The sequence below is a fragment of the Affinundibacterium baiyunense genome, from assembly GCF_018139645.1.
In the GTDB taxonomy this organism is placed as follows: Bacteria; Pseudomonadota; Gammaproteobacteria; order Burkholderiales; family Burkholderiaceae_D; genus Undibacterium; species Undibacterium baiyunense.
Genome location: NZ_JAGSPM010000003.1, coordinates 288,358 through 346,028, shown reverse-complemented (window position 1 = coordinate 346,028; position 57,671 = coordinate 288,358). Strand labels below are relative to the sequence as shown.

The following is a 57,671-nucleotide window of genomic DNA, read 5'->3' as shown; positions in this document are numbered from 1 at the left end:
GTACAGCTGGTACTGTCTTCGGCTCCACGTCTAGCCAGCGCAATTTTGCGTAAGTCCCACTTAGATAAAATTTTAATTAGGCGAACATTTCATTTTAACTGGGCGCGTACGCCCAGTCTTGATGGAAATCGTCATCATTTGCGCCTATTTTTACCTTTGCTTTTATGCTTACTGTGGACCTTGAGCGCGAATTAACTTTAACAACATTTCATCTTCTTCTGCCGTCAAGTCAGTTAATGGCGCACGTACCGGTCCACCGCTATGACCAACTAGGCGCGCACCTGCTTTGACGATACTGACCGCATAACCTGCTTTGCGGTTGCGAATATCGAGGTAAGGTAAGAAGAATTCATCGATCAAACGATTGGTCGTTGCAAAGTCATCCGCAGCTGTTGCGTGATAAAAATCCATCGCCAATTTAGGTACGAAATTGAATACCGCAGAAGAGTACACTGGTGTGCCGATCGCTTTGTAAGCACCAGCAAAAATTTCCGCAGTTGGCAAACCACCGAGATAACTAAAGCGGTCACCCATGCGACGCCAGATCGATACCATGAGTTCGATATCGCCGACACCGTCTTTAAAACCAATTAAGTTCGGGCACATCGCCGCCAATTTTTCGAGTGAATCAGGCGTTAAGCGGCAGTTCGCACGGTTGTACACCACCACACCAATGCTCACAGAACGGCACACTTCGGCAACATGCGCGATCAAACCGTCTTGACTCGCTTCGGTCAGATAATGCGGCAACAACAACAAACCTTGCGCACCCAAACGTTGCGCATCCTGCGCTAAGGCAATCGCGGTGCGAGTAGGGCCACCAACGCCCGCCAAAATTGGCACTTTGCCACGGCAAGTATCGACCGCAGTACGAATCACATCGCTGTATTCACCCGGTGTCAAAGAAAAGAATTCACCCGTGCCACCAGCCGCAAACAAAGCACTTGCGCCATACGGCGCCAGCCATTCTAGACGCTCAGCATAAGTATCAGCACGGAAATCACCGTTTTCGTCGAAGTCGGTGATAGGGAAGGATAAAAGTCCAGATGAGAGGATTTTTTTGAGGTCTTGCGGGTGCATAGTGTCTCCAGTGATAAAGGCAGGAAATTGGGTGGAATTAGAGAAAATCATGTGATTGCGTTTAAGTGATACGTCATCGTACAACTTAAAATTGGAATTTGCAAAGGGTTTTTGGTTTTTTATTGTTGTTTGGGGTTTTGTTGGTTTTATTGAAATGTGCTTTTGGGGGGAGTGCGGGAATGGTCGACGAATGCTCTATCGTCACTCCTTCCCCCTCAAGGGGAAATTGGTGGAGTTTCGCAAAGCATGCTTTGCGCCACCAAGTTCTAAGCCGCTTGCAAGCGGCGCGGTGGGAGGTTGGGATGGGGATGGGTTATTTTCTGGAAGTTAAAATTTTTGTAGTGCGGCTGTTTATCGTTTTGTTGATAGTATTTATTTTTTTTAGTTGCAGAGCGGTCTGTAGGTCGGGGGTAGCCCGATAGGTTGGACTATAGTCCAACGAATTACTTTTCTTTGCTTCGCCAAAGAAAAAGTAAGCAAAAGAAAGGCGACCGTAGACTCGCCCTTCGGGTGCTTACGCTTCGCTTCAGCATAATTTGTGCATCCCAAAAAATGGGAAAGTGTTGAAACTCGCTACGCTCAGACAACAACACTTTCTTATCCATTTTCTGTGAGGCACAAATTACATCGTCTCAAACGGGGACAGGTCAAAAGCAAAGTCAAAAACAAAGTCAAAAACAAAGTCAAAAACAAAGTCAAAAACAATGCATCGCAACGGCTGTAAGGAAGATGAGCGGCGTCCAATTTTGTTTGTTTTGGTGTTGCCGTTGTTTTTGACTTTCATCCACTTCTGACACTGCCAATTGTGCAAGACAGAAAATGGATAAAGAAAGCTTCGTTGTTTGAGCGCAGCGAGTTTCGAAGCTTTCCCATTTTTGTCTTGCTCAATTGGGAACCCGAAGGGCAGTGGCAGCGTGGTCGCCTTCTTTTGCTTACTTTTCTTGGCGAAGCAAGAAAAGTGAGTGGCTGTCGGGCCACACCCGACCTGTGAACATTGAGAACTGATGCCGCTTGATAGAGTCACAGTCATAATGAATGTGACTTCAAGCTTCGAGGCAAGCAAAGCAACTCAACCACCACCCTCAATCACCTCCTGCGCCAACCTCAACCGCTCCCGACTATTACTCAAATGCGTCCGCATAGCCGCTCGCGCCGCCTCAGGATCTTTCCGCAAAATCGCATTAAAAATATCTTCATGCTCATGGTGCACGCGCACTAAGTAAGCGGATGGATCGTCTTGATTGATTTGAGCTGTGTTCAATCGCGCACGTGGAATTAAGGTGTGACCCAAGTGGCCAAGTAATTCGACGAAATAAGGATTACCAGTCGCTTGTGCAATCAACAAATGAAAGCGCACATCGGCATCAACCGAATGCGCGCCGGACTCTACTGTGGCGCGCATCTGCTGTAACACAGCCCGCATCTCTTCAACCTGTGCGTCAGTGCGACGCGATGCAGTATGCCAAGCTGCTTCGGTTTCTAAACTGATCCGAATTTCTAAAACGGCGAGCACGTCGCGTACCGTCACGATCGAAGAATTCTGCAAGCCTAGATGATGCGACGGTGCGAGTACAAAGGTGCCGATACCGTGTCGTGTTTCGACCAATCCCGCTGCCTTTAATTGCGAAATCGCTTCGCGCACAACAGTGCGGCTGACGCCATAGGCCTGCATGATTTCTGATTCGGTCGGCAATTTTTCACCCACTTTTAAATCATCGCTCTTGATACGCGTCGTCAAATGATCGACCACCGCGCTGGCAAGATTGCGTGGTTTGCTGCGGAGGGGAATAGGATTGATGGTGGAGGCATTCATAACGGTGTCGATTCTTTTTCGAAGGTGATCTGTGGTCTGCAGAGCGATCACGTGTAACGCGGTTGTTTCTCGTATGATAACCGATAAGTCCTTACTATTGAAATGGGCTTTGATGTTACAAAAGAGATAAAATCGAGATCAAGGAGTGGTGGTTGTACGATGACTAACACTCCCTCTCCCGCAAGCGGGAGAGGGTTGGGGTGAGGGTGGCTGACAAGCGAGAAAATATAACGACTACATGTGTTCTAAATACCGAACGCGACATTTAAAAAAGCATTTCGCTAACTTGAACCACCCTCATCCCAGCCTTCTCCCGCTTGCGGGAGAAGGTGTCTTTTAACCAAATCCGAATTTGTGTAGATATCTATGCTTTGCAGGGGGAAGGGAATCTACATTTTGAAGAAAAGCCTTGCTACCGAGCTCCTTCACTCCTCAACAACTCCTGCAAACGCGCAACCCCAACCGGCTCTTGCTCTTGCAAAGCAATCACCGCCCAACGCTTAGCATGTTGTTCCGCCACTGCTTGAATTTGCGCCAATTCATTCTGCGCACGTTCTTGCAATAAAGCAGAAGTTGGATGCGCTAGTGCCAAGCTATTGTTAATGACCCAAGCCCATGGTTCTATCCCTGCGCGTTGCAAATCTTTTTGTAGGCCAGCGGCCTCCAACACCGGCGTGGTTTCTGCCAGTGTCACGATAATGACTTTGGTTTGCTGTGGATCTTGTAGTTGCATCATCGGCGTATTGAAGCGCATGCCTGTGCTTTCCATTTGTCGCGCAATTTCGCGATGATAGGCCCCCGTCGCGTCAAGTAAGAGCAGAGTATGCCCAGTCGGCGCGGTATCCATCACGACGAATTTTTTACCTGCTTCACGGATCACGCGCGAGAACGCTTGGAACACGGCGATCTCTTCGGTACAAGGCGAGCGTAAATCTTCTTCCAGTAAAGCGCGCCCAGCGTCATCCAAATGTTTGCCTTTGCTCGCCATCACTTGCGCACGATATGCCTCTGTTGCGGCATGTGGATCGATGCGACTGACGCTCATGTTTTCAACCTCCCCACCTAGCGCTGCTAACACGTGGGCAGCGGGGTCCGAGGTGGTTAAATGCACTGCATGACCGCGCCGCGCTAATTCGACTGCGAGTGCCGCCGCCACCGTAGTTTTGCCAACGCCACCTTTGCCCATGGTCATAATCAAGCCATGGCCACCGGCAGCTAAATCATCAATTAGGCTCGATAAATCAGGGCAGGTTGGTGCTTCCGTAATCGGTTTGGAAGACGACACTGCAGACGATGGATTGAGCAAGGCACGTAGGGCCGACAAACCAACTAAATTGAAACCAAGCAAAGGAAGTTGATCACACGGTGCCTCCTTCAACACGGCAGGCATGGCATTCAAACTGCTTTGCTCGCGTTGCACAATCGCGGCAGCTAATTTGTCATGTACCGCTTCGGCTTCAGGCATCACACCGTTGATGACTAAGTATTGCTGTTGGAAGCCAATCGCAACCAGTTCTTCGTGAGTTCGCGCGGCTTCGCGCAAGGCAGCTGTTTGCGCACGAGCGACTAAGACCATGCGCGTGCGTTGCGGATCAGCCAAGGCTTCCACCGCAGCATGATATTGCTCGCGTTGTTTTTCTAAACCAGCCAAGGGACCTAAGCACGACGCATCGCCTTTTCCTTCTTCTAAAAAGTCAGACCATGCACCGGGCAATTGCAACATGCGTATGGTATGACCTGTCGGTGCGGTATCAAAAATGATGTGATCAAATTGGCCGATCACAGCTTGATTCGTGAGTAAGCCAGTGAATTCATCAAACGCCGCGATCTCGGTAGTGCAGGCACCGGATAATTGTTCCTCTATGCTATTGACAACCGCATCGGGTAATACACCACGTACCGGACTGACGATTTTATCGCGGTAGATTTGTGCTGCTGCTTGAGGATCAATTTCTAAGGCGGACAAATTCGGCACCGCACTCACGGCGATAATGTGATTACCTATCGTGATTCCAAAGACTTGTCCGACATTTGATGCCGGATCGGTACTAACCAACAGCACGCGCCGACCAATGTCCGCGAAATGAATTGCTGTCGCACAAGCTAGCGACGTTTTACCGACGCCACCTTTGCCGGTGAAAAATAAAAACTTAGGAGTTTGTTCAAGAAATTTCACGAGCATATCCAATCATCATAAATCGAATTGATACAACGAATTGATAAAGCGAAAATAGCAGCTAGCAAATTGGTCTTTAGCAAGTCTGACCTTCGCCGCAGCAGGGTTTAGAATTAGTGGTGCCGGCAGCAACAGGTAGGATACTCAAGCCCAACCATCGCGCCAATTCTGCGCGACGTGGATAGCGATTGGTCAACGCGATCTCGCCATTGAGCAGAATCAAGGGCAAGCCTTCTTGACCTGAGCGCTCTAAAAAACTTCTAACCACCGTATTTTCGGCAAATGCCAATGGTTGTTGTGCCAAATTAAATCGTTCGATCTGCGCGCCTTGCTTTTTTGCCCAATCCACATCGGCAGCAAAATTGACAAGTTGTTGATCTGCATCGACACCGCAAACACCGGTGTTGCAACACATGGCGGGATCAAAAATTTGTAGAGTCTTCATATGGTATTTCCGATATTTATGATGGGATGTCCCTATCAACTACACTACAGCACTTATTGCACGTAACGCATTGCGCTGGCGCATACTTGTTCGCTTTTATTTGCTTACGCCATGAGATTAGCGATCTTATCCATCTCTGCTTTTAAAGCCACTTTATCGTCTTGCAAGCTTGCGAGTGGTAAGGCGAAGAATGCTTCAATACGGGCTCGCAAAATACGATAGGCTTGCATAAAGCTAGCGTCAATTTCTGCATCGGTGCCGGTGGCATGCGCGGGGTCTTCGACGCCCCAGTGGGTGCGTAATACAGGACCCAAATAAGCAGGGCAAGTTTCGCCCGCCGCACTCGCGCAAACTGTGATCACGATGTCCGGTGTCGCTGGCAAGTTATCCCAGGATTTACTGAAATAGCCATCGGTCGCGATGCCTTCGCGCACCAATAAAGCGAGTGAACGTGGATGCACTTGGCCAGTTGGTTTGCTACCCGCACTCATCGCGCGCCAACCAGCAGGCGCTAGGTGATTAAAAGTCGCCTCGCCCAAAATAGAGCGGCAAGAATTACCTGTACAAAGAAATAAGACGTTCATGATGAGCTGACCTCAGATGATGGAGATGGGGAAGATGATGGATATAACCAGTTAAACAGCACAGTCGCAGATGCCGCGCCTAACAGCTGCATCACAATAAAACCGGGCACATCGTTAGGACGTATACCAGCAAAGGTATCGCTCATTGCACGTGCCAAAGTCACTGCTGGATTCGCAAATGAGGTTGAAGAAGTGAACCAATACGCTGCCGTGATATATGCCGCCACCGCAAATGGTGTAGTTGCCGGACGCGTGCGTGAGGTGCTGATGATGACGGCAATTAAACCAAAGCTCGCAATGAATTCACTCCACCATTGTGAGACACCGGTACGCGCATGCGTCGATGCAAAAAATAGCGGAAGATCAAACATGCTATGTGCTGCGGCGACACCAGCAAAGGCCCCCAGTATTTGTGCAACGACATAAGGAAAAATGTAGTGCCGTGGTAAATTTTTCTGCCACGCTTCAGACAGCGTCACCACAGGATTAAAATGCGCACCCGATAAATTTCCAAACATCAAAATCAGGGCAATCAAACCTGCGCCAGTTGCGAGTGCATTGGCGAGTAAAGCGATGGCAGCATTACCAGAAGAAAGCGTCTGCGCCATGATGCCAGAGCCAACGACGACTGCGAGTAAAAAAGCAGTGCCAAGGAACTCGGCAACGAGTTTTTTTGACATAGAATCAATAACAGTCATACTTGTGTTTCTCCGATTTTTCTCATCTCTTGGTGAATCGTATTTTTCTCAAGCATGTGTAATGGCAAGCTTACAAAAATATTGATACGCGCCATAATTTGACGGAATATTTTATGAAACAGTGCTCGTTTTTCTTCGTCACTACCGACCAATGCTGCAGGATCTTCAAAGCCCCAGTGTGCAGTTAAAGGATGGCCAGGCCAAATTGGACAGACCTCTCCCGCTGCGTTATCGCAGACGGTAATAATGAAGTCCATTTGAGGCGCATCTGGTCCGGCATATTCATCCCAACTCTTGCTGCGTAAATTATTCAAGGGGTAGTTCGTCTGCTGAATCTGCTCAATCGCAAATGGATTGACCACGCCACCTGGAAAGCTACCAGCTGAATATCCTTGGAAGCGACCATGCCCCATGGTCGTGATCAGGGCTTCCGCCATGATGCTTCGCGCTGAGTTTCCTGTGCATAAAAAGAGAACATTGAATGTTTTGTTAGTCATATTCGACTCGCTATAAGTGGGAGGATTGTTAGAAAATGACATGTGTTTTAATCCGCAGCATCACAAGTGAGCGCTGCAGTTGAGGTGCAAGGATTTCCACCACAGCAGCTCTCAGTTAAAAATCCTAGTAAGTCATTCATTACCGTAAAGTTGGCCGAATAAATAATAAAACGCCCATCTTGGCGCGCCATGATCAAACCTGCGTATGACAACTCTTTTAGGTGAAACGACAATGACGAAGAAGGGACCGCAAGTTGCTCAGCGATTTTGCTTGCCGCCAAGCCTTCAGGCCCGACGGCTACTAGCAAACGAAAAATCGCGAGACGCGATTCTTGTGCTAGTGCCGCTAGTGCGGTGATGGCAGATTTCGTTTCCATGACTTGCCTTTCTTTATAGAGCTGATTAAAACTAATCCGTGATCTTCCTAATTTCGATAATTCTATATTTATCGAAATATAGAAGCAAGTCTTTTTATTTTATATGTTTGGTTCGGTTGCTATGAAGGGGGGAGTGATACCTATGCTAGCCGAATTCCTGCTCGTTACACAGTTTTTATTCTACGAGTCAATCTAGTTACTTTCTGCAAGCAGCGATAATCTTAGTAAAGATGAGTTCGACGTCGGCCATAGGATTTGCTGCGACTGAGCGAGCCCAAATTTCTCCGTCGATTACACAGCTTGACAGCATGCCAGCGGGGAGTGCTGCGAGTAATTCGGTGGTGCTGATGTGACGAGGTCGGAAAACGTTAACAGCGGTTTGCGGCTTATTCCATAACTCAAGTTCGTCCGCCTCATCAATTTTTTGCGCAAATAAATCTGCTGCCTGCATCAGATGATTAAGTCGTTGAGCAAGTCCATTTTGTCCCCACGCTAATAGTGTGGCCAGCAAAGGAATCGCCGCAGCAGATCGTGAACCTTGTACACCAATGTTCGGTTTGGCTAAATAACTGCCGCCAAAACTGATTGCTTTATTTGCGCTCTCTAAATCACGAAACATGATCATGGCTGAATCCTTAGGTTGAAACAGCCACTTGTGGGCAGATACCGCAATTGAGTCTGCGTTTTCGATCCCATTTAAGCATTCTGCATATTCAGGGCTTAGGCGCAAAGGTCCTGCCCAAGCGGCATCAATATGTGTCCACGCCGCCGCGCCGCAGAGTGCTAAGGAATCGATTGCGCCTGTGGCAGTCGTACCCGCGTTCAGTACGAGACAGCTAGTTTTTAAATCAGGAAGTTGTGTAGTGTCTAAGCGACCTTGTGCATCTACTGCGATTTTTACCAACTTAATACCAAGCAGATGACAAGCTTTCTCTATGCTGAGGTGCGCTGCTTGCGACGTTACCACTTGCCGAATTCCAGCGACATCGCGTGCTGCCCAGATACCGGTTAAATTAGCGATGGTAGAACCCGAACAAAAGTGACCACCGCGCATGCCGAAGAAAGGCGCTAGCCAATCCAATACCAACTTCTCCGCTCGTGTCGCAAAAGGTGAGGTTGCTTCATGTAGTAAATTTTGGTTCAAGCTGGCATTCCAAAGCTGCATTGCCCAAGTGATCCACGGGGTTGGCGGATCCATGTGTGCCATTGAAGACGATGCGCCAAGCTGTGCGGCTGTACCGAGAACTTGCGGGGCAAGCAAATCGAGTACTTGACTTTCACCTAGCCCCAATTGAGGTAAGCTAATTGGTAGTTCACGCACATCAGTCTCGCTCGAAGTCATTAATGTTAATGCTTTCGTCAGACCATCTAAATCAAAAAAACTGGCGTCGGAAATATGATCGGAACTATGCATGTGAAATCCTAGAAAAATGGAACGCGTGGATGCGGCCTAGTAAGCAAAAATTTATGCGCTAGCTTCGTTCGTGAGCTGTAACTGAACGCTGAACTGAACACTTTAATTATCGTCGCAATTCTCTGATGCGTTACGCTAAGTTGCCAGCCTTAAATTGTCGTATATTTGTATTTTTTATTCGACATTGTTTGTAGCGGCAGTGTGCAGTGCTCAGTCCAAATTATTCAGTGTAGATGTGATGAACGGTGCTTTGGCCTCTGTATAAGCAGCCTTGTCGTCTGCGTATTGCAAAGCAAGGCTCAATTTCAATTGTTGGTAGGCAGAACGTTGTTGTAGATCTGATCGCAATAAGTCACGAAATTTGAGATGGTCGCACCAAATACGCGAGCCGATTTCTACGCCATGCAAGTGAATGCGCAAACTATCCTTGGGAGATTTGACAAAGTAGCGTCGTGTTGGGATTTCTTTTTCATATTTTGCGACGTAGAGAAAGCCGATGTTTTCTAGTGAAGTAATTTTCGATTCAATCTGGCTTAAAGAGTTGACCCCAAGAAGTACATCAATGACGGGCTTCGCACAAAGTCCAACAACTGCGGTGCTGCCTATATGCTCTATCTGCGTGTAGTTCTGAGAAAACACCGTGAACAGTTCTTGGCGAACTTGCTTGAACAGTTGCGGCCATTCGTCCGAATAAGGGCAGATAGTGAGCATTGATTTCATATGGTTTTTTATTGCATGCTCATTGCTTAGATATGTCGGTACTGCGATATTTTTTCAGCTACGGCGAAACTTGCGAGCGGCAACTTGCTAGTGTTTTTAAAGACAGCGCCGCCTCGTCTCTAATCCATTGCGAAAATGCTTGGACACTCGCTTTTTGCGCATCTTTTTCCCGATATAACAGCCAATGTGAATAGGGGTCACGAGTGCGCACAGTGAGCGGGCGTAGCAGTTTTTTCTCTAATAAATCTTCAATCACCAATACATCCAGTGCTAGGCAAATGCCGTGGTGTGATTTGGCCGTATCAATTGCTAAATGTTCGTGGCTATAGAAAGGACCTTTATTTGCGTGTGCGAGTAAGGCGGCTTGTTCGTTTTGATTCAGTGTATGAAATTCATTTGTGTTACTCAGCCAAGCCTGCCAGCGTTCGCCAATTTCGCCTGTGTCGCGATCCGGCGGGAGTGGTAATCGCAACAAAGTATGTTGGCGAAGTTGATTCAGATCTTTAGATCGAGTGAGCACAGATTTAATCTGTGTGTTCTCACTGACTTGTGTGTTGCGTAAAGTGGCTGGACTACAAACTGGAAATAAATACGTTTCTTCCCATAGTTTTTCTGCATGCAAACCAGTCTTTTTCGCGCCAGAAAAATCTTGATCGTAACCACCTTTGCCATAACGCAGTACCACGTCAACACTGGCATCATGCATTAAATCGTGGCTTTGATTTTCAGACGATAACCGCAAATCAATGTCAGGAAATTGTGCATGAAAGCGACTTAAACGAGGTACTAACCACTTCGCGGCGATCGACGGTGCAGCACTAACGACCAGCACTTGTTCGTTAGTATCAGTTGCACTCGCTTCTTGCATCGCTGTTTGCAACTGTGCAAATGCCGACGTCACTTGTGTCGAGAATTGCCGTCCTTTCGTCGTCAACTGCACCAAACGATTCGAACGCACAAATAAAGGCGCACCAAGATATTCCTCTAAAGCTGCCAGTTGATGGCTAATCGCCGCGGGTGTTACAGAAAGCTCCTGCGCCGCCAATTTAAAACTGCCAAGACGTGCAGCAGCCTCAAAAGCACGAATGGCGCCTAGGGGAGCGGATCGGATGTGGATAGCTTTTTTCATCGCTGCAGTTTAGCAGATTCGGTTTAGTAGATTCAGTTTAGCTGATTCAGCTAAGTGAAACTAATTTGAGCCACAAAAATCATCATTTGTCAGTCTAGGCAGCGACTCTTAAACTGCTTTCCATTCGATCGAATAAGCAATATTGAACTCAACATCATTTGGAGCAATGCATGATACTTCCTCATAGCGCATCTCAACCTCGCCGCTTCCTATTCTTATTGGCGAGCAGCAGAGCCAACGGCAATACCGAACAACTAGCACGCTACGCAGCGCAGTATTTGCCTGCGGAGTTTGAGCAAAAATGGATCAATCTACACGACTACAGCATGCCCGTTTTTCTCGATCAACGGCATCAAGGCGATGGCACCTATCCAGCACCACAAGGCAAAATGCGCGAACTACTCGACTCCACTTTAAACGCGACGGATTTGGTTCTCGTCACACCACTATACTGGTACAACATGCCTGCAGCGGCGAAACAATATTTAGACCACTGGTCAGGCTGGATGCGTATTCCCGCATTAGATTTCAAAGAAAAAATGCGCGGCCGTCGTCTGTGGAACATCACAGTCACCGCCGATGAAGATCAAAGTTATGCGCAAGCCTTGGTAGAAAGTTTACGCCTAAGCGCTGGATATATGGAGATGCCTTGGAATGGCAGTTTGATTGGCTATGGCAATCGACCTGGCGATGTGATGCAAGATCGGTCTGCGTTGGAGCGAGCTGAGAATTATTTTGTCGCTGCGTAGGGTGGGCACGGCTTTATTGTGCCCACGCGTTACGGTCGAAAAAGGAAAAATGTATTAAGTACACGGAGAAGCGTTGGTCGACTAAGCATTGAATCCGCGTGGGCAAGAAAGCGTGCCCATCCACGCCTTGCCGAGTTACGGTATTTGCAATTTGACAGAAATAAGTCGATCACCGCGCGTTGCAAGGAATTGCAGTTGATTGTTGGATATAAAACGCAAGCTACTTTGTGATAGCGGCGTGGAGGTTTTATTATCGTAAGCATCTTTAGCTAAAATAAAATCGAATGGTGGGCTTTCTTTTCCGTTGATAATTACTCGCCATTTTTTGTCTTTTGAGTTCAGTGCGGCATAGGCGAGCGTATTCCCATCATCGCTAAATTGTAGGTCCACAACTTGGTCGAACAATCTTCCTTTGGTGCCGCGGTAACTGACACAAAATTTGTCGCCGACTTGAGCGATAAAAGCAAGTCCTTCCTTGGTTGGATTAAATTGTAAGTCGCGCACGCTATTGAAATGGGTACCCTCGACACCATCAACGACCGTCATCCAAGAAGTTCCATTGAAGGCGCCATAGGCGAAATGTTGACTGTCGGCGCTAAATATTGGCTGCTGTAGTAGAAGCTCTTGGTAGGCCTTACCACTTTTCCCATCGAGTACAGTGTACACTTGTCCCTTGCGTAAGGAGGGATTATGCGTCGTCACGATAAATGCTATACGTTGGCTGTCAGGACTGAATATGGGAGCACTTAAACTCCAAGCATCAAAGAGCTGGCTGATTTTCTGATTGACCAATATAGTTTTTTTCTTGTGCTCAGTTTCAAAGGCGTAAGCTAAATGTTTGCTATCAGGGCTAAACGTTCGCCATTTTTCACCACCCATTAAAACGACATGTTCACGACCATTGTTGACCATGATGTACTGCGCTGGCTTGTTATGTTTTGGCCAGGCGAGATAAGTTAATTTTGAGCTGTCGGGGCTAAACTTGAGATTATCGTCTTCTATGAGATGATCAAAAGTCGGACCTTCCTTATTATCTAATATAACCAATTCGCGCCGGGGATTGGCAATTTGAGCAGAGTAGGCGATGTGTTTGCCGTCAGGGCTAAATAGAGGATTATGGACACGAGCATAGCTTTTTAGTTTTACCCCATTGAGAACGATGAAAGCAGGACCGTCTGTGTTGATACTAGATGTGGCGTAAACGTACGACTTACTATCAGCGCTAAAACGTAGGCCATATAGTTCACGAATCTGTTGATTGACCGCATCAGTGGCGCTCTCTCCGAATGCCTGATCTTCCTTGCCATCAATGATGACGGCAGTAGTGCTAATGTAGCCTACACGTTGACTATCTGGACTGAATTGTACTTCTGAAATTCGACGATATGGTTTTCCCACTTTGCCGTCTACCACGAGGTGATATTTTTCCCAACTTTCGCTTGGCCCCATTTCCGCGTCGTATCGACCTGTACCGACGACGTAGGCAATACGCTGCCCATCACCGCTAACGACAAAATTGCTGCTACGGTTTTTGATCATCTTGCCTAATACTTTTTCCGTTGTTTTGAAATCAGCAAACTGCGCGTTCGAGAAGTTGAAAGCTGATGCACAAATGTAAAGCGCGACAGCAATAAGTGATTTATGCATGGAAGTAAAAATAAAGTAAGGAAAGGCTTTTAAATTTAGTCCGAAGTAATAGGTATACATCTCACTGTATGAGAATAACAAGAAATATTTGCGAGTGAAGATTCATATGCAGTCCAATTCACCAGCTACAGTAGGCTGTGAAGTAATTTAATTCTTTACATCAAAATAATATCGTACTGCTCCTGATGAAACACATTCTCCACCTGCAGTGAAATTGGCTTACCAATGAAATCACCGAGCATTGCCAGATGTTGCGATTCTTCTTCCAAAAACATATCAACCACCACTTGCGATGCCATGATGCGGAATTCTCTTGGGTTGAATTGTTTGGCTTCGCGTAGCAGTTCGCGCAGGATTTCGTAGCAGATGGTGCGGGCGGTTTTGACTTGGCCTTTGCCGCTGCAAGCGGGGCAGGGTTCGCATAACACATGGGCTAGCGATTCGCGTGTGCGTTTGCGGGTGACTTCGACTAAGCCTAGTGCAGAGAAAGTAGAGACTGAAAGCTTGGTGCGGTCGCGTGATAGGGCTTTGTTGAGTTCTGCTAGCACGGCATCTTTGTGTTCCTGACTTTCCATGTCGATTAAGTCGAGGATGATGATACCGCCTAAGTTGCGCAGGCGCAGTTGACGGGCGATGGCGATGGCTGCTTCGAGATTGGTTTTGAAAATCGTATCGTCAAAATTGCGGCCTGCGACAAAGCTACCGGTGTTGACGTCGATGGTAGTCATCGCTTCGGTTTGATCGATGATCAGGTAGCCGCCCGATTTGAGATTGACGCGACGGCCGAGCGCGCGTTCAATTTCTTCTTCTACGCTGTAGAGATCAAATAGTGGACGCTCACCTGTGTAATGCTGGAGCTTGGGCAAAACCGACGGTGTGTAGGTGCGACCGAACTCTTGCAGCATTAAAAAGTTTTCGCGCGAATCAATTTGTATGCTGCTGGTTTCTTCGTTGACGAAATCGCGCAAAACCCGTTGTGCCAGATTCAGATCTTGGTGCAAGAGGCTGCACGGTGGTTTGGTTTTGGCGAGTTTGGTAATGGTAGACCAAGTGCGGCGCAGGTATTCGATGTCGGTACGCAGATCTTCTTCCGAAGCATCTTCCGCCATCGTGCGTACGATGAAACCGCCTTTTTCATCTTCTAACATTAAGCCTTGCACTTTGGTACGTAAGGCTTCGCGTTCTTCTTCGTTTTCGATCCTTTGTGAAATGCCGATATGCGAGTCTTGCGGCAAAAATACCAGCATACGACCCGCAATCGAAATTTGTGTGGAGAGGCGTGCGCCCTTGGTGCCGATTGGGTCTTTGACGACTTGCACGGTGATTGCCTGACCATCAAATAAGAGTTTTTCGATAGGCGTGAGTGGCACATTATTTGGATTACCTTCGTGACCTTGTGGACGCGCATCCCAGATATCGGCAACGTGTAAGAACGCAGCGCGTTCGAGTCCGATGTCGATAAAAGCCGATTGCATGCCGGGTAAAACGCGCACAACTTTGCCCAAATAAATATTCCCAACTAGGCCGCGTGATAGCGTGCGTTCGATGTGCAACTCTTGTACCGCTCCCTGAAAAATCAGGGCCACGCGGGTTTCTTGCGGCGTGACGTTGATTAATAGACTTTCGCTCATGGCTAGGTTTCCGTTAAATTTTGAATTTGAATTTTGTAAGCAGTGCTGCGCTTTTTTCTTGTTCTTTAGTGCTGCACTTTAGTGTGGATCTAGGCGCGCTAACAGGTCGGTGGTCTCGTATAAAGGAAGACCCATGATGCCTGAATAGCTGCCATTGATATGACTGATAAATCGTGCCGCCATACCTTGTATGCCATAGCCGCCCGCTTTGTCATACGGTTCTGCGCTATCGCAGTAGGCGGCAATTTGTGAGTCGCTTAATGGCGCGAATGTCACCTCGGATTTTTGCGTACATTGCAGAAGTTGGTGTTGGTATTTGATCGCGATACTAGTGAGCACTTGATGCGTATTTCCTGCCAATTTACTGAGCATGCTGATCGCTTCGTCACGATTGGCGGGTTTGCCTAAAATCTCTTGCGCGATCACTACTGTGGTATCAGCGGCTAAGACAGGGAGCGTGAATAAGCGTCTTGCGAGCACAGCATCCCAAGCCGCTTGTGCTTTTTCTTGGGTGACACGGGCGACATAGGCTTCTGGTAATTCACCTGGCAGTACGATCTCGGTTACCTCGGGTCCACGCGGTGGTGCATCGCGTAATAGTAAAACTTCAAAATCAATACCAACTTGACGCAGTAACTCGCGTCGACGTGGGCTTTTGGAGGCGAGATAAATTTTTCGGTGTTGCGACATAGCTAAAATCCTGAAGCAGGGCGCGGCCGCATTCTTTTTTATACCCGATGGTAAGGGTGGTTTTGCGTAATCGACCAAGCGCGATAGAGTTGTTCTGCTAATAATACACGCACCATGCCAAGCAGAAAAGGAAAACAAAGGATGTTTGTTACCATTCCAATTGTTCAATAAAGCTCGTTAACTCAGAAGTAATGCGTTGGCGGTCAAGTGGATTTTTAAAGACAAAGAAATGTCCACCTTGTTCAAAGCTAATAAGTCGATTGGGAATATTTAGATCGCTTAATTTGCGCGCAAAATCCTGTGCATCTTGGTAAGGGCACATTTCATCGTCTTTGCTATGGAATAGGATTTGTGGCGGGCTATGACGATTGATCATGCGCAGCGGTGATAGTTGATTAGTGTCGCGCAAGGGACCAACGACGCTGTTATACCAGCTATCTTTCGAGGGATCAAAACCGCCAGAAATATAAGCTGCGGCCTTGACTTTGGTGTGATTCAGTACTGCCATTTGCGATGCTAATGCGCCACCGCTAGAGAAACCACCGACCATCAATTGATCGGATTGAATGTGAAGTTCTTCACTATGCGCAATGATCCAATCGATAGCGCGTTCTGCATCGGCCAAAGCGTTGAGTGGTGTTCCGTCAAATCGTTGCGAAGTGCGATATTCGACTTGTACTACGACGAAGCCGAGATTTTGTAAGGCGCGGCATACGACGGGGCAGTAACTCCAATGTCCCGTGCTCCATGAACCACCATGAAACCACACGAATACGGGTGCCCGTTTGGCCTTGTCTTTTGCAGGGAAAACATGGAGTTGTAGATCGACATCTTCTACGATTTGATAGGTGTAGGCGACGTGGTCTTTCGGCGCTTGTAATTCTTGTTCATACGCTGCGCGAAATTTTGCAATTTGTGCGGGATCGACGCCGTTACTTTCTGCAACAAAAATTTGCGGCAAGATGTTTTTGGCACCATTGTCGTCTATGTGTTCAGCTAGCATTCTATTCATGAAAAATGCTTTCACTTTGCGGTTGTTGCTCGCCGCTTCGAGTGCATTAAAGTTTGCGCGTAACCAGCGATTGTCGCCGCGCGATAGCGCTGGATCTTGTTTCACTCTTTGCTCTGCAGCATCGTGCATCCATGCTTGAATTAATCGTTGAAAATTGTCTTGCTCGATATTTGTTTCATCATCAAATTGAATAGACTTGATAGCGTCACGTTTAGCCTGCCAATCGATAGCGACAGGCTGTCCCGTTTCACGTTGATGAAAATAGGGATAATTGATTAAACCAGCAGCCCATTGCCACTGAATATTTTGCATTGCGGTTGCGCGCTCACTACCTGTTAACGTGGTGGAAATGAGGGCTTCTTGTTGTTGCTTGCGTTCAGTCCATAAGGCGTTGAACTGCGCGGGTTTTTCATGCACAAGCCGTATCATTTCTCGCATGCTGAGATCAAGTTTTTCCTTGATCGGTGCTTCTTGCGCGGACATTGCAGAAGAAGACAAGGAAAGCAAAGCGAGCCAAATACTCGCCAACGAAATCACAGAACGAAACAGGCGCATAGTAAATATCCTCGATCGAAAATCGTCAAAAGAAATCGAGCGTGGTAAGGGAGTTGGTTAGACCCGATGATAAGGATGATTCTGTGTAATCGACCAAGCGCGATAGAGTTGTTCTGCTAATAATACACGTACCATGCCATGCGGCAAAGTTAAACTCGAGATGCGGATCAAACCATCCGCCTTTGCTTTGAACTCGGCATCTAAACCATCCGCGCCGCCAATTACAAACACCACATCACGCCCATCTTGCTGCCAATCGGTTAATTGTTTGGCGAGACCGACTGAGGTTAAATCTTTGCCACGTTCATCGAGTGCAATGATGCGCGCATTTTTCGGGATGACCGCTTCGATCTTTTCTTTTTCGAGTGCCATCACTGTTTCGGCAGTTTTACTGCCGGAGCGCTCAATTGGTTTGATCTCTTTGAGGTGAATGCGTGCTTCGGGCGGCATACGTTTGGCGTATTCCTGAAAGCCAGTTTCTATCCATGATGGCATTTTGTGACCAACGGCGGCGATGATGAGTTGCATGATGCTTATTATGAAGTGTTGCTGTGTTGAAGGAGGCGGTGCGGAATCAAACCAATTGTACGTGGGCGGCAGAGATGTATTCGCGCCTGCCACCCAACCGGTCATGTTTAGCGTTTCTTCATGATTGATCCTAATACGCCACGAATAATCTCGCGCCCGACTTGTGAACCTATCGTGCGTACGGCGGATTTGACCATGGTTTCGGCCACATTGTCTTTGCGTCGTATGCCAGAACCACCGAATAAATTACCGAACATGCCGCCTAATGCGCCTGCAATTCCACCACCATCGGATTCTTGTGCTGGTTGTTGAGAATTTGATTGTTGTGGCGCGTGCTGCGTGTTGCCTGAAGAGCGCCCCCAATCTTGATTTTCATTGCTTGTTGTGGGAGCAGGCTGACTATTGCTTGCGTTACTTTGCGCGACGCGACCTTTGATTTTTTCATAGGCAGATTCGCGATCAATCGCTTTTTCATAGACTCCTGCGACGATAGAGTTCGCAATGATAGTTTGTCTTTGCTCGGCTGTGATCGCACCGATTTGTGAAGCGGGCGGAACGATAAAACCGCGTTGCACCATATTCGGACGACCTTTCTCATCCAAGAAAGAAATCAATGCTTCACCCACACCGAGCTCGCTAATCACGGCTGCCGTGTCGAGGTCAGGATTGGGACGGAAGGTTTCTGCTGCCGCTTGTACTGCCTTTTGGTCACGTGGTGTATAAGCACGTAGCGCATGTTGTACGCGATTGCCGAGTTGACCGAGCACCGTATCCGGAATATCAAGCGGGTTTTGCGTGACGAAATACACGCCAACGCCTTTAGAACGAATTAAGCGCACAACTTGCTCGATTTTTTGTAGTAAAACTTTGGGTGCTTCATCAAATAAGAGATGCGCTTCGTCGAAGAAAAATACCATCTTCGGTTGCGCTACGTCACCGACTTCCGGCAGGTTTTCGTACAATTCAGAAAGCATCCACAGCAAGAATGTTGAGTACAAGCGCGGCGCTTGCAAGAGTTGATCTGCTGCCAGAATATTGATGAAACCTTTGCCACTTGTATCGGTTTGCATCATGTCGTCAAGATTGAGCATGGGCTCGCCGAAAAATTCTTCACCACCTTGTTCTGCGATTGCTAGCAAAGCACGTTGAATCGCACCAATACTGGCGGCAGAGATATTGCCGTATTCGGTTTGAAATTCAGAAGCGTTATCACCCAAGTATTGCAACATCGCGCGTAAATCTTTGATGTCCAATAATAGCAAGCCATTGTCATCGGCGATTTTGAATGCGAGTTGCAGAACGCCTTCTTGGGTTTCGTTTAAGTTCAACATTCGACCTAATAGCAAAGGTCCTAGATCAGAAATCGTTGCGCGTACCGGATGGCCTTGTTTGCCAAAAACGTCCCAAAAAGTAACTGGGCAAGCTTGCCAGGTTGGCGCCTCGATACCCAACATCTCTATACGTTGTTGCATCTTCGGACTTAGTTGTCCCGCTTGCGCCATGCCAGATAAGTCACCTTTGACATCGGCCATAAATACCGGCACGCCGATATCCGAAAACGATTGCGCCAACACTTGCAAGGTCACGGTTTTTCCGGTGCCGGTGGCGCCCGTAATACAGCCATGACGATTTGCCCAATCAGACAGCAAATGAAGATCAAAAATTTGATTTTTCGCAATGGATTTGGCGACTAAGAGTGGTTTTGACATGATTTGCCTGGGTTGAAGATCAATAAAAAGAGATAATTGTTCAAATCTAGTTCGAAAACTTAGGTGATCCACACTATCCTAAGCAGATCACAGCGGTTTTGCCTAAGTGCTCTATGTTAGAATAGCGGTCTTCATTATAAAACCAATCCTTTGCAAAGTTTCCGGCGCGACATCTAAATTGGTCAGCGCAAGGCGAAAATTACCGCAAATCTTCACAGATCATTGCAAAGCATTGTCAATTTTAGAAAGAATAATCATGGCAGGACATAGTAAATGGGCCAACATCAAGCATAAAAAAGCAGCGACCGACGCAAAGCGCGGCAAGATCTGGACACGCTTGATTAAAGAAATTACGGTTGCAGCGCGTATGGGCGGCGAAGACATTGCTTCTAACCCACGATTGCGTTTGGCAGTGGATAAAGCTGCTGATGCAAATATGCCCAAGGAAAACGTCACGCGCGCGATTCAACGCGGAGCGGGAACTTTGGAAGGTGCCAATTACGAAGAAGTTCGCTATGAAGGTTATGGTATCGGTGGCGCAGCGATAATTGTTGATTGTATGACCGATAATCGTGTGCGTACGGTAGCGGAAGTGCGCCATGCATTTAATAAGCATGGCGGCAATATGGGCACCGAAGGTTCGGTAGCATTCCTGTTCACGCATTGTGGTCAAATGTTCTTTGCACCCGGCACAAACGAAGATGCCTTGATGGAAGCAGCATTGGAAGCCGGTGCGGACGATGTGATCACGGATGATGAAGGTGGTATTGAAGTCACTTGCCCACCACATGATTTGTCAGCACTGAAAGATGCCTTAGAAAAAGCAGGCTTCAAATCAGAAGTCGCAGAAGTCGTGATGAAGCCGCAAACTGAAACCGTGTTCACAGGCGAAGATGCGATCAAGATGCAGAAAATTATTGATGCATTAGAAAATCTCGATGATGTGCAGGAAGTATTTACCAATGCGATCATCGAAGAATAAGATGTTTATAAATTAAATTGCAGGGCGCTTCGCGTTGTTGCGCATCCTCGCAATACCGATGTATTGCTCTGGTGCGCGCCTAGCGCAGCATCCCTGAAATTGAATTTCTGAAGCATCTTAAGTTCGCGTTTTGATATAGCGAAAAAGTCGCAATTCGTAGCAAACATCAATTCAACTCAACTATTCAGAGTAAAAAATGAAAATTCTCGTAGTCGGCTCCGGTGGTCGTGAACATGCGTTGGCATGGAAATTAGCGCAATCTGAACGTGCGCAAACGATTTTTGTTGCGCCAGGAAATGGCGGTACAGAATTGAATAAAAACCTGAAGAACGTGAATATCACCGATCCGCATGCTTTAGCGGAGTTCGCGATTCAAGAGCATATTGGCCTCACCGTAGTGGGGCCAGAAGTGCCACTCGCGGCGGGTATCGTGAATATTTTCCGTGAAAAAGGTCTGAAAATTTTTGGACCAACGAAAGAAGCAGCGCAACTCGAAAGCTCCAAAGATTTCGCCAAAGCCTTTATGCACCGCCACCATATTCCCACTGCGGAATACCAAACCTTCTCCGACTTACAAGCTGCACACGACTATCTGAACCAAAAAGGTGCGCCTATCGTCATTAAGGCGGATGGCTTGGCGGCAGGTAAGGGCGTCGTGGTAGCGATGACTGTCGATGAAGCACATGCTGCGGTCGATATGATGTTATCGGATAACAAGCTTGGCGATGCAGGTGCGCGCGTCGTCATAGAAGAGTTTTTGGCTGGCGAAGAAGCGAGTTTTATCGTGATGGTGGATGGTAAAAATGTTTTGCCATTAGCGACTAGCCAAGATCACAAGCGCTTACTCGATCATGACCAAGGCCCGAACACGGGTGGTATGGGCGCGTATTCCCCAGCACCGATCGTGACACCACAATTGCATGCGCGCGTAATGCGCGAAATCATTCAACCAACCGTACAAGGCATGGCGAAAGATGGCATCGTGTTCACTGGCTTTTTGTATGCCGGTTTGATGATAGATGAAGCAGGCAATCCTAAGACTTTAGAATTTAATTGCCGCATGGGCGATCCAGAAACGCAACCTATTATGTCGCGCCTCAAAACAGATTTCATCAGCGTGATGGAACATGCAGTTAACGGCACACTCGATACGGTTGAACTCGAATGGGATAGACGCACCGCGATGGGTGTGGTGATGGCAGCAGCGGGATATCCTGATGCCCCAGAAAAAGGTGCGGATATTACTGGCATTCCCGCAGAAACTACTGATTGCATCACTTTCCATGCTGGTACCGCATTAGCAGGCGGTAAGTTGAGTGTGACTGGTGGCCGTGTGTTATGCGTGGTCGGTCTTGGCGATACGGTCAAAACTGCGCAAAAACATGCTTATGATGTAGTTGAAAAGATTCAATTCAAAGGCGCGCAATACCGTAAAGATATTGGCTGGCGTGCGTTGAATCGTAAGCATTGATCACAAACATTAAGAACTGAAAACCACTCAACACAGAGACACAAAGGTACAGAGGAGTGGCAAGAGAAAAAGCAATTAAGGACACTCGCTTTTGCCTTTCCTCCTAATCTCTGTGCCTCTGTGTTGAGAGGTTTAAAAAAATTCATTTATCATGACCGACGCCAATTCCGTTAAAGACTATTTACTCGGCCTACAAGCTTCCATCGTTGCTGCGATGGAAGAAGTTGATGGCTGCCGCTTTATCACTGATAGCTGGGAGCGTCCAGAAGGTGGCGGTGGTATTTCGCGTGTGATTGAAGAAGGCAATGTATTTGAACGTGGTGGTGTGAATTTTTCGCATGTGATGGGTAAAAATCTGCCACCATCTGCCGCCGCAAGTCGTCCAGAATTAGCAGGCCGCCGCTGGGAAGCAATGGGCGTCTCCTTGGTGCTGCATCCACGCAACCCTTATGCGCCGACGGTTCACATGAATGTGCGTTTCTTCACCACGTATGCCGAGGGACAAGATCCGGTATGGTGGTTTGGCGGCGGGATGGATTTGACGCCGTATTATGGTTTTGAAGAAGATGCCAAGCATTTTCATCAAACTTGCAAAGATGCCTTGACCCCATTCGGTGCAGATTTGCATCGGCGCTTTAAGAAATGGTGTGATGAATATTTTTATCTCAAGCATCGCAAAGAAGCGCGTGGCGTAGGGGGTATTTTCTTTGATGATTTTAATGAACAATCATTCGAACAAAGCTTTGCGATGACCAAGAGCGTAGGTGATGGCTTTTTGAAAGCCTATCGCCCGATTCTCGAACGTCGCAAAGACCTTGCTTACGGCGAAACTGAACGCGATTTTCAAGCCTATCGTCGTGGCCGTTATGTGGAATTTAATTTGGTATTTGATCGCGGCACGCTATTTGGTCTGCAATCAGGCGGTCGTACTGAATCGATCTTGATGTCGATGCCTCCGATCGTGAAATGGCGCTACGATTGGAAGCCTGAAGCGGGTAGTGCAGAAGCCAAATTGGCGACTGATTTCTTGGTACATAAGGAATGGGTGTAAAATCCGCTCCTTCCGAATCTGCCGCAGCAACAAGGATCCAGCGCTCGGTGCTGGTCTTTGGCGGTAGTTTTGATCCAGTTCATAATGGACATGTCGCACTGGTGCAGCATTTTACAAAGCTGCTTAAAGTCGATGAAGTGCGCTTAGTACCTGCGGGCCAACCTTGGCAAAAAGCGGGTTTAAAAGCGAGCGCCGAACAAAGAATTAAGATGTTGGAATTGGCATTTGATGGGCAATTATCCGTGCCATACAGCATCGACCAACAAGAGGTAGAACGTGCAGCGACGCAGATTCCTAGCTACACGGTGGATACCTTAACTAATATGCGATCTCAATGGGGTAATGCTCAGTTAAATGAGGAGATCGCGCTTATTTTGCTAATTGGTGCCGACCAATTTCACAATTTCGCAACGTGGAAAAACTGGCAGCAAATTTTTAAATTAGCACATATCGTCGTTGCCGCAAGACCAGGCTACAGCTTGCAACTCGACACATTACCCAGCGAATTTGCCGCGCTCTGGCAGCAAGCAAATGGCGCTATTGAAGATCTAAAGCAATGCTCTTTTGGTAAAACTTGGCTAGAAACTGATCTGGCTTGGGATATTTCTGCAACACGAATTCGCGACGAATTGCAGCAACAAGGGCAAACCAAGGAAACCACCTCGCTTATTCCACGCAAGGTGTTAGACTATCTTCAAGTGCATCACATTTACAATTAGCGCAAAACGATTAAGCTGAATAAATGCAGTATCTACCTAGTAGTGCTAGTGGTGACCCAGCAATCAGGATGAAAAGAAATTAAGATAGATAGGACATTATGGATATCAAAAAACTGCAAACATTGGTCTTCGACGCATTAGAAGACGTTAAAGGTCAAGACATACAAATCTTCGACACCACCGAAATTACCAGCTTGTTCGACCGCGTTTGCGTGGTATCAGGTACTTCTAATCGTCAAACTAAAGCACTCGCTGCTTCAGTACGCGACAAGGTCAAAGAGAACGGCGGAGACATCGTTGGTATGGAAGGTGAAGCGACTGGTGAATGGGTGCTGGTTGATTTGGGCGATATGGTCGTTCACATTATGCAACCTGCGATTCGTGCTTATTACCGCTTGGAAGAAATTTGGGGCGGCAAAGAAGTCAAAATGGGCGCAGCAAAACGTGCCCCACGCGCATCAAAAATGACCGCTGGTCCTTTGGATGAAGAAAAACCAAAACGCTCACGTTCTAAAGCAGCACCAGTTGAAGTAACGCCCGACATGATGGCGATTCAAACGACTGTAGAAGACGAAAAGCCAAAACGCAAACCACGCGTGAGTAAAGTGGCTGCTGAGTTGGCGGGCGAGAAGCCAGCTCGTAAACCTCGTGCAGCAACTGCGACGCCGAAGATTCCTTCTGGCGGTCGTGTAAAAGTCGCAGCGACGAAGACAGCAACTGCATCATCGAAAGAAGCGGCAGCGAAGAAAGCAACGACGCGTCGTAAGACAGCAGAGTAATTCTTCGGCAAAATTGTGGTGAGATCGAAGTCGATTTTGCGATAAATTTTGCAGTAGATTTAGGCAAAAAAAAAGGAGAAAGTCTTTTGGGACTTTCTCCTTTTTTTTTTGTCAGAATTTGAGTCAAGTAAATCCTGCCGCTAAATACACCCTCTCCCTCAAGCGGGAGAGGGTTGGGTTGAGGGCGGACCAGCATCTGAGTGCTATGAGAGAAAATATAAAGCAGCTAAATGACAGAATCGGCGCTACAAGATTGTTAAGGCCGTGGGTTCAAATTAAGCTCAGCAAAAAGTCATTTCAGATTACGATGTAGCACGATTAACTAGACAGTAATTGATTAATTAGTCAAAATTGCATTATCAAGGCTTTGCGCCAACATTCCCATAGACTGGTTTGGAGCGCGGCAAGAATTAGCATCGCCATAATTTGAGAGATCACAATGCATTTCCATCACTTTATCGCCACGACTTTGCTAGCTATCAGTCTGGCATTCACATCGACGACCCAAGCACAAGTCACAGTCAAACCATTAATCATCGGCGAATCTTTAGAACTCGCATCTAAAACCATGCAAGAAACCAGACGCATCAATGTGGTTTTGCCGGATGATTACAAGTTAAATCCGAGCAAATCCTATCCTGTGATTTACATGCCCGACGGTGGGCTCGCGGAAGATTTCTTGCACATCGCTGGCCTCATGCAAGTCTCTATCGCAAATGGAAGCATGCGCCCATTTATCTTAGTCGGCATAGAAAATACCGTGCGACGGCGCGATTTGACCGGGTCTAGCGAAAGCGATTTAGATAAAAAAGCGATACCGAATTTGGGTGGAGCGGAGATGTATCGTCGCTTCTTGATTAAAGAGCTCATTCCTGAAATCGAACAACGCTATCGCACCACGCAAGAGCGCGCCTTGGTTGGTGAATCATTAGCTGGATTATTTACGATTGAGACTTTATTTCACACTCCCGACGTATTTCAAACTTTTATCGCGATTGATCCTAGTTTGTGGTGGAATGATGAAAAGCTGATTGCAGACTTTGCGAAGAAGTTGCAATCGCAGCCAAGATTGGCGAAGAACTTATTTTTTGCTAGCAGTGGTCAAGTCGGGATGGCGTCCGCAATTCAACGATTTGCGCAGATGCTGACCACGAGTAAGCCAGAAGGTTTGGTTTGGACTTATGAACATTTCGCCAAAGAAACCCACGCAACGATTTATCATCCAGCGGCTTTAGTCGCGTTTCGGACAGTATTTAAGCCTGAGCCTGAAACGAAATAAGCATAAGTTGTATTAGTTCTGGCGTACCCACGCCATAGGAATATCGGCTTCGAGTTCGCCATCGAGCCGACGCACACGTTGTTGAAAGTGCCCTTCGATGTGAAAGCCTAGGCTCTGGTAAAACTCCTGCGCTTTGAGATTCGATTCACGGACGAAAAGCTCGACTCGTAGGATGTGTGAATGTTTGGTTTTTACTTCGTCGAGTAAAGCGCTAAAGATCGCGCGCCCAACACCGCATCCTTGAAAATCGGGATGGACTGCAATCGTCAGATCCGATAACACATGGGCGAATAGCGCGGGTACTGGGCGATACGCATGAATCTCACCGACGATTTGCTCACCTGATTTTGCAAGGTAGCTGATGCCGCGAGCCAGCGCGTTTTCTAAGTTATGGTGTATGTAATCGTCGGTGATTTCTTCTTCGGTACGGGCGATTCCGCCACCTTGTCTTGCCACGTTTTGGTAGAGTGCTTTAATGCCAGCAAAATCTTGTTTGCTGGCTGGCGTGACGATATACGTTTTGGAATCGCTCATCTCGAACTTTCTATTTGCTGATCGCTAAAGTGCGTTGTTTTAGCCAATTTAAAGCATCGCCTTGTACGCGAGGGGATAGGAGCTGTAGCACTTCTTGATGATAGGCATTTAACCAATCGATTTCTTCTTGCTGCATTAAATCGAGGTCAATGCAGCGCGTATCAATCGGGCATAAGGTTAAGCTTTCAAACTTCAAGTAGTCACCGAATTCTGTTGTTTGTGCTGGCACGCACAATAAGAGATTTTCGATCCGTACGCCCCATTTTCCTGGGCGATAAATGCCAGGCTCATTTGACGTGATCATGCCGATTTCCATCACCATATCGCTATTCGGAATAGCTCCAGAAATTGATTGCGGGCCTTCATGCACGTTGAGGAAGTAACCGACGCCGTGACCAGTACCATGACCATAATTAATTCCCTCTGCCCACATCGGTGCGCGTGCGACGGTGTCGAGCACGGTGGAATAAGTACCGTACGGGAATTGCATACGCGAGAGCGCGATCATGCCTTTTAATACCAGCGTGAAGTCGCGCTTTTGTTCTGCTGACACCGTGCCAACTGGAACCACGCGCGTGATGTCGGTGGTGCCGTTTAGATACTGGCCACCCGAATCAATTAATAGCAAACCATTACCTTCGATCACCGCATGCGAATTCGCTGTTGCGCGGTAGTGCGGCATCGCGCCATTACCGTTAAAGCCTGCGATGGTGCCAAAACTTGGTGAAACGAAGTGTGGCTGACGTGCGCGTGCTGCGCAGATTTGCTCATCAATCGTGATTTCTGTAATGCGCTGCTTACCCAGCGTCTGTTCGAACCAAGCAAAAAATTCACATAATGCAGCACCATCTTGTTCCATCGCTTCGCGAACGAATTGCGCTTCCGCCGGATGTTTGCGTGATTTGTTGTAGACCGATGGATTGAGTGCTTCGACGACCTTGACGTGTTTTGGAATCGCTTGTTGAAAACCATAAGTAATACGACGCGGATCGATCAATAGCGTTGAGCTAGCATTCAGATTTCGCAAGGCACTTGCCGCGTTTTCATAGGGCTGACAGACAACGCCGTCTTGCGCTAAGTTGTCAGCGATTTGTTGCGAGACTTTGTTTAAAGGTGTGAACAAGGTCGCGCTATCTAAGCCAATTAAGGCATGCGAGACAAACACAGGATTGTAGTTAACGTCAGCACCACGCAAATTGAAAATCCACGCAATGTCATCCACTGTCGAGACAAAATGCCAGTTCGCCCCCTTAGCTTGCATTTGCGCCCGAATTGTAGCGAGTTTGTCAGCGCGGCTGACGACCGCAAATGGTGCTAAGTGCTCATAGATCGCTGCATCTGGTAGAGCGGGGCGGTCATGCCAGACTTCATTTAAAAGATCGAGTTGCGTGTTGATCTTAATCTGTTTTGCCTCTAAGGCGGTTTGTAATGATCGAGCACTTGCTAGTCCCAACACATTGCCGTCAACCGCGAGTGTTTGCCCAGCTTGCAAATGCTGTGCAAGCCAATCGATATGCGCAGTCGCTGCAGCTGATTGAATCTTCATCATCTGGATACCAGAGCCCGCTAACTCAATTTCTGCTTGTGACCAGTAGCGGCTATCAACCCATAAACCAGCAAAATCTTGCGTTACGATGAGAGTCGCAACTGAACCTGTAAAACCAGAAAAAATTTCGCGAGCTTGCCAGCGTGCTGGTAAATATTCGGATAAATGTGGGTCGGCGGATGGAATCAAGCATGCATCAACGTCGAATTTGGCCATTGCTGCGCGGAGTTCGCTCAGGCGTTCTGGGATAGAGATACTCATAATTATTCCAATTGAAAAAGACAAACACAAACAAAGACACGGGCACAAACACGAGCGCCGATCAAACTGGGATATATGCGGCTAATCGATTGCTAGCGCAGAAAACGGCGCATGACATGCGGCATTGGTTCATTGGGATTGGCGTGCGCATATTCGAGTTCGGGAGCTAACTCAAATTCGTAAGCGGTATATAAATCAACCAGCCGCGGTTGGTCGGTACGTACACCTAAACGCAATTCTTCTACGCCAGAGGTTTGTGCTTGATGAATGACCGCTTCGAGCAAATGTTGAGAGAGTGCTTCACCCCGGAAGGCTGGGAGTATGCCCATACGGCGCATTTCCCAAGTATTAGTTTCACCATCGACGGGTAACCAACGCACAGAACCTGCTGGTTCTTCATCCACTAATAAAATAAAGCCGCCACCTAAGCTGAGTTCTTCAGCGACTCTTTCGCTGCTTTCGGTATGACCAGATGAGGTAGCAGCAACTTTACCCGCCCAGCACGCTCGGGTCAGATGCGCCAACAACGGCGCATCTTCGGTATTGGCTTCGCGTATAACGATGTCCATTGTGCGTTTGAAGAATTAACGGACACGCATACCCGGTTGCGCACCAGGCCATGCCTCCAAGATGTACAGACCAGGATTGGCTTTTTCATCCGCCGCAGATGCCGCTAAAACCATGCCTTCTGACATACCAAATTTCATTTTACGTGGTGCCAAATTGGCCACCATGACGGTGAACTTGCCGATTAACTGTTCAGGTTGGTAAGCAGACTTAATTCCTGAGAATACATTCCTTGTTTTACCTTCCCCCACATCTAAAGTCAGACGTAGGAGTTTGTCAGAGCCTTCTACATGTTCACAGTTGACGATCTTTGCAATACGTAAATCCACTTTAGAGAAATCATCGATTTTGATCTCCTCAGCCAAGGGTTCAATGCTTGTGTTTGATTCGCCTGTTTCTTCAGTTGAGACAGTACTAGTTGCCATTGGCGCATCAAACAACTGATCAAAAATCTTGATATCAACACGCTGCATTAAATGCACATAAGGATTGATCGTATGTTGATCTGGCAATGGCGTGTTTACACTTGCCCAATTCAGTGGAGCTATATTTAATTGCGCTTCGACTTGACTTGCTAAGTGTGGCAATACAGGTTTTAAGAATATCGTCAGTATGCGGAAAGCTTCTAACAAGCGGCTGCATACTTCTTGTAATTTAGCATCGTTCTCAGGCAGCTTCGCCAATTCCCATGGCTTGTTCGCATCAACATAGGCGTTAATAATATCGGCTTGTTCCATCACCGCACGTAAGGCTTTGCCAAATTCACGCGCTTCATACAATGCTTGGATGTCGCCAGATACATTGCGTAAATTTTGGACGAAAGCGTCATCAGAAGTCGCCCACGCGGTGTTAACGACGCCGTTAAAACGCTTAGTAATGAAACCAGCAGCACGACTTGCGATGTTGATGTACTTGCCAATCAAATCAGAATTCACACGCGCAACGAAATCATCTGGATTCATATCCAAATCTTCGACCTTGGAATTGAGTTTGGCAGCAAAGTAGTAACGCAGCCATTCTGGATTCATGCCGATATCGAGATAGCGCAATGGCGAAATGCCTGTGCCACGAGATTTGGACATCTTTTCGCCAGAGACAGTGACAAAGCCATGTGCATACACATTATCTGGTGTTTTGTAGCCAGAGAATTTCAACATCGCAGGCCAGAACAAAGTATGGAAATAGGTAATGTCCTTACCAATAAAATGAATTTGCTCCGTGCTTGGGTCAGCCATGAAGGCATCAAAATCGCGGCCAGTTTTGTTGAAGTAATTTTTTAATGAAGCTAAATAGCCAACCGGTGCATCGAGCCAAACATAGAAATATTTACCTGGTTGATCAGGGATTTCAATCCCAAAATACGGCGCGTCACGACTGATGTCCCAGTCGCCCAAACCGCCTTCACCTTCCAACCATTCTTTACATTTATTCGCAACTTCAGATTGCAAGCGATTATCTTGCAAAGCCCAACCGCGTAAAAACTCGACGCATTTTTCATCAGATAATTTGAAGAAGAAATGCTCGGAGGATTTCATTACTGGCGTCGCACCAGTCAACACAGAATACGGGTTCTTTAATTCAGTTGGCGCATAGACAGCCGAACACACTTCACACGAATCGCCATACTGATCTTTTGCGCCGCATTTGGGACATTCACCTTTGATATAGCGATCTGGTAAGAACATGTTTTTGACTGGGTCATAAAACTGTTCAATGGTTTTGCTAGTGATAAAACCTGCAGCTTTTAGCTTACGATAGATGTCTTGCGACAATGCATGATTTTCCGCACCATCAGTTGAGTGCCAGTTATCGAATGCGATATGAAAGCCATCAAGGTACTGTTTACGACCAGCAGCAATTTGACCCACAAATTCTTGAGGCGTGATGCCCGCTTTTTCAGCAGCAATCATAATCGGCGCACCATGCGCATCGTCAGCACAAACGAAGTTCACTTCATGCCCAGACATTCGCTGATGACGAACCCAAATATCAGCCTGGATATACTCCATGATGTGACCGAGGTGGAAAGGGGCGTTAGCGTAGGGAAGGGCAGTGGTGACGAACAGCTTGCGAGTCATGATGGGTTTTTGCTTTATTTGAGGAATAAAGCAGCTATTTTAACAGTGAATGCGGTCTTTAGCGATGCAGAGACAGTGTCATTAAACGCATAGTGCTATTGCGGAAGCGGGAAAACAGATATTGCAAGCCGATAGATATGTGCGGATGAATACCACATTCGACCTTATGTTTCATCACTCAAGTTGCAAACTATATTGAGCGACTTAAGTGATGAAAACTTAGAACTAGTCTAGTACAACTTAAACTCCACCGCCATATTGTCATCCGTTATTAATTGTAGTTTTTTGTCCAGTTTTATAGTCTGCTGCACGTCTGGTAATTTTGTATTCGCCAATTTAATAAAGACATCTTTGTACATTGGATTCGAATCAAAAAAAGATATGTTCGTTGAATCCTTAAAACGTTTTAGATTCTCTAATTTTTCAGAGACAGACATATTAAATGGCGTATCGCTAGCGGCAACAAAATTTGCATATGTTGTCACATATTTGAAGACATGAGCCGCTGTCAAAACTACATCTTTTGAACCTGTTGTATTGTAATAAACAACACCGCCGGGCTTGAGATGTCGTTTGCAAATCTCCAGAAATTCTTTAGATAAGAGATTTGTTCCATTACTTCTCCAATGAAACGTGGTGTTCATAAGAATAAAATCGAATTTCTCATCTGGATTGTTACGTAGCCAACGACGCCCATCGTCAAAGTAAAGTTTCACCTTTGAGTTTGTCAAGACATCGCCAATCTGTGGATATTTAGCCACCACTTGTGGATACCCTTTGTTGATCTCGACGATACTCAAACTTTCTAATAAATCATACTGAGTGAGAACTTTGGCCCAAGAGCCAGAGCTAAGCCCTATTTCCAATACTTTTTTCGGGGAACGGTGGAGTGTCGGGATCAAATACGCACGATCTATATTGTTTTCATTTGTCGAGAGGTCGGTATTGAAGCCACCATCGTAGATGCCTCCACCATAAATAATGTCAGTTTTTGCTTCTTTTACTGTGATAATTCCAGCTCTGTTTTGTAATGTATATTTGAATGGTTCATTGCTCCACTCCCCAAATTGGATGCGCTCCAAGTGACCTTGATATAAAGAGCTGTGTAGCACACTAAAGATACCAATCACGCCTAAGCTTAAACCTGCCACTTTAAGCTTGTAAGTTTTTTCTTTGGGGATGAAATAAAGTAGAACAAGTAAAAATGTGAAAGTGAGAGCTGATAATAACAAAACGTTACTCTCGAAATCTAAGTACTCTAATAAAATAAATCCCGTTATCAATGGACCGAAGGTGGCTCCAATAATGTTCGCAAAGTATAGCCACGACATCGCCATTGAGGATGTCTTTTTCTGTTCATTGACCCCGATGTGGATCAACATCGGTAACATTCCTCCTAAATAGTATGCTGTAATCGCTGTTAGTATATAAGCCAGTAGGGGGCCAGTAGTTTTACTTATTAACGCACTAATCGCTGCCACACTTGGTGTTGCTAAATAAAAAGCTAAGCTCGCAAATATTAGCCCCCGAACCATCCATTCATAAGGGTCTTCGTTAGATTCGCATATTTTCTTTGTTTTCAGGGACCCCAGCGCAATTCCAATTAGAAAGGCTGTCAACAGCATACCAAAAACCTGCGGACGTCCAGCTGAGGAGAATCCTATTAGTCGATACCACAGAATTTCTTGGCTTAATGAAATATAGCCTATGAAAATGAGACTAAGAAAGACAAAAAAGTAAGGTAGTTCTCGTGCTGGTGTGTTTACTAAATTTTTGTAATCATTCGTGGTGTTTTTAGAGATAGGTGCCGGGCGCAGGAATTTACTGGCGTGTAGAATTAAAGCAGCAGTGGTTAAATTACACACAGCGGCAATCAAGATAGTACTTGCTTGTCCTAAAAAAACAAATAAAACCTCAACTGTGAAGTAAGCAGCAATTGCAGATCCTATGGTATTGAAGGCATATAAAAGACCGACAGTTTTTCCTAAGTTATTAAAGTATCCTTGAAGGAATGCGACTAATATAGGTAGCGTTGCTCCCATCAACAAAGTAGGGATTGCTAATATTAGGTAAGTCCAACCGATCAAATGTATCGTCGAACTTCCTACGACTTGGGCTCCTATAAATTCAATAAGCGGCAAACTAATTAAGCCAAATAGTCCAATGAAAACTTCGAGTCCGATAAAAATTATTAGTAAATGATTAGAGAATTTTCTCTGCAGGAAGCCGCCAACCAGTGCACCGACACCAAGGCCAAACATAAAAACCGACACAATAACTGTGACTGATTCTGTGTTAATGCCAAACGTCGCAAAAAGGACGCGTTGCCAAACTACTTGATAAATCAGTGCTGAAAAGCCAGATATCAAAAATAAGATTGCAATATAACGCTCGGAACCAAGTAATTCTTTGCGTTTCTCTGCCCCCATAGAGTTGAGGAATATCCCACTCTGCGTCGCAATAAGTACGGTTATGGTGAGAAGTGTTAATGCCCAGCTTGGGCGCCAATTCGTCAGAAATTGATTGGGAACCAGAAGAATTAACCAACTCAATAGTTCTAGTTTAAGAAAATGCGATTGCTCTGTGTCGGATAGTAGCTTCGCGATAATTTTTTCGTGAACAAATTGTTGCCATAAACGTAGTGCAAATGGAAGAAAAATTAATAGAGCTAGTCCTTCATTGACCTGACTACGTTGTGGATCAAACGCATCTTTTAAATTCGATGAGTCGCCGATGATATAGAGCAAGCCATATATAGCTCCGGCGAGAAATGGCAAGTATGTAATTAGTCGCTTTGTAACCATTGGTGATTCCATTTAATTTAGATAAATTCTATTAACATTGTATTCGAATGCATGATTGATTCTGCAGATATGTTGTTTGGAGGGCGCTATGTTTTTGAATGAAGTTGAACAAATAATTTGATTCATTTATCTTATTCGTTACGGGAGTAATTCTGAGCAGAGAATGCCTCGATAATGTTCACCAGGATTTCTAGCTCCCCAGGTTCGAGGCTTAATTGTTTTTTTTATTGTGCCAGGCATCCCAATTAAAATTAACCATGCTTGAGCAAGATCTTGGTGTGCTATCAAATCATCACCTCTATGCAAATTAACTAAAAGTTTCTGCTTACCACTCTCCTTGAAGGCTTTGTTCCATAAAACTAATGCGGGAACTGTAGTGTCAAATTTCCCGCTACTTGGTAAAGCATGAAATTTCTTTCCGGTCTTATCTGAAGGCAGATTTTCAGCGTGGTCGCTGGTGAAAAAAACAAATGCGGGGTCGTTTATGTCATCGATTAATTGTGCTAGTTCAATGAGAACTTTGTTACCATACTCGACCGCTTGCCCATAATGCCATTCGAGTAAATTCGATTCAGATAAATTACTTGGTGTTGAGTCAAAGCCATGATTTGGATAGCGCTCTTCATAATTAAAGTGTTGCCCATATAAATGAATAATCGATGCTCTCGGCCCATGTGGATTTCTCTTTAAAAAGTCACCTAGTACTCCTACAGGAATTTCATCAAAAGCAGGTTTTCCCATGCTCGTGGTGCGCTGTATGAGGTTGTGTCCCGATTCTGGCAGTACCCACATTTCATGGTTACTGATGTAGGCGGTTCTCGCGCCTGCCGCTTTCGCTATAGCCAATATCGTAGGATGTCGATTTATCCCACTAACATCATCGATATCCGCCCCAGTAAGTAGTCTAGGAATCGCATCAGCGGTGGAGCTACCACCAGAACATGCGTTGTTGAGACGTACGCCAAGTCCATCGTCAAGTCGTTGTTGTAGCTTAGCTGACCATGGCCCACGATTTATCTGAATAAATGTGTCAGCTCGACTTGAGTCGCCAACCGCAAAAATTGCAACGCCATTGTTCATGTCAAAGAATTTATTTGCATTCTTTGCGTCTCTAACGTCTGGATTGTTTTTACTAATTCTTCCAGCATTATCGATTGCAGAAGTAACGATAGACTTGCCCAATTCAATTTGACTAAGCCATGGTATGGAAATCTTTACTTCTGGTGGCGCTAATCTCATTGGTAGTTCGTAGCCTAAGCCATCCATGTTGGCTATCAAAAATGGTAAAAGCGCAATTAAAAAGACAAAATTCCATTTTGGTGATTCTTTTGGGCAGCGGAAGAGAATGAAGTAGCTAGACAGAAAAGTGAAAGCAACGGTAAGTAGAGAAACGAAAACGAATGTCCAATTAGACAGTGCCAAACCGATAGCGCTTTGCAATTCTTCAAATGGGCCATTATGTGCTGCTTCGAAAGCTGCATTTGATGGACCATACCCAGTTAGTGCTACGCTCCCAATCCAAGCTGTAGTGAATGGAGCACTTAAAAAAATCAAGAGCAGTGACGGACGCAATAATTTAGATGGCATGCTGGCCGCGAGAGTTGCGCAGATAATGCTCCAAAATAAAATAGGTATTGGTTTTGTAATGACGTAGTCGTTCATCGCCCAAACTAGCATTGGCATGAGAGAAGTTATAAAGAAAACCAATCGTATTTTATTGTTAGAGGCGATTGCCATACTTGTGATGGGTGATATTAATTAAAAATCAAAATAAAAAAGCCCACCGAAGTGGGCTTTGCAATGTTCGCTAACCTAATATCAGCAAATTGATGGTGAAACAGTTTTGCATGTACCTGTTGCGACCCAAGAAACTTTACCGTCAGTGATGGTAGGGGTCAAGATGTAGGTCTCGCCAGACAAGCCGTTTGTAGCAACAGCTGTCGCTGTGATAATACCACTAGCAGCAGTAGTCAATGAAGCTAAGAAACCAGACGCAGCAGCGATATTTGCTGGAATGCCATGAGCGCCTGCTACACAAGCAGCGGCCAAGGCACCATTTGCAGTAGTTTGATCTTGACCACAAATTTCAACAGCGATCTTAGCACCATTTGTTGCCAAAACAACTTCAGAGAATTTCGCCTTCTTTGTATAGTTTTGATACGCTGGCAATGCAACTGCTGCCAAGATACCGATAATTGCAACAACGATCATCAATTCGATCAATGTAAAACCTTGTTGTACGCGTGTGGACTTCATATTCATTACTCCCTCAATTAAAAATAAAAAAATTTGGTGTTACCGCTTGCTACGACCTTTCTTATGCAAATGCTGTGCCAAGTTGTAAAACGCAGTTTTGAGCTCGATTAAATAAATTTTCAATAATTTTTTCGGTTTCAATTGACGAATTTTGTCAGTTTCGAATCTTATGCGACAAAAAATTGTCAGTTTCAACGTAATTTTATGGTGCTCAAAACACGACTTCGTGACATGGTTATCTAAAGGTCCGTGACTGATTTACGTTAGACTTGCGGAAATTGAACGGAGAAACGTATGTCTGCAATAAATCAAGATCCAAAAAATCAACAAGTTGAGCAAATTAAAACGCTCTTATCGTCAGTAATTGATCCCAATACTAATAAAGATTTTATTTCAAGCAAATCGATTAAAAATATACAGATACAGACAGGTATTGTAAGTTTGGATGTGGAGCTTGCTTATCCTGCTAAGAGTCAATTTGCTTTGATTTCAAATTTAATCGAGAAGGCGCTTGCTGGGGTATCGGGTGTTGAACGTGTTGATGTGAAAGTGACTAGCAAGATAGTTGCGCATACAGTGCAGCGTGGTATTAAGTTGATGCCGAATGTAAAAAATATTATTGCGGTCGCATCGGGTAAAGGCGGTGTTGGTAAATCAACTACGGCGGTGAATTTGGCGTTAGCGTTAGCGGCAGAAGGTGCTGCGGTAGGTTTATTGGATGCCGATATTTATGGCCCATCACAACCGATGATGATGGGAATTGCTGGGCGGCCGGAGTCTGCGGACGGTAAGACGATGGAACCATTGGAAAACTATGGTGTGCAAGTATCGTCAATAGGTTTCATGATCGATCCGGATTCCCCTATGGTTTGGCGCGGCCCTATGGTGACGCAAGCTTTGCAGCAATTATTAGAATTAACGAATTGGCGTGATCTGGATTATTTGATCGTCGATATGCCTCCAGGAACTGGTGATATTCAATTAACCTTGTCGCAAAAAGTGCCGGTGACTGGCGCAGTGATTGTAACGACACCGCAAGATATCGCATTGTTAGATGCGCGCAAGGGATTGAAGATGTTTGAAAAGGTCGGTATTCCTATTCTTGGTATTGTGGAAAATATGAGTACCCACGTTTGCTCAAATTGCGGGCATGCTGAAGCGATCTTCGGTGCTGGTGGTGGTGAAAAAATGTGTGGTGAGTACGGCGTGGAATTTTTGGGTGGATTGCCTTTAACCATGGCGATTCGTGAGCAGGCGGATTCTGGAAAGCCGACAGTAGTAGCCGACCCAGACGGAAAAATCGCAGCAATTTATAAAGAAATCGCTCGCAAAGTCGCCGTGAGAGTGGCCGATAAGGCGAAAGATATGAGCAGTAAATTCCCCACTATTACAGTACAGAACAACTAATGCAATTTTCAGCACAAGATCACGCATATATGCGCTTGGCACTTGAGCTAGCCTCGCGTGCCACGATGGCGACTTCACCCAATCCAAAAGTGGGTTGTGTGTTGGTGAAAGACGGGGTGATTCTGGGTCAGGGGTGGACGCAGCCGGTCGGGCAAGCGCATGCTGAGGTGATGGCGTTGCGCGATGCCGCCGCGCAGGGACATAAGGTATTTGGCGCAACGGCTTATGTAACTTTGGAGCCATGTAGTCACTTTGGTCGTACGCCACCATGTGCGAATGCGCTAATTGATGCGGGATTGGTGCGCGTGGTTGCGGCAATTGAAGATGCGAATCCGCAAGTTGCTGGGCGTGGATTTGCGATGTTGCGAGATGCTGGGATTAGCGTCGAACATGGCTTGTTTGCGTTAGAAGCACGTGAGATGAATATTGGTTTCTTCAAGCGCATGGAAACAGGTCGACCATGGGTGCGTTTGAAGATGGCAGCAAGCTTGGACGGATTCACTGCACTGCCTAATGGGCAAAGTCAATGGATCACAGATGGTGCTGCGCGAGAAGACGGACATCGATGGCGAGCGCGGGCTGATGCGATATTAACTGGTATTGGTACGGTATTGGCTGATGATCCGCAATTGAGTATTCGATTGCCAGAGGTTGACTCTGTGCAGTCACATCAACCACGTAAAGTCATCGTCGATTCGCAACTTCGCACGCCTGTTGCGGCTAAGATTTTTCGAACGGGTAGTACAACAATTTATCACGCTGTCAGCGACGAGGCGCGAGAGGCTGCGTTAAAAGCAGTTGGTGCGCAATTGCATTGCATGCCAGAAAACAAGCTAGAAAATACTTCGGATACTCGTTCAGATAAAAAGGTGCAGGTCGATTTGACCGCATTAATTACTGCACTAGGAAGCGAACAAGTGAATGAATTGCATGTCGAAGCCGGTGCGAAATTAAGTGGTGCTTTGATTCAGGCTGGATGTGTCGATGAGTTATTGTTGTACATGGCGCCCAAGTTGATGGGGCAGGGGGCAAGCATGTTTGCTCTGCCAGAACTGCAAAGCTTGGATGAGGTGCGATCATTGCGCATACATCAAGTGACTCAAGTTGGCGAAGCAATTCGAATCTTGGCGCGGCTTTAATTTAATTTGAATAGTTTGAATAATTTGAAGTTTTTTTGTGAGTTTATCTCGCGAAATTTTCGCTCTGCAATTCAATAACTATTCAATTCGGCACTATTAAAGCAAATGAATATGCAAGTTGATTTAAAGCGCTGCGACTAAAAAGATTAAGAGCTAGTAATCGTATAGAAACAAAAAAGCCTAATTGATTGCTCAATTAGGCTTCATTTTGGTCGGAGTACAAGGATTCGAACCTTGGACCCCCTGGTCCCAAACCAGGTGCGCTACCGGGCTGCGCTACACTCCGAAAACTGTGCGTTATTTAAGTAGCTTAAATAACTAAATTTGGTGAAACTAAAAAGGATCGTCGATTTCTCAACGATCCTTTAAATTTGGTCGGAGTACAAGGATTCGAACCTTGGACCCCCTGGTCCCAAACCAGGTGCGCTACCGGGCTGCGCTACACTCCGAGAAGCGAGATAATACTGCGGGCAGCAAATCTTGTCAACCGCCTTGCTAGTATTTTGATCAATATCAAAATCGATGTGACTTAGGCAAAACTGCGGTGATGCTTATTTGCTTGTGCTTGAATAAGTTAATAATTTAAGCGATGGCAAGCATGCTTTTTAGGTGTTTTTGCGCGCCTCCGATTCGGGTTGTTTTGTCTATGCGCCCATCGTCAATCTGCTCGATTACAGACTTTGCCTACTATGAAATTCTCTTTTTGATTTATCTAAGGGGTCGATAAAAGCAATCGATTTTGCTAGTAGCTTTAATGGTTTTGTATAGTCGTCGCTACCGATTGGCAGTGCTTTTGGATAGAATAAGTCATTCAGGATAGGTGCGCCTAAACTAGCCATGTGTAGGCGTAGCTGATGCCTTTTTCCGGTGTAAGGTTGTAGCTCGTATAGATCAATGTCGTCTCGATGTTCTAGTACGTTTATTAAGGTTTCGCTATTTACTACGCCATTTACTTCATGCATTTTGAAGAAGTGATCGCTTTCTTCGATGCGACTTTGTTTGAGGTAAGGAAAAGTCAGTTGTGGTAAGTGTGGCGCAAGTGCGTGATATGTTTTCGCAATTTGCCGCGTTTGAAATAGGCTTTGATAGGTACCACGACTTTCAATCTGTTTTGAAAATAAGATGACTCCCGCAGTTTCTCTATCCAGTCGATGTAAAGGCGTTAAATGATCAATATTAGTTCGTTGTTTTAGGCGAACTAACAAGGTTTCTCGCAGATATTGTCCGCCGGGTATAACAGCCAAAAAATGTGGCTTATCGACGACTAATAAATGTGCATCTTCAAATAAGATCGTTTCTTGAAATGGAATGGTCGGTTCATTCTCGACTTCGCGATAATAAAAGATACACATGCCACGTTGAACAGGGCTGTGCGGATGGAGGTAATTTCCGTTTGCATCACAAACTTCCAGTTTTGCCATCCGACTGCGCCAAACATCGGCACTAACAGCGGGGAATTGCTGAGTAAGAAAAGCCAAGGCATTTTGCCATTGGCCTTCGGGAAGCCAAATGTAGCTTGAACTGATACCATTTTTCGTTGGTAGTGGGGCTGGGGATGATGGAGTAATTCCGCGCACGGTCAATTTGAAAAATTAAAAATAACAGACAACAAAAAACACGGATACTACCATTTCAAGCTTACTCGCAACGCTCTGCGGGTTCGTAATCTCGGCTCCTTGAGTATCTTCTAAGACGCTAAGACGGTAAAATACGTCTTTTACTTTTTTACGCGACCCTTTGGTTGAATAGTAGTGATTAAATTGCATAATTTAATCGTGCAATTATTTAATTTAAAATTCGCTTTGCATCGATGACAGCTTCTCATTTACCTACTCCTTTCGCGCCAGTGCGTACGCGCTTTGCGCCAAGCCCTACCGGTTATCTGCATGTTGGCGGTGCTCGCACTGCTTTATTTAGCTGGGCATTTGCACGTCACTTCGGCGGCACTTTTGTGTTGCGGATTGAAGATACTGATTTAGAACGCTCGACGCCAGAGGCGGTGCAAGCGATTTTAGATGGTATGAATTGGTTGAATTTGCAGCACGACGAAGGTCCGTACTATCAAATGAAGCGTATGGATCGTTATCGTGAAGTCTTGGCAAAAATGTTATCTGAAGGAACGGCGTACTATTGTTATTGCTCCACCGACGAAGTTGAAGCAATGCGTGAGCGTCAACGTGCTGTCGGTGAAAAGCCTCGATACGATGGAACTTGGCGTCCAGAGCCAGGCAAAACTTTGCCAGCGATTCCTGCTGATCGTAAACCTGTTATTCGTTTCAAAAATCCTTTGGATGGCGAAGTGAGTTGGAATGATGTGGTTAAAGGCACGATTACTATTGCTAACCGCGAGTTGGATGATTTGGTGATCGCCCGCCCTGATGGGACACCGACTTATAATTTCTGTGTCGCTGTTGATGATAGCGATATGCAGATCACGCATGTGATTCGTGGCGACGATCATGTAAATAATACGCCGCGTCAAATTAATATTTTGAATGCATTGGGAGCACCACTACCATTTTATGGTCACGTGCCTATGATTCTAGGAACCGATGGTCAAAAACTCTCGAAGCGTCGTGATGCTGTGAGTGTGATGGATTATCTGGATAAGGGATTCTTGCCAGAAGCTTTGTTGAATTATCTTGCACGTCTAGGATGGAGTCATGGTGATGACGAAGTCTTTAGTATGGAACAAATGATTAGTTGGTTTGATTTAACGCACTTGTCTAGTTCCGCTGCGCAATTCAATCCAGAGAAGTTGGCATGGTTGAATAATCATTATATTAAAGCTGCTGATAATCAACGTTTAGCAGACTTGATCCGTGCTGATATGGAAAAATTGGACGCACAATTTGACGGTGCACCAGCGTTGGCATCGGTGATTGCTTTATTAAAAGAGCGTACCAACACCACAGTAGAATTGGCGCAAGCCGCAATGCTGTTTTATCGTCAACCAATGCCCGATCCAGCACTAGTCACACAACATATTACGGATGCGATTAAGTCAGCGCTGCAAGAATTTGCGCAAGCATGCGCAACGGTAGAATGGACCAAGGCAGCCATTTCAGCATTGATGAAAGAGGTGTTAGCGAAGCATAGCTTGAAGATGCCACAACTGGCGATGCCATTGCGTTTGCTTTTGACAGGGCAATTACAAACACCATCGATTGACGCGGTGATTGAATTATTTGGTCGTGATGTTGTGTTGACGCGTTTGGCGAAAGCATAAATAAGAAAGTTTAAATACATCGGTTCAAAGCGCGCTCGCGACATTGTCCCGCCGAGCTTTGCGCTTTACAAGCAAACTTAAAACTTGCTATACTCGCGCTTCTGTTTTGTGCGGGGGTATAGCTCAGTTGGTAGAGCGCTTGCATGGCATGCAAGAGGTCAGCGGTTCGATTCCGCTTACCTCCACCACGATCAGATAAGTAATTTTTATTCGGCAAAATAATTTCAGATTTTTTAGAAAATAGCTTGCCAAAATAAAGAAACGACGTATATAATCTTGGTCTTACTTGATCGCAAACGCAAACAGCGAAACGATAAAAGTAAAAGCAGTATTAGGTCAGTATCAAGGACAGATTTCTGTCCCCATCGTCTAGAGGCCTAGGACACCACCCTTTCACGGTGGGTACGGGGGTTCGAATCCCCCTGGGGACGCCAGATAAAGCCGCTAAGTTGAAAAACTTAGCGGCTTTTTTTATTTCCAAAGACGAAATCTATACCTAAGTGTTAAGCAAACTGAATTACCTAACGGTGACGCGACCCATGGTGCATATCTAGGTGCTTATATATTAATTTATTGAATTAGTTGGTAGCTAGATAAAGTCATCACCAAGAGCAAGACTAGATTCTCAGTGCACACCGAATGACACAGCTTAAGGCGAATGACTTGATGTTGACTGCGTGTGCTGATGTCGACGCGAGTTACTTAAGCTTAAAAGCAATTGAGGTTCAATTTGTTGAGCGCGTAATAGGGTTCCGCCGCGCGTTTGGATGAATTTTTTTGCGATTTCTTTATCAGCGAACGCCACAAAGTTACCTGCACGCATAGGGCCTTTGGCATTTGATCCAGATACGAAGATGGCGTCTTCTATTTTGATCCATCGTCCTGAACTTGAGTCGGTGACGAAGCTAACGGCGATATCGCTGACATGTCGCGCCGCATTGTATTTCTCAGGCGCTTGCAGATAAATGAATAAGCTTAATGGCGAATCAAAAAAATGCGTGTCGCCATTTTTGAAAATAACTTGACCAGCCCAATCAAGACTCTTAGATGGATACATGCCGCACACTGGACAACGTGCGTCGGCGGGCACTTTACGCGGAGCATAAAGTTCGATCCCCCAATTGGGGTCAAACGAAGTTGCTGGTGCAACAATGCAAATATCGTCTGTGTTGAGGATTTGCGTATCGCTTTGCGCTGCTTTATTTGCTGAAATAGAAAATAAAAATAAGGCACTGATGAGGCTTGCACTAATCAGCCAGGTCGCAATTTTTTTAGAAGACACGTGGGCTCGCATGGTTTACATTTTTGTATCGTGCAGCGCGCCGCCACTGAGATCGACCATCTCAGGTTTGATATCTGCGTAGCGCATCAGTTTTCCATTCCATTGCGCTATAAATTTTTGCGCGTCCGCTTCTAGAGAAAAACTCGCAATCGTCGGTCCCATCGAGCCATGCCGTTTGCTACCCAACACGTAGTAAGCGGTGTTGACGGGAATCCAATTGCCTCGTGGTTGATCCCAATCGGCTTTTCCCATGTCTTGCACAAAGGCTGCTGCCACTGCTTGGACTTGTTCAGGTGAAAGTAAGGTGTTCAATAACTCAACCGTATCGCAAAAGAATCGCGGTGTTGGATTCCCCACGTAGAACACTTGCGCTTTAGGGCCGGGATAGTCGGCCAACAGCATTCCATCAAGATCACAGGTGGTACGTGGATCGATTTCTACGGGAACAATCGATGTATTGCTCGTAGATGGTTTGCAAGCAATTAAGCTGCCACCCATCATAGAAAATAAAAAAGAGCGAACGATGAAACTTCTACGATGCTGATTCATGAGCGAAATCTCCAACGTGCCAGTACCAGTGGCACAAGTATCCAAGCAAACATAACGGAACCCATCAGCCAAGGTTTGGCGAGGGCGGGTGGAACGATGCTGCTTAAGCCATATAGCGTACGCACATCGTCCATTGAAAATACATTTAAGATGCGGAATACATCCGTCGGATTGAGTAACAAGAGATAAGCGAAAATGTCACCGCCATAGTTACCACCGGTTCCGACTAAGGCGCCGAGTAATAGAAGATCGAAAATCAAAACAAAAAAGAACCAGAGCGCAATTGCTAGTCCAGATGCGCGGGTACGTTCACGCGCAATCACCGACATCAATATCGCTAAGCTTAAGAAAGCGAGACCGAGCAAAATAGAACTCAAGATAAAACCAAGATAGTGAAATAAACCCGCCCAATTAAATTGTTGATACAGCAGCACCGCAACCAGTGAAAAACCAGCGACGGTAGATAAGCTTAATGCTGCCGCTAAGCCTAGATATTTGCCGAGCAAGAGTTCCATACGCGTGATTGGATATGACAGTAATAAGTCAAGTGAACCACGCTCGCGCTCACCCACAACGGCATCAAAGCCAAGTAATAAGGCGATTAGGGGAATCAGGTAAATCACTAAGCTAACCAAACTCGTAATCGTTACCTCAATCGACTTTAATCCTATTTGCCCCTGCTGCGCACCGCCAAGATAAGTAATGACGAGTGAAAATACGGTGAACACTAAGGCCACCGCTAACACCCAACGATTGCGGATGCGATCACGAAACTCTTTTGTCGCAAGATGCAAAATTTGGTTTAGTTCCATAACACTAAGTCCATTCGAATTAATCAGAAAAACCAAAAAATACGTCTTCTAAAGATGGCTCTTGCACTTGAATATCGATCAGTTTTTTACCGAGCGAGTGAAGTGCAGTTAGTACTTCCATCTTGTGATGACGGCTGCAGCGCAGGACTAAGCCTTCGTTGGTGACAGTGTGGCTTACTTCTGTTAGGTGGAGCAGTGCAGCCTGTGCTGCAGCTAGGTCTTGAGCAGCCAATTGCAATGTGATCGTCAGCGGCATATGCATTTGTTGACGTAATTGCGAGACGCTTCCGACCGCTTGAATTTTGCCAGCAGACATAATCGCCAATCGATCCACTCGCTCTTGTAACTCCGCCAAAATATGAGAGGTGATAATGATCGTTACGCCGTCATCGCGCAGGCTGCGTAGTATCGAATAGAAATCACGAATCGCTTGTGGGTCTAGACCATTGGTTGGCTCATCTAAAAAAAGTACATTGGGCTGACCGAGTAAGGCTTGCGCAAATCCTAGACGTTGGCGCATCCCTTTTGAATATTCTCTTAGTGGGCGATGATGGGCATGGGTTAAACCGACTTTTTCTAAAATAGGCGCACATTCAGCCAAGTCTGCACCTTTTAGTTTGGCAAAAAACTTTAAGGTTTCGATCCCACTTAAATTATCGTAAAGAACCACGTTTTCAGGTAAGTAACCCAGTTTGCGTCGAGTTTGACGAAACGCCGCACCAGTGACCGCACTGCCATTAATTAAGATGTTACCGGCACTGGGTTCTACTAGTCCTAACATCATTTTGAACAAGGTACTTTTTCCAGCACCGTTGTGGCCGATCAAGCCAAATATCTCACCGTGTTCCACCGCCAAATCAACCCCATCGACAGCATGTAAAGCGCCATAGTGCTTGCTAACACCTAGCACTTCTATCGCATGATTTTTGATGTGAGCCAATTTATTGGCCGGGATAGTGCTTGCCATTCCATCGTCTCCATTGTTTGTTGCTAGGGTGCATACGTGGCTTAGGGTCGATCACGCTAGGGACACGCAGCACGGGAAATTGTTGTGAAACCAAACGTAATGCTTGCACCGCTGGACTTGCTAGCAATAGCTGAGTGCTTGGATAGCGCCAACTTAAACGATCGACCATATCGTTTGCCTCATAGGCAAGGTCGCCAACGCCGTCGGCATTTCTATCCCAGCCTAAGTAATTACTCCAGTAATTACCGCTTTCAGCGCCCCAAGTTTCATTCTTCGCGCCGACGTAACGAATTTGTTCACGGTTACTTATGAAGTCGTTGCCCTCAACTTGATTACGCGTAGAGCCTGCAGAAAGATGGACGCCGACACGATTATCTACCACCAGATTATTTTTAATATTGACGTATTCCACATCGTAAATAAAAAATCCACGGCTATTCCCAGCGATAACATTGTTTTCAATCAGAGAATCTTGCATGGTACGTAACATGATGCCGTGATCAGAGTTTCCCCATGTTCGGTTATTACGCACAATTTGATCGCGTACTTCCATCAAGGCGAGGCCGCCGCGATTGAAGTAGCTATCGTTGTCTTCCCATAGGTTGTAATACGAATTCATATAATGACTGCCGTAGCGACTATGGTGCAATTTGTTACCGCGAAAAATCGCGTGATGGGACACATCAACGTACAAGGCATCGCGCACAAAACTAATGTTGTTACCGATGATGCGCGCGCCTTTGGTATTGTAGAGTTGGATGCCATTGCCGCGTTGTGATGAATTGTATTCACGCTTGCCGGTGATCAGATTGTTTTCAATCAGCACGTCATTTGCTTTTTCTATCCAAAGGCCAAAAAGATTGTAGGTAATATCGCAGTTTTTTACGATGCTGCGATGTGATCCTGGGTAGATATAGATGCCAGCATTTTGGTCTTTTAAACTATCGCCAGAATCACGCACGATTAAGCCATCGATCACTACGTCTGGAGAGACGATTCGAATCGTATCGCCATGATTGCCGCCGCGAATGGTGGGACGATGTATGCCTTTGAGCGTCAATTTTTTATCGATAATCAAATTTTCTTGATATTGACCGCGCGTGATTTCTATCGTGTCGCCGGCTTGCGCTTTTACAATCGCTTGCTGTATGGATTCGCCTGGTTTGACGGATACCGTAGCCGCGCCAGCCAGCATGGGTAGCGCGATTGTCCACAATATCAATAGACGTTTTATCTCATTCATTATGCGATTTAGATTATGCAACTAAGAGCCCCAAGGTTTTTAGCGATAAGAATAATGCAGCACCGATGAGTAAGTTTTTAAAACTAACATAACTGATCATGTCCATCACACTAGCGTAGCGATATTGGTCGCGCCACCATGGTCCATCTTTGACATAGCGTTTTCCTGACAGGCGAATCAATACTTCATACACACTCCAGCCAAACCACCACGCGATGATCGCTGCTGATGAAAGTTGACCAAAGGCGGTTAATACCCATGCAACACTGGCAGCAATCGCCAAGCCGATACCTGTAATTTGCAAACCGCGTTGCGATGACCAAGCGCTCGCACTCCATGGCCATAAATGATCAATGATTTCTAAAATAATCCAGCGTAATCCAGTCGCCTTTATTTTGTGTGCTAACTGAACTGGGTCGGATGGCATGCGTGGATCTAGGCCAGTTTTGACAGCTTCTGAAGCGGCTGTTGCAGGTATTGGATAAATCGGGATGAAGTAACCATCTTTACCAATTGCTTTAATTTCTAAGCCTTCACGTTCACGTCGCTTGCGTTCTTTTGATAAAGGTGGGCAAGCTTTTGCATCGGTATAAAGAACCATACAGTCAAGGCAGTGCAAACATTCGCGGTGATCAATGCGACCTGCTTTGTCAATCGCTAAGGAACCACAACCAACAGCACAAGCTTTGCAGCTATTGCAATCTTGCTTGCGCTTTAAACCAAACCATCTAAATGTACTTGGCATCGCTAAAGCAGCGCCCAATGGACAAATGTATTTGCAATATGGTCTTTCGATAATTAAAGAGATGCCAAGTATGACGCACACGAACAAGCCATAGGGCCAAGCTCGATTACTGATTCCAACTAAGAAGGTGGTTTTGAAAGGCTCAATCTCAGCCAATTTTTCAGCCAAACCCATTGAAAACATTGATACCGTTAACAGACAGAAGAAAATGACATATTTGATCCACTTAAGTTTGTCATGCAAGGCTTGCGGTAGATGCGTTTGGAAGCGTTTCAGCCCGATTTTTTCACCGACTTTGTAGATGGCTTCTGACAGCGAACCAAATGGGCACATCCAGCCGCAGAATAAACCGCGACCAAATAAAAATACCGTGACAATGATAAAGATCCAAAATACAAAGATAAATGGATCAGTCAAAAACAGTGACCAAGTCCATTGGAATAATAAGGAATGGAACCAGGTCAGCACTTGCGTGATCGAAGGCTGTGCCATCACGCCAAATCCAACAAAGCTAATACTCAATAGCCATGCACTGTATTTGAAGATATTGACTGGCCATTTATTTTTGTGATTCGACATGCGAGTGAGTTTTTCGCGGAATGCGTATGCAATCGTCACCATGATCAGTAACAAGCCAAACAACGTAATCTCGACAGCGCGTGATTTCCAAATGCGTACGTGTGGAGCAGCCGCCTCTTCAACTACGGGTCGACCACCTTGCAAGAGTTCGCTTGCTAGCCAGTATTTGGCATCGAAACTAGTGAAGCTGCGAGTACCAGTGGCGCGATCGACGCGATTACCGAGAAAGCTCAGTTTCCACGGATAGGCGCTTGAAAAAGCTTGTGAACGAATAATGAAAATAGCAGATTCGTTATAGCTCGGCGCACCATCTGCAACGATGCCATACAGATTGAGATAGTCGAGGTCACGAAAAGTGTAAGAGTCGCTATCTTGTTTGACTTGAATTCGGTCATACATACCGCCGCGCACAAAGCCTGAGCCTTTAAACGATTCTATGCCGTCAGTACGAATAATAAAGATGGCGTGCTCATTAGCTTGGAGTTGTGAGCGTAAGTTTTTAAAACTATTTTCACCTAATAAACTGATACCTACATCGGGATGATTTAGATCACCGAACCAGAGTTCAATAAAAGGGACAGTATTTTTTTCTAATCCTACTTGTTCTGGTTTCACTAATAGACGTTGCACACTGCCTTGTTTTACTAAGTCCGTCCAAGACATGCGTTTGCCAGTGATTGCAAATTGTGCCGGCGCGCGCACTGTTGGTGCAACAATGCCGGTTTGCTTGGCTACGGCCATTGCCGATGTCATCATTACTTGGTTTTGTACAATGACCGTCACCGTGGCACCAGAAATAGCATCCACACCAAGCACGCCTTCATCAGGGCGTGATTGACCCACTTCTATTTTATCGGTGGCAAATTTGCCGAGATATTGTTTGTTGAAATTGAGTAAGGCAGATTCAGGAATGCCGAGTAACAGAATCGGTTCAGAATGTTTCAAAACTTTGATACCGACGAAACGTCCTTTTAAGTCCATCCCCATTAAGGTCACAACGGGTTTGCCAGAATAAGCGGGGATGTCGGTAATATCAGTCGATAGCATGACGTAGCCAAGCAGATTCTTTTTGCCTGCAATCGGGTCACCATAAGCTTCAACATAGGGTGGGTTACCTAGTCGATCTGAGAAACTTTTAGCCCCCGGAAATACCTCGGTGCAAGCGACTAAGGCGCACATGTTCTTTGCTGTTTTAAGTTCAGCTGGTAATGCGGCTTCATACGCGCTCGTGCGCGCATCTGCGCGAGGGGAGGCGAAGTTAAGTAGTATCAGAAAAAATGCGACCAGGTAGAGAACTACACTGGCCGCCAAGTTTTTACGCATCAAAGACATTTTTATTCCTACTTGAGTTAAACAGCTTGCGATGTTTAACTTGAATGGTGGCGCCCAGAAAATTCCCAGACGCCACCGGAGCTACAACTACCGGGTTAGGCTTCCACGATCATGCGAGTGCGCATTTCTAAATGCAGAGCGTGGCAGAAGTGAGTGCAATAACACCAGTACACGCCTGGATTGCCGGCGATGAAGGTGACAGAGGCAGTTTCTTGTGGATTGACGATAAAGTTGACGTTGTGATTAGGAATCGCAAAGCCGTGGGTTAAGTCTTCAATCTTGTCTAGATTAGTCAAAATCAAAGTGACTTCATCACCTTTCTTAACAGTGAATTCACGCAGACTAAATGCCGGCGCTTGAGAAGTCATTTTCACGGTCACTTTTTTGCCATTACGTACCACGCCAGATTCTTTTGGATCTTTGATCGCGTTCGGGAAATCATTCAAATCATAGACTTGTTTTGGACGAACCAAATCACGTTTGAAAATAATGAAATCATGTGGCTCACCGCGTACAGGATGATCTGCCATCAAGACCATTTTGTCGCCAGAAATGTCAATCATTTGTTCATTTTCTGGATGCAAAGGACCGACAGGCAAGAAGCGATCTTTCGAGAATTTACAACCAACCGCCAAATACTTACCATCAGCAGCTTTGGTTTCAGATTGTGATGCATTCAAGTGACCAGGTTGATATTGCACATCGAGGCGATCAACCACATATTTTGCATTCTTATCACCGGCATGGAATTTAATTGCGGCTTCCACATTCCATTTCACCACTTGGCTGTCGAGGAAGAGTGTTGTGTAAGCATTGCCGCGACCATCAAACGCGGTGTGCAATGGGCCTAAGCCGAGTTCAACTTCAGCGACGATTGCGGCGTCTAATTTTTCTGATTTGCCATCGAACCAATCCAATACTTTAGACAAGTCAATTACGGTACCAGTAGGTGACAGTTTGCCAGCGCAAATGAAATATTTGCCGTCGGGACTTGCGTTAACGCCATGCGGATTCTTTGGCACAGAGACATACGCAGTGAGTGCGGTTTTTGGATCTTTATTCGCTTCGCGTGTACCGTCAACGACAGGCACTTTTGAATCACCGATGGTTTTGAATTTGCCCGCTTTTACAGCAGCTTCGATACGTGCCACGTTGTAGAACAAGCAGGCATCACGTTCGGCGGACATCATGTCTTCATAATGCGCGCCCATTTCGGTGTTGTATTGATTCGTCGCAGCTAATTTTCCGTCGTAAGAGGTAGCTACCAAATCGCAATTACCATCGATCAGCACTTGCCAGCGAACTTCCATGGTTTCTGCGTCAACGCAACTAAACATGGAACGATATTTACTACTATCTTCGCTACCCGTATTTGGCATAGGGATTGCAAATTCACCGCCACAGAATACGCGTGTTGTGTAATTGATTTTTTCATCAACTGGATCGCGTTTATCAGGGAAGATGCCGTGAAAGCCTTGTACGTTAGGCAGTTGGGTGATCTTGTCGCAAACGAAGTAATCAAGACGAATACGTGCGATACGGCTATTGATCTTATCGTTGATCCAAGCGTAACGACCATCGTAGTTACCGTCTTTGTAGGAAGCATGGGTATGGTGCGAATCTGCAACTGTATATTTCAAACTGCCATCCGCTTTGGTGCCCATGATTTTCTTAGATTCATTGGTCACACCCCAGCCGACTAAGGCATCGGGAACAAAGCAAGGAATGCGATGAATTTCGCGGCCAGAAGGTAAACCTAAGACACGCATGTCGCCAGTATGACCACCGCTCCACAAACCATAATAAGTATCAAGCTCACCAGGTTTCAAATGCGATGCACTACTCGCTGCATGTCCAGCTGCGCTAGCAGAGGAGGCGCTGGCGGCTGCACTACCTGGTTTTTCATTACATGCAACCAGCGTACCTAAGCTAGCAATCGCAGCGGTATTGAGAAATTTGCGGCGTCCTAAAGCAGGTGTTGCGACTTCTTTGGTTTTGTCTTGACTCATGATGTGGTCCTTATTGGCTGGTTTAATCCGAATCAACAATTCAGATTCGATGGCCATGGTTAATAAACATAACAACTGGCAGCGATAGTGCGTCATCGATAAAAAAAATAAATTGACGCGAGTCAAGAAAGAAAAAAATTGGAATGCTTTATGCGGACGATTTGCGTTTGCGCAAGCTTTGGTATGCGACACTAATAAAGTCGATTATTTTTGTATGTGTCTGCGTTAATCTATCAATCTCAAAGAGTCTTCAGGATTCTTAAAGTGTCTTAAAGGAAGAAAATGAAATCAACTACCTTACTCTTCAAACTCATTGGTTTAGCAGGTCTGCTCAGTATCAGTGCTTGTAATAATAAAGCCGCGGAGCCAGCGAGTGCGGGTTCTGCAAGCACGGTCGCTGTTGCAGCAGCTTCAGCACCAGCAGCAGCTGCGCCAGTTGCTGCAGAAAATACTGTGGGCAAAAAAGTGTATGGACAGACTTGCTCGATGTGCCATGCAGCGAATGTTGCTGGTGCACCTAAGCCAGGTGATAAAGCTGACTGGGGACCACGTATTGCACAGGGGATGGACGTTTTGTATAAGCATGCGTTGGAAGGTTTTACCGGTGCCAAAGGGCAAATGCCCGCACGTGGTGGTGCACCTAATTTAAGCGATGATGAAATTAAAGCGACAGTCGATTTTATGGTCGATCAGTCGCGCTAATTTTTCCGAGAAAATGCACGCGAAACTTGGAATCTGCATGTTTGCTTGATTTGTCTTTGAGCTTTCTTCTTATAGTAACTCTTAAACTTTTTAAGCGTCATCGCTCGTTTCGCGTCAGCGCAGTTTCGTCGAGTATCATGTCTGTCAATTGCTATGTTAAATAAATCTCCCGTATCACTGAGTCGTCGTCGTTTAGTACGTAGCATTCCATTGCTCGCTTGTGGATTGGTGATCCCACCTGTGCTTGCAAAGACAGATATTCATCAATCATCAAAGATATTGATGGGGACGAAGCTCGAACTTACTTTGCAAAATGCGGATAGTCAATTAATGAGCTTCGCTGCAAACGCAGCGTTTGCTGAAATGAATCGGCTCACTGACATGATGAGTCGATATCGTAGCGATAGTGTGCTCAATGCGATCAACCTTGCTGCTGGAGTGCAGCCAGTGAATATTCCTGGCGAGCTAATGCAGGTGTTAAAGATGGCAAAGGCAGTTGCATTGAGTAGTCAAGGTGCTTTTGATAGCACAGTGGGTGCATTCAAGAATTGGAGTTTTGATGCAGCTCATCCTTCCATCGCCACGCCGCAACAAATTGCGGAGCAACTACCGCTGATCGGTTCTCAAGGTCTCGTGCTTGATGAACGTCGTAGCACCGCTTATTTGACAAAACGTGGAATGCGACTTGATTTAGGCGGCATTGCGAAACTACCGATTCTGCAAGCGGGCATGAAGAAGCTATTAGAGCTTGGTGTTAGCAACGCTATGATCAATGGTGGTGGAGACGTCTTAGTACAGGGTCAGCTCAATGGTCGCGATTGGCGCATCGGCTTTCGCGATCCACGTCATCCTGAAAAACTACTTGGTACGATTTCTTTGAATAAAGGCTTCGTCGCCTCATCAGGTGACTATGAGCGCTTTTTGATCCAAGATGGCAAGCGCTTGCATCACATTCTTGATCCAAAAACAGGTTATCCAACGCATGGACCACGAGGCGTGACTTTGGTCAGCGAGAATCTGGAAAAAATTAATGGCTTGGGTACCGCAATTATGGTGAGTGGTGCACAAGCTGGCCGCATCAAAATACAGCAACTTGCCGGAGTCGACGCTTTGATTGTTGACCGCGATAATCAGTTGTGGACTTCACATGGGATGGCACGGAGACTGATTGCGGCTTAATCGATCTTTGTAGTCTGCTGATCGCAAGGCCTATCGTCATATTGATTTGGCATGTTCGGTTTTATGCCACTGCTCCCACTGTCTTTAGTCGCAAGTTTTCCAACTGTTGATAGCGCTCTTGCGTAATAGATAAGTGCGGATGCGCTTGTTGTGATGTTGGATCTCCTTCGAAGGAGTTTTGAGGATGCTTCGAATGAAATTGTGAGCGTGCTTTCATCTGCGCTAATTCTTCAGGATTGCAGTCAATCGCCAATTGACTTAGCAATTTCTCCCAAATGATCGCTGGTAACTCACTGTAATTAATCAGTTGTAGTCCACTCATCGCGTGATGCTGAATCGCCGCTGAATAGAATTGATCAAGCACTGCAAGACAGAATGCGTCTAAATCGCCAGGCGATAGTGTGCTGTACTCAACTTGTAAGTCGCCAAAGTTAACAAAATCGGGAATCATTTGTGGACCGCGTTGACGCTGGTGCGATGCTAAAACTTGTGTCGGCTCCCGATAGAGAAATAGCATAGGCGTGTTAGGAAAGGCTTCACGGATAAAACGAATTTGCCCTAAATGCCAACTATCTAATTTGATGATCACATTTTTTTCATTGGCAAAACGCCTCTGGCCTAGCGCATGAATTAGTTTTCGAAATGTCGCGATATTGGTTTCTTTCGATTCTTTCATCGTATTAAAAAACATATCAATGACTGGCGGTTCAGATAGAACGATGCAGTGCGATAAAGTGCTCAACATTTGCGTCATCAAAGTCGATCCGCAACGTGACACATGAAAAATAAACGCGCTTGGTTGAATAAAATCATCGAATTTGTCTAAGGCATCAAGTTTAGTCTTGCAGACACGACGTTGGTCATGCGCTTGATCATGTAAGGAGTCTTGGAAAAATGACGCACTAAATCGTTGATCCCGCATATCCCGCCAAATTAGCTCCCCAGTTTTTTCATCGATGCTGATCGGATACCAGTTTTTGAGAGTATCAAGTTGATTCGCATCGATCAATTGAGCTTGAAGATAGGAGCGGTGTTCATTGGCGAAATTATTAGGTTTGGACATAGGCTGTTGAGCTCGATAAAGTATTTGTAAGATAAAATTTTAGCTATTGTAGGTTTTGTGGGGTTGTGGCGGAAGATTGAATTTTCTTAGTGTCGATGTTCTATTAATTTTGAACTCCGATTCTAGTGGAATCAAACAGTTACGTTTTAGCGTTTGAGTTAATTTTGAACAAGAAAATCATCTAATTCTGAATTACTAAGGATTTTGTTCGCTTGATTTTGAATTCTTCGGTGGAGCAAATTCTATAGTAGTGTTTTTATATTTCTTTTGACTATTTTTCTATTTGCAATTAATTGACATCGGATTTTGGTGCAATTTATTCGATGTGACTGTTGAGGTCACCGATTTGATTTTTGAGCCCACTCGGAATCTGTCTACCACTTGTATTTGCTAATACATCGGAATTTTCTTCAATCGTATGCCGCGAGTGAGAAATCTTAATCAGATGAGTCATCCCGGGTTTTTGAATGATTTCAATTTAGAGTTTAAAAGTTGTCTACAAAGTGGGCGGAAGTCCAGTTTCTATAGTTTCAAATTATTGGCCATGAATGAATATCACGCAGGAACTAGCAAGATCGCAAAATGTACTGTGCAGTTTTTTAATCCACCTGCAGCGGAAAGAAAGTTACCAGAAACGGCGGATCAACTTGCTACTTATGATTTAGTTGGTTTGTGAATCTTTACGTCGGGAGATGTTTTTGTTGCTTCCGAGTTGCGGAGAGTGATCGATGCGAAAATGACGGATGGTAAAAAATGAGTCTTATTTTGTATTTGTTTCACCTAGTAAATTAGCAATGAGGAAGTATTTTCTCTCGTTTTTAGTGGAGGCACATCAATGAATCAAAAAGAATCAAGATCGAAATTGAAGGATTGCATACATTTTCTTTGGCTTGTAGTAGGAGTAGTTTGGTTGATTGCAATGACCTTGAGTCCTAGTGTTTTCGCACAAAAAACCGCGCCTTCAATGCCGAACGAGGGTGCTGAGAAATCGAATCGAAGTGATGATTATATAGATAAAAGCCAAATGAGAATGTCTCCAGAGTGGAGACTGAAAATGAGCGACATTTTTTTGGGCGGTGAGCAATCTTTCGATGTGGATTGGAAATTGGCTTCTGCTCAATTGCGTGTACTGAAACCTGAGATTGATACGCGCAAATATGAACGATTTGCCATTCAAAAAATCGTGGTTGGAGACGTCGACTTTGCTATTTTTCATTGGTTAGAGGACATAGAAGAAAGTAAGGGGTATTCCAAGGGTGATCCGCATTATTTTTCTGGGGCACCTCATAAATTGTTGATGACGCGGAGGAAGGGAGCGCTTGTATTTAGCCAATATTTTGATGGCATAGAGACCTTTGAATTTCCACAAGAAAGAGATTTGCTTGCCGATGAGCCAGGTTTTTATCAGACAAAAGACATCGAGTGGGAGCAGCAATGCAAACGTTCAAATATTCGAAAAAATATGAATGTTCGTTCAAATCATTATCGTATTTGCCCGAGCTTTTTGTTGGCAAAGAGTCGAGGTCAAGAAGTCATTCTTTTTTCCACAATTCATAGTGAGGATTTGAATGCACGGTACTACAGTTTTGATCCTAAGACTGGCTTACTTGGCTCCACTTTAGAAGTGCATGCAAAATTTGGAAATAGTGCTTTAAATTATGATAGTGCGACCAGATCGGTTTATGTTGAAAGTCATACGATGGAGGTATTACCAAAGGAAGCTCAAGAGCTCCCTACGCTGAGACAAGTACAAGCGCTCAAGGTGTTTCTGCAAAGTAGTTTGGGAAAGAAATTTTGTGGAATAAGACCTTGTATTCCTGGCAGTAGTCCATTGGGAAATAAGTCTTCTGTTGTATATAGGGTCGAATTGGGTGTAGAGGGTAAATTTTATGAAAATCTTAAGGCGCATTTAGGGTCTTATTTGTTGGAAGAAAAGAATCGAGATGCATTGGAATGGCTAGGGGGCGAAAATAATCGAATTCAAGAATTAGAAAACAAATCGTGGGAGTTTCGGGTGATTTGGATTTGCAATTTTATGGGCACTTTTTCAGCAGTCAATGAACCTCAGCGAATATTGAATGCTTGGGGGCAAATTCCTGATAGAGCAAAACGAGATATTACGCCAAACGACATCGCTTTATATTGGGCGGCTCTTGGCAGGGAGGGATTGTTAAAGGTTTTTCCAAGTCTACTTTTGGAAAATTAGGAACCATGCAAAAAATCTTGGGCGTTGAGCCTATTTTTTTTAAAGTTGGATTAACTGAAAACAACAACTATTTGAATAAATTTGAGGTGATTGTAATGGGTCACAAATTAGAGAATTTAAAGAATATCGCGCAAGTACATAGATTGTTCATAGAACGTATTGTGGCTTTGGGCAAAGCTAGTGGCTACTCTGCTCGTGTAATCAATGAGGCTGTCATTCAGGCGAATATTGAATCCGGATTTGATGTAAATGAGTTAGGAAATGCGTCCGGTAAGAGTCAGCCTAAAGGGCTTTATCAATATATTGATACTACTTGGGAAGGGCAGTTCTTAAATTATGCAAAAGAACAAAACAAGTTGCTTGTATCAGGAAAAGCAGAGTCTATTGATGTTATAGCTAGAGCGACATACGATGGGGATGATCCCATTAAGGGACTGGTTTCTACTTAACTCGGATGTATTTTTGCCATCCATTTCCATTGAATTTAAGTATCTGAATTATATAGGTTCATTTCACTTATTGAGTTCAGAATTAAGTGAACAAAATTCAGAATTAAAAGAATTTCGACAAAAATAACCGAAATCCAACGATAAAAAAATATTTTAAAAGAAGCTTGCACAAACTACTGATTTTTTATACAGTGTCGACATTCAGTGGTTTAAGCAGTTTTTAGCGACTTTATTTACGATAGAACAAGTTCGCAAGTATCACGACATTATTTGACATACATCTTTGTACTAACCAGGAAGAAATCATGGACGACAGAAAAACTGATAATAGCGCCGACAAAAGTAAAGCCTTAGCTGCGGCCTTAGCGCAAATTGAAAAGCAATTTGGTAAAGGCTCTATCATGCGTTTAGCGGATGGCGCACCAGTTGAAGAGATTCAAGTTGTCTCTACTGGCTCCTTGGGCTTGGACATTGCTTTAGGTGTTGGTGGCCTGCCACGCGGACGTGTTGTAGAAATTTACGGCCCTGAATCTTCTGGTAAAACGACGCTGACGTTGCAAGTCATTGCTGAAATGCAGAAGTTGGGCGGCACTTGCGCGTTTATCGATGCGGAGCATGCCTTAGACGTTGGCTACGCGCAAAAGCTTGGTGTGAATTTAAACGATTTGTTGATTTCTCAGCCAGATACTGGTGAGCAAGCGCTAGAAATTACAGACGCATTGGTGCGATCTGGTAGTGTCGATTTAGTGGTAGTCGATTCCGTCGCTGCATTAACACCAAAGGCCGAGATCGAAGGTGATATGGGTGATTCTTTGCCTGGTTTGCAAGCACGTTTGATGTCGCAAGCTTTGCGTAAATTAACTGGTAGCATCAATCGTACCAATACTTTGGTGATCTTTATTAACCAGATTCGTATGAAAATTGGTGTGATGTTTGGTAGCCCAGAGACTACAACTGGTGGTAATGCTTTGAAATTCTATGCTTCAGTTCGTTTGGAT

50 protein-coding genes, 4 tRNA genes and 1 pseudogene (1 of these 55 running past the window's edge) are annotated in these 57,671 nt (G+C 45.5%); 18 read left to right on the top strand and 37 right to left on the bottom strand.

All coding sequences use genetic code 11. The annotated features are described in order from the left end of the window. Positions 1-168: 168 nt before the first annotated feature. The 12 genes from kdgD to KDM92_RS07100 all read right to left on the bottom strand — a co-directional run bounded on the left by kdgD (position 169) and on the right by KDM92_RS07100 (position 10,933). Positions 169-1,080, bottom strand: coding sequence for a 5-dehydro-4-deoxyglucarate dehydratase (kdgD, locus tag KDM92_RS07155; protein WP_212683693.1), 912 nt, complete (start codon positions 1,078-1,080; stop codon positions 169-171). 622 nt (positions 1,081-1,702) lie between these two features. Beyond that, a complete protein-coding gene (locus tag KDM92_RS07150) occupies positions 1,703-2,110 on the bottom strand; it encodes a hypothetical protein (protein WP_212683692.1) in 408 nt (135 codons plus the stop codon). A gap of 39 nt (positions 2,111-2,149) precedes the next feature. Further along, positions 2,150-2,893 (bottom strand): FadR/GntR family transcriptional regulator, encoded by a 744-nt coding sequence (locus KDM92_RS07145; RefSeq protein WP_212683691.1) that lies wholly within the window; start codon positions 2,891-2,893, stop codon positions 2,150-2,152. A gap of 412 nt (positions 2,894-3,305) precedes the next feature. Continuing rightward, entirely contained in the window at positions 3,306-5,075 is a 1,770-nt protein-coding gene (arsA, locus tag KDM92_RS07140; protein WP_230408212.1) for an arsenical pump-driving ATPase, read from the bottom strand. A 70-nt stretch (positions 5,076-5,145) separates the two neighbouring features. Further along, positions 5,146-5,514 carry an arsenite efflux transporter metallochaperone ArsD gene (gene arsD / locus KDM92_RS07135; RefSeq protein ID WP_212683689.1) on the bottom strand — a complete coding sequence of 123 codons (369 nt, stop codon included), beginning with the start codon at positions 5,512-5,514 and terminating at the stop codon, positions 5,146-5,148. A 104-nt stretch (positions 5,515-5,618) separates the two neighbouring features. Further along, positions 5,619-6,098 carry an arsenate reductase ArsC gene (locus KDM92_RS07130; RefSeq protein WP_212683688.1) on the bottom strand — a complete coding sequence of 160 codons (480 nt, stop codon included), beginning with the start codon at positions 6,096-6,098 and terminating at the stop codon, positions 5,619-5,621. Next, the gene (locus KDM92_RS07125; RefSeq protein WP_212683687.1) at positions 6,095-6,796 is read right to left on the bottom strand and encodes an aquaporin; all 702 of its coding nucleotides are present in this window, start codon (positions 6,794-6,796) and stop codon (positions 6,095-6,097) included. The genes KDM92_RS07130 and KDM92_RS07125 overlap by 4 nt, the downstream gene beginning before the upstream one ends. Then, the gene (locus KDM92_RS07120; RefSeq protein ID WP_212683686.1) at positions 6,793-7,293 is read right to left on the bottom strand and encodes an arsenate reductase ArsC; all 501 of its coding nucleotides are present in this window, start codon (positions 7,291-7,293) and stop codon (positions 6,793-6,795) included. The genes KDM92_RS07125 and KDM92_RS07120 overlap by 4 nt, the downstream gene beginning before the upstream one ends. 47 nt (positions 7,294-7,340) lie before the next feature. Continuing rightward, positions 7,341-7,670 (bottom strand): ArsR/SmtB family transcription factor, encoded by a 330-nt coding sequence (locus tag KDM92_RS07115; protein WP_212683685.1) that lies wholly within the window; start codon positions 7,668-7,670, stop codon positions 7,341-7,343. A gap of 196 nt (positions 7,671-7,866) precedes the next feature. Continuing rightward, positions 7,867-9,084, bottom strand: a complete 1,218-nt coding sequence (locus KDM92_RS07110) for a pyridoxal phosphate-dependent decarboxylase family protein (protein WP_212683684.1) — start codon at positions 9,082-9,084, stop codon at positions 7,867-7,869. A gap of 210 nt (positions 9,085-9,294) precedes the next feature. Beyond that, entirely contained in the window at positions 9,295-9,804 is a 510-nt protein-coding gene (locus KDM92_RS07105) for a GrpB family protein (protein WP_212683683.1), read from the bottom strand. A 58-nt stretch (positions 9,805-9,862) separates the two neighbouring features. Further along, a complete protein-coding gene (locus tag KDM92_RS07100) occupies positions 9,863-10,933 on the bottom strand; it encodes a LysR substrate-binding domain-containing protein (RefSeq protein ID WP_212683682.1) in 1,071 nt (356 codons plus the stop codon). Between the two features lie 170 nt (positions 10,934-11,103). On the opposite strand from KDM92_RS07100, the gene KDM92_RS07095 reads away from it, so the two are divergent. Further along, positions 11,104-11,682, top strand: coding sequence for a flavodoxin family protein (locus KDM92_RS07095; protein WP_212683681.1), 579 nt, complete (start codon positions 11,104-11,106; stop codon positions 11,680-11,682). Between the two features lie 135 nt (positions 11,683-11,817). Here the strand turns inward: KDM92_RS07095 and KDM92_RS07090 are convergent, their stop codons facing one another. The 7 genes and pseudogenes from KDM92_RS07090 to KDM92_RS07060 form a co-directional block, all read right to left on the bottom strand. Beyond that, the gene (locus tag KDM92_RS07090; protein ID WP_212683680.1) at positions 11,818-13,389 is read right to left on the bottom strand and encodes a PD40 domain-containing protein; all 1,572 of its coding nucleotides are present in this window, start codon (positions 13,387-13,389) and stop codon (positions 11,818-11,820) included. Positions 13,390-13,484: 95 nt separating this feature from the next. Next, on the bottom strand, positions 13,485-14,960 hold the full coding sequence (rng, locus tag KDM92_RS07085; RefSeq protein WP_189345919.1) for a ribonuclease G: 1,476 nt from the start codon (positions 14,958-14,960) through the stop codon (positions 13,485-13,487). 78 nt (positions 14,961-15,038) lie between these two features. Next, complete coding sequence (locus KDM92_RS07080) at positions 15,039-15,650, bottom strand: Maf family protein (RefSeq protein ID WP_212683679.1); 612 nt, start codon at positions 15,648-15,650, stop codon at positions 15,039-15,041. A gap of 38 nt (positions 15,651-15,688) precedes the next feature. After that, positions 15,689-15,769 (bottom strand): annotated as a pseudogene (locus tag KDM92_RS07075) (23S rRNA (pseudouridine(1915)-N(3))-methyltransferase RlmH); the annotation flags it as partial. A 29-nt stretch (positions 15,770-15,798) separates the two neighbouring features. After that, positions 15,799-17,217, bottom strand: coding sequence for an alpha/beta hydrolase (locus KDM92_RS07070; protein WP_212683678.1), 1,419 nt, complete (start codon positions 17,215-17,217; stop codon positions 15,799-15,801). Positions 17,218-17,274: 57 nt separating this feature from the next. Beyond that, the gene (gene rlmH, locus KDM92_RS07065; protein WP_189346337.1) at positions 17,275-17,745 is read right to left on the bottom strand and encodes a 23S rRNA (pseudouridine(1915)-N(3))-methyltransferase RlmH; all 471 of its coding nucleotides are present in this window, start codon (positions 17,743-17,745) and stop codon (positions 17,275-17,277) included. 107 nt (positions 17,746-17,852) lie between these two features. Continuing rightward, a complete protein-coding gene (locus KDM92_RS07060) occupies positions 17,853-19,454 on the bottom strand; it encodes a helicase HerA-like C-terminal domain-containing protein (protein WP_212683677.1) in 1,602 nt (533 codons plus the stop codon). A gap of 256 nt (positions 19,455-19,710) precedes the next feature. Here KDM92_RS07060 and KDM92_RS07055 point away from each other — a divergent pair, with 256 nt between their 5' ends. From KDM92_RS07055 to KDM92_RS07030, 6 genes are all read left to right on the top strand, one after another. Beyond that, a complete protein-coding gene (locus tag KDM92_RS07055; RefSeq protein ID WP_212683676.1) occupies positions 19,711-20,436 on the top strand; it encodes a YebC/PmpR family DNA-binding transcriptional regulator in 726 nt (241 codons plus the stop codon). Between the two features lie 196 nt (positions 20,437-20,632). After that, positions 20,633-21,907, top strand: a complete 1,275-nt coding sequence (gene purD / locus KDM92_RS07050; RefSeq protein WP_212683675.1) for a phosphoribosylamine--glycine ligase — start codon at positions 20,633-20,635, stop codon at positions 21,905-21,907. Positions 21,908-22,058: 151 nt separating this feature from the next. Next, positions 22,059-22,958, top strand: coding sequence for an oxygen-dependent coproporphyrinogen oxidase (hemF, locus tag KDM92_RS07045; protein ID WP_212683674.1), 900 nt, complete (start codon positions 22,059-22,061; stop codon positions 22,956-22,958). Next, positions 22,949-23,677 carry a nicotinate (nicotinamide) nucleotide adenylyltransferase gene (gene nadD / locus KDM92_RS07040; RefSeq protein WP_212683673.1) on the top strand — a complete coding sequence of 243 codons (729 nt, stop codon included), beginning with the start codon at positions 22,949-22,951 and terminating at the stop codon, positions 23,675-23,677. Before hemF ends, nadD begins: the two co-directional genes overlap by 10 nt. 98 nt (positions 23,678-23,775) lie before the next feature. Further along, positions 23,776-24,456, top strand: coding sequence for a ribosome silencing factor (gene rsfS / locus KDM92_RS07035; protein ID WP_212683672.1), 681 nt, complete (start codon positions 23,776-23,778; stop codon positions 24,454-24,456). 439 nt (positions 24,457-24,895) lie between these two features. Beyond that, complete coding sequence (locus KDM92_RS07030; RefSeq protein WP_212683671.1) at positions 24,896-25,735, top strand: alpha/beta hydrolase; 840 nt, start codon at positions 24,896-24,898, stop codon at positions 25,733-25,735. A gap of 12 nt (positions 25,736-25,747) precedes the next feature. Here KDM92_RS07030 and KDM92_RS07025 read toward each other — a convergent pair whose 3' ends face one another. The 7 genes from KDM92_RS07025 to KDM92_RS06995 form a co-directional block, all read right to left on the bottom strand. Beyond that, on the bottom strand, positions 25,748-26,269 hold the full coding sequence (locus tag KDM92_RS07025) for a GNAT family N-acetyltransferase (protein WP_212683670.1): 522 nt from the start codon (positions 26,267-26,269) through the stop codon (positions 25,748-25,750). Between the two features lie 10 nt (positions 26,270-26,279). Continuing rightward, positions 26,280-28,076: an aminopeptidase P family protein gene (locus KDM92_RS07020; RefSeq protein WP_212683669.1), complete on the bottom strand. Its 1,797-nt coding sequence runs from the start codon at positions 28,074-28,076 to the stop codon at positions 26,280-26,282. Between the two features lie 92 nt (positions 28,077-28,168). After that, positions 28,169-28,645 (bottom strand): GNAT family N-acetyltransferase, encoded by a 477-nt coding sequence (locus KDM92_RS07015; RefSeq protein ID WP_212683668.1) that lies wholly within the window; start codon positions 28,643-28,645, stop codon positions 28,169-28,171. A 15-nt stretch (positions 28,646-28,660) separates the two neighbouring features. Further along, a complete protein-coding gene (gene metG, locus KDM92_RS07010) occupies positions 28,661-30,721 on the bottom strand; it encodes a methionine--tRNA ligase (protein ID WP_212683667.1) in 2,061 nt (686 codons plus the stop codon). A gap of 230 nt (positions 30,722-30,951) precedes the next feature. Then, positions 30,952-33,537 carry a spermine/spermidine synthase domain-containing protein gene (locus KDM92_RS07005; protein WP_212683666.1) on the bottom strand — a complete coding sequence of 862 codons (2,586 nt, stop codon included), beginning with the start codon at positions 33,535-33,537 and terminating at the stop codon, positions 30,952-30,954. A gap of 126 nt (positions 33,538-33,663) precedes the next feature. Then, positions 33,664-35,262, bottom strand: coding sequence for a sulfatase-like hydrolase/transferase (locus tag KDM92_RS07000; RefSeq protein ID WP_212683665.1), 1,599 nt, complete (start codon positions 35,260-35,262; stop codon positions 33,664-33,666). Positions 35,263-35,343: 81 nt separating this feature from the next. Continuing rightward, the gene (locus tag KDM92_RS06995) at positions 35,344-35,781 is read right to left on the bottom strand and encodes a pilin (RefSeq protein ID WP_212683788.1); all 438 of its coding nucleotides are present in this window, start codon (positions 35,779-35,781) and stop codon (positions 35,344-35,346) included. A 294-nt stretch (positions 35,782-36,075) separates the two neighbouring features. Here KDM92_RS06995 and apbC point away from each other — a divergent pair, with 294 nt between their 5' ends. Together apbC and ribD are read left to right on the top strand one after the other, a co-directional pair. Then, positions 36,076-37,188 (top strand): iron-sulfur cluster carrier protein ApbC, encoded by a 1,113-nt coding sequence (apbC, locus tag KDM92_RS06990; RefSeq protein WP_212683664.1) that lies wholly within the window; start codon positions 36,076-36,078, stop codon positions 37,186-37,188. Continuing rightward, positions 37,188-38,327 (top strand): bifunctional diaminohydroxyphosphoribosylaminopyrimidine deaminase/5-amino-6-(5-phosphoribosylamino)uracil reductase RibD, encoded by a 1,140-nt coding sequence (gene ribD / locus KDM92_RS06985; RefSeq protein ID WP_230408211.1) that lies wholly within the window; start codon positions 37,188-37,190, stop codon positions 38,325-38,327. The genes apbC and ribD overlap by 1 nt, the downstream gene beginning before the upstream one ends. 209 nt (positions 38,328-38,536) lie before the next feature. On the opposite strand, the gene KDM92_RS06980 is transcribed toward ribD, so the two are convergent. From KDM92_RS06980 to KDM92_RS06970, 3 genes are all read right to left on the bottom strand, one after another. Continuing rightward, positions 38,537-38,613: transfer RNA gene (locus KDM92_RS06980), tRNA-Pro, on the bottom strand. Positions 38,614-38,699: 86 nt separating this feature from the next. Next, positions 38,700-38,776: transfer RNA gene (locus KDM92_RS06975), tRNA-Pro, on the bottom strand. 222 nt (positions 38,777-38,998) lie between these two features. After that, positions 38,999-39,895 carry a pseudouridine synthase gene (locus KDM92_RS06970; protein ID WP_212683786.1) on the bottom strand — a complete coding sequence of 299 codons (897 nt, stop codon included), beginning with the start codon at positions 39,893-39,895 and terminating at the stop codon, positions 38,999-39,001. A 242-nt stretch (positions 39,896-40,137) separates the two neighbouring features. Between KDM92_RS06970 and gltX the strand changes: the two genes are divergently transcribed. From gltX to KDM92_RS06955, 3 genes are all read left to right on the top strand, one after another. Continuing rightward, on the top strand, positions 40,138-41,556 hold the full coding sequence (gene gltX, locus KDM92_RS06965; protein ID WP_212683663.1) for a glutamate--tRNA ligase: 1,419 nt from the start codon (positions 40,138-40,140) through the stop codon (positions 41,554-41,556). Between the two features lie 112 nt (positions 41,557-41,668). Further along, positions 41,669-41,744, top strand: a tRNA-Ala gene (locus KDM92_RS06960). Between the two features lie 170 nt (positions 41,745-41,914). Beyond that, positions 41,915-41,990 (top strand) — tRNA-Glu (locus KDM92_RS06955). A gap of 215 nt (positions 41,991-42,205) precedes the next feature. Here KDM92_RS06955 and KDM92_RS06950 read toward each other — a convergent pair. The 7 genes from KDM92_RS06950 to nosZ all read right to left on the bottom strand — a co-directional run bounded on the left by KDM92_RS06950 (position 42,206) and on the right by nosZ (position 51,074). Next, a complete protein-coding gene (locus KDM92_RS06950; protein ID WP_329603135.1) occupies positions 42,206-42,838 on the bottom strand; it encodes a nitrous oxide reductase accessory protein NosL in 633 nt (210 codons plus the stop codon). Positions 42,839-42,853: 15 nt separating this feature from the next. After that, positions 42,854-43,387 (bottom strand): nitrous oxide reductase accessory protein NosL, encoded by a 534-nt coding sequence (locus tag KDM92_RS06945; protein ID WP_212683661.1) that lies wholly within the window; start codon positions 43,385-43,387, stop codon positions 42,854-42,856. Then, on the bottom strand, positions 43,384-44,199 hold the full coding sequence (locus KDM92_RS06940) for an ABC transporter permease (RefSeq protein WP_189345896.1): 816 nt from the start codon (positions 44,197-44,199) through the stop codon (positions 43,384-43,386). The genes KDM92_RS06945 and KDM92_RS06940 overlap by 4 nt, the downstream gene beginning before the upstream one ends. A gap of 19 nt (positions 44,200-44,218) precedes the next feature. Beyond that, the gene (locus KDM92_RS06935; RefSeq protein WP_212683660.1) at positions 44,219-45,166 is read right to left on the bottom strand and encodes an ABC transporter ATP-binding protein; all 948 of its coding nucleotides are present in this window, start codon (positions 45,164-45,166) and stop codon (positions 44,219-44,221) included. Next, complete coding sequence (locus KDM92_RS06930) at positions 45,141-46,409, bottom strand: nitrous oxide reductase family maturation protein NosD (protein ID WP_212683659.1); 1,269 nt, start codon at positions 46,407-46,409, stop codon at positions 45,141-45,143. Before KDM92_RS06930 ends, KDM92_RS06935 begins: the two co-directional genes overlap by 26 nt. 13 nt (positions 46,410-46,422) lie before the next feature. Continuing rightward, entirely contained in the window at positions 46,423-49,065 is a 2,643-nt protein-coding gene (locus KDM92_RS06925; protein WP_212683658.1) for a NosR/NirI family protein, read from the bottom strand. A 95-nt stretch (positions 49,066-49,160) separates the two neighbouring features. Beyond that, on the bottom strand, positions 49,161-51,074 hold the full coding sequence (gene nosZ / locus KDM92_RS06920; RefSeq protein ID WP_212683785.1) for a TAT-dependent nitrous-oxide reductase: 1,914 nt from the start codon (positions 51,072-51,074) through the stop codon (positions 49,161-49,163). 282 nt (positions 51,075-51,356) lie between these two features. On the opposite strand from nosZ, the gene KDM92_RS06915 reads away from it, so the two are divergent. Together KDM92_RS06915 and KDM92_RS06910 are read left to right on the top strand one after the other, a co-directional pair. Continuing rightward, positions 51,357-51,776: a c-type cytochrome gene (locus KDM92_RS06915; protein WP_212683657.1), complete on the top strand. Its 420-nt coding sequence runs from the start codon at positions 51,357-51,359 to the stop codon at positions 51,774-51,776. Between the two features lie 153 nt (positions 51,777-51,929). Continuing rightward, a complete protein-coding gene (locus tag KDM92_RS06910) occupies positions 51,930-52,955 on the top strand; it encodes an FAD:protein FMN transferase (RefSeq protein ID WP_212683656.1) in 1,026 nt (341 codons plus the stop codon). 61 nt (positions 52,956-53,016) lie between these two features. Here the strand turns inward: KDM92_RS06910 and KDM92_RS06905 are convergent, their stop codons facing one another. Then, on the bottom strand, positions 53,017-54,018 hold the full coding sequence (locus KDM92_RS06905; RefSeq protein WP_212683655.1) for a hypothetical protein: 1,002 nt from the start codon (positions 54,016-54,018) through the stop codon (positions 53,017-53,019). Between the two features lie 544 nt (positions 54,019-54,562). Here KDM92_RS06905 and KDM92_RS18730 point away from each other — a divergent pair. The 4 genes from KDM92_RS18730 to recA all read left to right on the top strand — a co-directional run. Next, positions 54,563-54,694 (top strand): hypothetical protein, encoded by a 132-nt coding sequence (locus KDM92_RS18730; protein WP_268972707.1) that lies wholly within the window; start codon positions 54,563-54,565, stop codon positions 54,692-54,694. 159 nt (positions 54,695-54,853) lie between these two features. Next, complete coding sequence (locus tag KDM92_RS06900) at positions 54,854-56,224, top strand: hypothetical protein (protein WP_212683654.1); 1,371 nt, start codon at positions 54,854-54,856, stop codon at positions 56,222-56,224. 5 nt (positions 56,225-56,229) lie between these two features. After that, positions 56,230-56,673 carry a hypothetical protein gene (locus KDM92_RS06895; RefSeq protein ID WP_212683653.1) on the top strand — a complete coding sequence of 148 codons (444 nt, stop codon included), beginning with the start codon at positions 56,230-56,232 and terminating at the stop codon, positions 56,671-56,673. Between the two features lie 305 nt (positions 56,674-56,978). Further along, positions 56,979-57,671, top strand: partial view of a recombinase RecA gene (recA, locus tag KDM92_RS06890; RefSeq protein WP_212683652.1) — the 5' portion only. It continues 345 nt past the right edge of the window; 693 of the gene's 1,038 nt are visible here — the first part of the coding sequence; the start codon lies at positions 56,979-56,981; its stop codon lies off the right edge, out of view.

What these genes read in the sequence shown, in the direction of transcription:
- kdgD (WP_212683693.1), bottom strand. Translation starts at nt 1,080, where the DNA reads ATGCACCCGCAAGACCTCAAAAAAATCCTCTCATCTGGACTTTTATCC.
- KDM92_RS07150 (WP_212683692.1), bottom strand. Translation starts at nt 2,110, where the DNA reads ATGACTGTGACTCTATCAAGCGGCATCAGTTCTCAATGTTCACAGGTC.
- KDM92_RS07145 (WP_212683691.1), bottom strand. Translation starts at nt 2,893, where the DNA reads ATGAATGCCTCCACCATCAATCCTATTCCCCTCCGCAGCAAACCACGC.
- arsA (WP_230408212.1), bottom strand. Translation starts at nt 5,075, where the DNA reads ATGCTCGTGAAATTTCTTGAACAAACTCCTAAGTTTTTATTTTTCACC.
- arsD (WP_212683689.1), bottom strand. Translation starts at nt 5,514, where the DNA reads ATGAAGACTCTACAAATTTTTGATCCCGCCATGTGTTGCAACACCGGT.
- KDM92_RS07130 (WP_212683688.1), bottom strand. Translation starts at nt 6,098, where the DNA reads ATGAACGTCTTATTTCTTTGTACAGGTAATTCTTGCCGCTCTATTTTG.
- KDM92_RS07125 (WP_212683687.1), bottom strand. Translation starts at nt 6,796, where the DNA reads ATGACTGTTATTGATTCTATGTCAAAAAAACTCGTTGCCGAGTTCCTT.
- KDM92_RS07120 (WP_212683686.1), bottom strand. Translation starts at nt 7,293, where the DNA reads ATGACTAACAAAACATTCAATGTTCTCTTTTTATGCACAGGAAACTCA.
- KDM92_RS07115 (WP_212683685.1), bottom strand. Translation starts at nt 7,670, where the DNA reads ATGGAAACGAAATCTGCCATCACCGCACTAGCGGCACTAGCACAAGAA.
- KDM92_RS07110 (WP_212683684.1), bottom strand. Translation starts at nt 9,084, where the DNA reads ATGCATAGTTCCGATCATATTTCCGACGCCAGTTTTTTTGATTTAGAT.
- KDM92_RS07105 (WP_212683683.1), bottom strand. Translation starts at nt 9,804, where the DNA reads ATGAAATCAATGCTCACTATCTGCCCTTATTCGGACGAATGGCCGCAA.
- KDM92_RS07100 (WP_212683682.1), bottom strand. Translation starts at nt 10,933, where the DNA reads ATGAAAAAAGCTATCCACATCCGATCCGCTCCCCTAGGCGCCATTCGT.
- KDM92_RS07095 (WP_212683681.1), top strand. Translation starts at nt 11,104, where the DNA reads ATGATACTTCCTCATAGCGCATCTCAACCTCGCCGCTTCCTATTCTTA.
- KDM92_RS07090 (WP_212683680.1), bottom strand. Translation starts at nt 13,389, where the DNA reads ATGTATACCTATTACTTCGGACTAAATTTAAAAGCCTTTCCTTACTTT.
- rng (WP_189345919.1), bottom strand. Translation starts at nt 14,960, where the DNA reads ATGAGCGAAAGTCTATTAATCAACGTCACGCCGCAAGAAACCCGCGTG.
- KDM92_RS07080 (WP_212683679.1), bottom strand. Translation starts at nt 15,650, where the DNA reads ATGTCGCAACACCGAAAAATTTATCTCGCCTCCAAAAGCCCACGTCGA.
- KDM92_RS07070 (WP_212683678.1), bottom strand. Translation starts at nt 17,217, where the DNA reads ATGCGCCTGTTTCGTTCTGTGATTTCGTTGGCGAGTATTTGGCTCGCT.
- rlmH (WP_189346337.1), bottom strand. Translation starts at nt 17,745, where the DNA reads ATGCAACTCATCATCGCCGCCGTTGGTCACAAAATGCCATCATGGATA.
- KDM92_RS07060 (WP_212683677.1), bottom strand. Translation starts at nt 19,454, where the DNA reads ATGTCAAAACCACTCTTAGTCGCCAAATCCATTGCGAAAAATCAAATT.
- KDM92_RS07055 (WP_212683676.1), top strand. Translation starts at nt 19,711, where the DNA reads ATGGCAGGACATAGTAAATGGGCCAACATCAAGCATAAAAAAGCAGCG.
- purD (WP_212683675.1), top strand. Translation starts at nt 20,633, where the DNA reads ATGAAAATTCTCGTAGTCGGCTCCGGTGGTCGTGAACATGCGTTGGCA.
- hemF (WP_212683674.1), top strand. Translation starts at nt 22,059, where the DNA reads ATGACCGACGCCAATTCCGTTAAAGACTATTTACTCGGCCTACAAGCT.
- nadD (WP_212683673.1), top strand. Translation starts at nt 22,949, where the DNA reads ATGGGTGTAAAATCCGCTCCTTCCGAATCTGCCGCAGCAACAAGGATC.
- rsfS (WP_212683672.1), top strand. Translation starts at nt 23,776, where the DNA reads ATGGATATCAAAAAACTGCAAACATTGGTCTTCGACGCATTAGAAGAC.
- KDM92_RS07030 (WP_212683671.1), top strand. Translation starts at nt 24,896, where the DNA reads ATGCATTTCCATCACTTTATCGCCACGACTTTGCTAGCTATCAGTCTG.
- KDM92_RS07025 (WP_212683670.1), bottom strand. Translation starts at nt 26,269, where the DNA reads ATGAGCGATTCCAAAACGTATATCGTCACGCCAGCCAGCAAACAAGAT.
- KDM92_RS07020 (WP_212683669.1), bottom strand. Translation starts at nt 28,076, where the DNA reads ATGAGTATCTCTATCCCAGAACGCCTGAGCGAACTCCGCGCAGCAATG.
- KDM92_RS07015 (WP_212683668.1), bottom strand. Translation starts at nt 28,645, where the DNA reads ATGGACATCGTTATACGCGAAGCCAATACCGAAGATGCGCCGTTGTTG.
- metG (WP_212683667.1), bottom strand. Translation starts at nt 30,721, where the DNA reads ATGACTCGCAAGCTGTTCGTCACCACTGCCCTTCCCTACGCTAACGCC.
- KDM92_RS07005 (WP_212683666.1), bottom strand. Translation starts at nt 33,537, where the DNA reads ATGGAATCACCAATGGTTACAAAGCGACTAATTACATACTTGCCATTT.
- KDM92_RS07000 (WP_212683665.1), bottom strand. Translation starts at nt 35,262, where the DNA reads ATGGCAATCGCCTCTAACAATAAAATACGATTGGTTTTCTTTATAACT.
- KDM92_RS06995 (WP_212683788.1), bottom strand. Translation starts at nt 35,781, where the DNA reads ATGAAGTCCACACGCGTACAACAAGGTTTTACATTGATCGAATTGATG.
- apbC (WP_212683664.1), top strand. Translation starts at nt 36,076, where the DNA reads ATGTCTGCAATAAATCAAGATCCAAAAAATCAACAAGTTGAGCAAATT.
- ribD (WP_230408211.1), top strand. Translation starts at nt 37,188, where the DNA reads ATGCAATTTTCAGCACAAGATCACGCATATATGCGCTTGGCACTTGAG.
- gltX (WP_212683663.1), top strand. Translation starts at nt 40,138, where the DNA reads ATGACAGCTTCTCATTTACCTACTCCTTTCGCGCCAGTGCGTACGCGC.
- KDM92_RS06945 (WP_212683661.1), bottom strand. Translation starts at nt 43,387, where the DNA reads ATGAATCAGCATCGTAGAAGTTTCATCGTTCGCTCTTTTTTATTTTCT.
- KDM92_RS06940 (WP_189345896.1), bottom strand. Translation starts at nt 44,199, where the DNA reads ATGGAACTAAACCAAATTTTGCATCTTGCGACAAAAGAGTTTCGTGAT.
- KDM92_RS06935 (WP_212683660.1), bottom strand. Translation starts at nt 45,166, where the DNA reads ATGGCAAGCACTATCCCGGCCAATAAATTGGCTCACATCAAAAATCAT.
- KDM92_RS06930 (WP_212683659.1), bottom strand. Translation starts at nt 46,409, where the DNA reads ATGAATGAGATAAAACGTCTATTGATATTGTGGACAATCGCGCTACCC.
- KDM92_RS06925 (WP_212683658.1), bottom strand. Translation starts at nt 49,065, where the DNA reads ATGTCTTTGATGCGTAAAAACTTGGCGGCCAGTGTAGTTCTCTACCTG.
- nosZ (WP_212683785.1), bottom strand. Translation starts at nt 51,074, where the DNA reads ATGAGTCAAGACAAAACCAAAGAAGTCGCAACACCTGCTTTAGGACGC.
- KDM92_RS06915 (WP_212683657.1), top strand. Translation starts at nt 51,357, where the DNA reads ATGAAATCAACTACCTTACTCTTCAAACTCATTGGTTTAGCAGGTCTG.
- KDM92_RS06910 (WP_212683656.1), top strand. Translation starts at nt 51,930, where the DNA reads ATGTTAAATAAATCTCCCGTATCACTGAGTCGTCGTCGTTTAGTACGT.
- KDM92_RS06905 (WP_212683655.1), bottom strand. Translation starts at nt 54,018, where the DNA reads ATGTCCAAACCTAATAATTTCGCCAATGAACACCGCTCCTATCTTCAA.
- KDM92_RS18730 (WP_268972707.1), top strand. Translation starts at nt 54,563, where the DNA reads ATGAATGAATATCACGCAGGAACTAGCAAGATCGCAAAATGTACTGTG.
- KDM92_RS06900 (WP_212683654.1), top strand. Translation starts at nt 54,854, where the DNA reads ATGAATCAAAAAGAATCAAGATCGAAATTGAAGGATTGCATACATTTT.
- KDM92_RS06895 (WP_212683653.1), top strand. Translation starts at nt 56,230, where the DNA reads ATGCAAAAAATCTTGGGCGTTGAGCCTATTTTTTTTAAAGTTGGATTA.